This window comes from Caballeronia sp. BR00000012568055 (assembly GCF_029439455.1).
Classification (GTDB): Bacteria; Pseudomonadota; Gammaproteobacteria; order Burkholderiales; family Burkholderiaceae; genus Caballeronia.
In genome coordinates, this window is record NZ_JAQFVG010000268.1 from 51148 (window position 1) to 108818 (window position 57671).

Genomic DNA, 57671 nt, shown 5'->3' on the forward strand with positions numbered 1-57671 from the left:
GAGGATAAACCCTTACCCCCGCAAACATTTTCGTAAAAACACCCGACTAAAAAACAACAGGAATCCAAAATTTCCGGCTATTTATCAGACGAGATCGGTCATTTTCGATCTTTTGTGTAACTAAGCGAAAACGCACTTTCGTCGTACTGTAAGAGGGATACGGAGAATTTTGAGATAAATCACATGCGAATCCGAGAAAAGCCTGCTCACGATCGGTCAATTAAACCGAATATAAGTCGGCAATTTGATTTACGTGTGTCATTTACCCGTACAAATTACGCGGCGCACTGCTTTTAACTGAAGAAATGTCCGGTAATATTTCAACCGTGCGCACTAAGTTGTGGCCGAAATGACCGACTCGTTCTAAGGGGTGTGTTAGCAACATCGCTCACCCGATCGAAGCGCATCTCCGCCGCTCTCCAAACGAAATTCCGTCCGCAGGCGTTTTTACGCACTGCGTGGGACGAACTCATTCGAAATTTTCCGCCATGTCTTTGACCACAAAACAAATCCTGACCTCCGTTCCGTCGATGCACCGTCGCAAAATCCTCACTTCCGCCCTGGCCGGCCTCGGCGCGATGACGCTCGCCGCGTGCGGCGGCGACAGCAGCAGCGATCTGCCCGCATCCGTGGCCGATCGCGCCAAGCGCAAGGGCTCGTCCTCGACACCTGCATCGTCCACGACGGCCGCAAGCCCGCCGGCCGCAGCCAGCTCCACCACCGCCGCCAGTTCCGGCAACGAAACCGTCCTCACCGACACCTCGTTCGGCGTCAAAGGCGACGGCACCACCAATGACCGCGTCGCGCTTCAGAACGCCATCGACGGGTCCGTGGGCAAGGTGCTGCTGATTACCGGCAAGAGCCGTATCGACGTGAAGGGTCTGGATCTGCGCACCAATACGCATATCCGCTTCGCGACCGGCGCGTCGATCAAACTGCTCGCGCACAATTCGAGCAGCTACCAGATGATGCGTATCTGGGACGTGTCGAACGTGGTGGTGGAAAACGCGTATCTCGACGGCAGCAAGGAACTCAATTCCGCCACCAACAACCCGAACGGCGATGCCAACGGCGTCGGCTTCTCGATCTGCGGCGCATCGAACGTCACGCTGACGGCACCGACCACCATCAGCATGTGGGGCGATGGCATCTATCTCGCCAACTCGTGGTACACGGTCACGACGCCGCCGAGCAATGTCACGGTCACCAATCACGTCGCAAGCGGCTGCCGCCGTCAGGGCGTGTCGATCACCAGCGGCAAGAACATCACGTTCCAAAGCCCGAACTGGAGCAACATTTCCGGTTCGCTGCCGTGCGCGGGTCTCGATATCGAGCCGGACAACAACAATGCCGTGCTGCAGAACATCAGCATCGTCAGTCCGGTGACCAACAACTGCCAGTACGGCGTGCTGATCTATCTCGGGGCGCTCGCCGGTCCCAACGCGCAGAACATCTCGATCACCATCACGAATCATCACGATACCGGCGCGCGTCACGCGGGCATGGAAATCGGCGGCGGTTCGTGGAACGGCTACTCGGTGAAGGGCAATATCACCGTGACGTCGCCGACCTACACGAAAGCGGCTTACGGCTACGAGCTGGACACGTGGCAATCGGGCGGTCCGACGATCTCGGTCACCAACATCACGCAGAACTGAAGCCCCGCGCTTTAACGCTGTACCGAAGAACGGCCTCGCTTTCGTCACAACGAAGCGAGGCCTTTTTTTTCGATGGTCCGCGCGTGGCTGCCATGACGTGCACTGCCGCACATACCCGCCCGGCGAAGCCGCTTAGCATCACGTCTCTTTCTTCGAACGAATCCGCCTCGCGACAAGGCACACGCCAAATCCGGAAGGCGCGTCCAGAGACATCGCCTAATGAAATATCTGCAACGCTACGAACTGGGCGAGCTTCCGGGCAACGCACCGCGCGCGGTCCGCGTCCGCCTTTCGATGCTCGCCTTCATTGCGCTGGCCGCGCTCATTCTCGGCGTCATTTCCTTCGGCGACCGCAGTACGCTGCTCGATCAGGCCGATTACGTCACCTACTTCCGCGAAGCGTCCTGGAGCTGGTTCGTCGCGCTATGGGACCACAGCGCCAATCTGTTCGTCTTCGCCGTGAAGATGACGACCGAGGAAATCGGCTGGCGTTTGTGGGTGGTCACGTTGGCGTCGATGGGCTTCTCGCCGGAAGCGGGCGTGCGCATCACGGCTATCGCGCTCAATCTGCTGATGATCTTCGCGCTCAGCAAAACGCGCTGGCCGTTCTTCAGTCTGCTGTTGTGGGCTGTGCTGCCCTATGGTCTGGCGATTCTCGGCTTGTTCCAGATTCGCCAGGGCTTCGCGCTGGCCATTGCGATGTACTTCGCGCTGAATCGGCGGCAGCCGGTGCGCGGCGCACTGATCGCGAGCATCGTGCACACGACGTACTCCATTCCTGCCCTGTTCCTGGTCCTGACACATTTCGTCGGCAAGGCGAAGGCGATGAAGGGCGTCAGCGTGGTCACGATGGCGGCCGTAGGTATGTCGCTGGTTTCGGCGGTGCTGTTCACGCTGTACGGCGGCCGGCGTCTGAAGGCCTACGATCAGGTCGAAGCCTATACGCTGTTCAGCCTGATCGGTCTGGTGATCTATCTGCTGGTGCCCGCGATGGTGTTGTGGACGCGCAAGTTCCGCACCGCTCTCGACGATGCCGCCCGCGACGAAGTCACGCGTCAGCTTGCGACCATGCATATCGGTCTGCTGGTGTTTCTGATCGTGTCGTACTTCGTGTATCCGTTCGCGATCAGCCGGATTGGTTATTACGGAACGCTGATGATTCCGTTCCTGCTGCCGGAAGTGCGTCTGAAAAGCCGCGCGGTGTTCTATCTGAGCACCATAGTGATTATGGTGATGGTCTACGCCGTCGTGAAGAACTACCTCGACGGCAACTACAGCTACTTCATCGGCTAACTAGCAGTATCGATATCAACGGATGGTCTTCGGGTCGTTGACCACGATCTGCGGACCATCGCTGTCCTGCTCGTAACTGAGAAAGCCCTTTCCGCGCGGACGTTCCCAAACCGGCGCGACACTCGCGATCCGGCCGCGCACCGCGTGTCCCTTCAGACGCAATCCCGACACGCTGAACGCGGCTTCACGGCTCGCTTCATCGCGATGATTGGTGATTTCAATGCTCACCTGCTTCGGCACTGGCCCGGCAATCAGCTTCAGCCAGATCAGAATGCCGACCTGGCAATTGCGCGTGTAAGGGCTGACGATGCGGATATTTTCCAGCACGTTGGTGTTGTCGTCCGGTTCGATATCGAGTCCGGCCGCAGGCGCGGTGCCCTGAATATCGGTCCATACCGGATGATCGAACAGCACGTTTTTTGCGCTGATGATCGACACGCCCTGCCGTCTGCAGCCCGACGCGTGATGGTTCACCACCTTGATATTTTCGGCGTACGGGAGCTTGTGCACGTAGCTGCCCGCGAGATAGATGCCGTCGCCCCAGCAATTGACGGTCGTGGGATTGATCAGCGTGATATCGCTGCTCCCCACAATCGAAATGCCGATGCCGTTCTCGCCGCCGCGCGCCGAGTTCAGTTCCTTGCTGCCATCGACATTGGCGTTTTCGAGCGTCACGCGCTGCACGTCCCAGATGCGCAGCACTTGGTACGTGTCTTCGCTATGCGGCAAAAATTTGATCGATGCACCCGGCGCGAAACGAATGCGCGACCCGGTACGGCACGTCAGCCCGGTCACATCGACACGGCATCGGCCGGTAATCACGAGCGTCTTGCCGACACCCGCCGCGTTATCGATCGCGCGTTGCAGCGCCACGCGATCGTTCGTGATGCCGTCGCCTTTGACGCCGTACCACTTGTCGATTACTTCGTCGTCCGCAGCATCGGCGCGTGCGGACATCATCTCGACGCTCAAACCCAGTAACGCCGCCTTCAACACCGTCCGTCTGCGTGTCATCGCCGGTTACGCTTTCATCAATTGGTGATAGAGCGTTTCGAACTGCTCGCGCGACTGGACCATCGTGAAAGTCGAATAGATGCGCGCACGCGCGCGCAGGCCAAACGACTGGCGCGCTTCCGGCGCCATCTGCGCGAATTCGAGCAGGCCATCGGCGAGTGCTTTGGCGTCTTCCTTCGGCACCACGCGGCCCGTATCGCCGATCAGCATGGCGGCGTCGCCCACATCGGTGACGACGCAGGGCACGCCCATCGCCATCGCTTCACCGACGACATTCGGAAAACCCTCGGTGCGCGACGGCATGCAGAACACGTCGAGGCTCGCGAGACACACAGGCACATCGGTACGCTGGCCGAGCAGCACGAAGCGATCGGCACAACCGGTTTCGGCGATCCAACTCGCCAGCTCCGCGTTCTTCGCATCGAGTCCGCCGCCGATCATCACGAACACCGCATTGGGCACGCGCTTCGCGATGAGTCCCGCCGCGCGCACGAAGTTCTGATGATCCTTCGCCGGATGAAAACGCCCGAGACAACCGAACACCAAAGCATCGCTACCGAACGGATAAGTGTTGCGCAACGAAGCGACTTGTTCGGGCGCAGCGACCAGACGCGATACATCGAAACCATTGGGCACGACGACCATGCGCGACGAGTCGTAACCGACCGAGATATGCGAGCGCCGCGACGCCTCCGCCGCGCACACGATGCTCTTCGGCACGAAGTACGACATCCACGCGCACACCTTGGCGAGCGCGACGGTCAACCGCGTTCCCGCACTGCCGATATCCGTCGTGCGCACGCCCCAGATCACGCGCTTGTTCGCCGCCAGCCGCGCCGCGATGCCGCCGAGAAAGTCCGCGTGATACATCCACGTCTGCACGATATCGGGCTTCGCCGCACGAATCAGGCGCACGAGTTTCCAGATCACGCCGAACATGCCCGCCAGCGATTTCATGCCGAGCACATGCACTTCGATGCCGCGCGCCACCAGTTGATCGCCGATGCGTCCACGCGTGGTCAGCGAAATGACGGAATGCTGAAACCGCGCATCGCCCTCATGCGATTCGATGAGGCGTTGAAGCATGCGTTCGGCACCGTTCGAATCCAGTCCGGTAATGATATGAAGCAGTTTCATTTGGTTATTCCCCTAACGGCTCGAAACGGTGCATCGGCATGTTCGATTGATGCCTTGGATTAATACTTGAATAAAGGCCTGCAACTTGCTTAGCTATAAGCATCGGCATGCTGCAATCGGGCTGACCATTTATCGCCCCGTGTTAGCATTGGTCTGCTCAATACGCTCTCAACTTTCTGACGGCCACGAATCAGATGAATATTGTCGAAATCATCGCGATCGTCATTTTCTGCGGAATACTGCTGCTGGCTTTGGTGGCGGTATTCGATATCCTTTTCACGCCTGCCAGCGCGAGGGGCAAACGCCGCCCCGGTCTTCTGAAGCGCATGACCGCGTTTCTGGCCAAAAACAAATCCGCCGCGTCCGATCAGCGCCGCGAGCATTCCACGCGTCACTGAAATTCAGCTTGTCGTCTCCTGGCCGAAGCTCGGCCGCAATCCGACGGTTTCATCCGGAATCAATTCGTCGTAGATCGCCACGGTCTTGCTGACAACGATCGATTCATCGAACTCGTTCAGCGCTTTCTTGCGCGCCGTGAGTCCGAGTCGTCGCGCCAACGCGCGGTCATCGTCGAGCAGACGAATCGCATCGGCGAGTGCGACGCTGTCGCGCATCGGCACCAGCAAACCGTCTTCGCCATTTCGACTGACGACTTCGCGGCAACCCGGCGCGTCGGTCGTAATGACGGGCAATGCGCATGCGGCGGCTTCGATCAGCGTTGTCGGCAATCCTTCACCGTAATAGGTCGGAAGCACCACGGCATCGATCTTGGTCAGCAGTTTGGGCATGTCGCTGACATGACCGAGCCAGTCGATCAAGCCTTCGCGCACCCAGCCTTCGACCACGTCCCGCTTCACCGATGCGGGATTGCCCTCATCCGGCGATCCGGCCAGAAAGAACTGCACCGTGCGGTTTTCGCTTTTCATGCGGCGCGCGGCATCGACATATTCGGCAATGCCCTTTTCCCAGATCAATCGCGCGGCCAGCAAAATGCGCAACGGCGCTTTCGTTTCTACAGCGTCTGCCTCGCGGGGTACATAGCGGCGGCAATCCACGCCTGCACCTTTGATCAGCCTGAGCACGCTTTTATCGACGATATTCGCCTGCGTGAACACGTTCATGTTGTCGGTGTTCTGAAGAATCACCGCCGTGCGTTTGCCGCTGAACGCCATGCGCATGATGCGCACGACCACCGGCCGCAACATGCGCGCTTTCGACGATGCACTCGTGAACACATAGCCCATGCCATCGATCGAATTCACGCGCGGCTTCACGCCCGACAACTTCGCCGCCAGCGATCCATACACCGCGCCCTTGATCGTGAAGCCGTGCACGAGGTCCGGCTTTTCCTGCTTGAACAGACGTGCGAGCCACGAGACCAGCATCAGTTCGCGCCACGGATTCAGACTGCGGCGCGCCATCGGCACGGCGATCCAGCGAAAGCCGAACGCGCGCAAACGCTCGCTGTATTCGCCCTCGGGCGACAGCAGCAGCACGTCGTGTCCTTCATCGCGCAGCTTGCGCGCGAGGCCCATCCGGAAGTTGTAGAGATACCAGTCCGTATTGGCGAACAGGATGATCTTTCTTTTCGGCATTGTTTCTCCTGACCTGCACATTCATCGACGTCCGCGCTTTCATCGGCTCATGGCGCGCTTGACGCCGAGCCGCGCGAACAGTTCGTCCCACTGATGCAGCACGCGCTGCAAGGAATAGCGTTCGCGGATCGATTGCGCGGCGCGGCGGCCGTAGGCTTCGCTTTCGTGTTCATCGGCGAGCAGATCGCTGAGCGCGCGCGACAGCGATTGCGCATCGCCCGGCGGAAGCAGCACGCCGTCGCGGCCATCGCGCGTCAGTTCCTTCGGACCGCTGGGGCAATCGAAGGACACGCACGGCAGACCGAGCGCCATGCCTTCCATCAGCGCCATCGGCAAACCTTCGTAACGCGAGGACAGCACGAAGGCTTGCGAGCGCGCCATCTCGTCCCACGGCGTCGATGTTCGGCCCGGCAGAAACACACGCCCCGCAAGCGACCGGCTCGCAATCAGCGCCTCCAGCGATGCGCGCTCCGCGCCTTCGCCCCAGATCCACAGATCCCAGTCGGGAAACCGCGCGGCGAGCATCGAAAACGCATTGATCAAGACATCGAACTGTTTGAGTTCGTGCAGCCGGCCCAGCGCGATGATGCGTTTGCGACTGCCCGACTCGAGCGGCTGACGCTTCATCAGCAATAGTTCGTCGGGCACCGGATTGGGCAACACGACAAGATTCTTGATGCCCGGCACGCGCTTGCTGAACGCGGCGGTGACGTCCTGCGTCAGCAGCGTGACCGCGTTCGCCTTCGGATAGACCAGACGGCATAGCAGACGCCAGAACGCCGAGCGTCCATCGGCCAGCGGATTGCTGTGCTCGGACGCGACATGCGGCACGCCCAGCCCGCGCGATGCGACGATCGTCGAAATATTCACGCTGGTCAGGAACGAGACGATCACATCGGGCTTTGTCTCGCGCACCAGCGCACGAAACGCCTTGAAACGCGCGATATACGATGCAATGCCCTTTTTGGCGCCCGACACACGGTCCGCGAGATACACGAGCTTCACGTTCTCGGCCAGCGGAAAAAAGCACTCGCCGCGACCGGAGAAAGTGGCGACCAGCGTAACGGAGTCGCCGCGCGCGGCCCACGCATTCACCAAGGTCGAAGCGACGCGTTCGGCACCGCCGCTTTGCATCGAATTGACCGCCAGGATGATCTTCATTGCAACGTGACGAATAAGTTCAGGTTTCTGCTCAGCTCACCGAATCAGCGGGCTGGCGAAGGTTGGTGTTGCGTTCATCGAAGACGTCCCGCCACATGGCGAGCACCTTCTGCGTCGAAAACATCTGCTTCACGCCCGGCGCGTTCGATGCCAGCTTCGCGCGCAAGGCGTCGTCGGTCATCAGCGTGTGCAGCGATTGCGCGAGCTTGCCGACATCGCCGACCGGACTCACCAGCAGGCCGTTATGACCGTGCTGGATGATGTCGCGCGGACCGCAGTCGCAGTCGTAGCTGATCGATGCAACGCCACAGGCCATCGCTTCGACCAGCGTCATGCCGAAGCCTTCGAAGCGCGAACTGAGCACGTACAGATCGCTGCGTTCGTACCAGTCGGTGACGTTGCCGACTTGTCCCGGCAAGAACACGCGCCCTTCCAGTCCGAGATCGGCGCGGCGCTTTTCGAGTGCTTTGCGATCGCTGCCTTCACCGATGATCACGAGGTCCCAATCCGGCGACTGCGCCGCGACTTGCGCGAACGCATCGATCAGATAATCGAAGCCCTTTTGATCTTCCAGACGTCCCGCGCCGAGCATCACGCGACGTCCTGCTTTTACGATGCTGTCAGGACGCACGATCGGTTCGGACACCGGAATGGGCAACGCTACCCAATTCGGTATGACTTTTACGTTCGACGCATGACAGTTCACCTCAATCCATTTGCGGCTTTCTTCGGTGAGCGCGACGACGGTATCGGCCATCGGATACGAATAGCGGCGCACCACGTCCCATAAGCGGCCGATAGGCAGCATCGGCGGATGAATGTGTTCGGTCGCGACCATCTTGCCGCGCAGTCCGATGCCCGCGAGAATCGACCAGATCGATGCCGTCGATTGAATGCCCAACACCACGTCCGGCCGATACGCGCGAATCACTCGGCGCAACGCCAGAATCCGCCGCACGTTCGCCACGATGCCGCTGATCGGACCGCCCGCTTCACCGGCGAGATCGAGCGCGAATCGCGCGATACCGTCTTCGAGCGTGTAGAAGTCCGTCTTGCGCGAGGTGATCGTCGCCACGCCCACGTCGTATCCGAGCGCTTTCCATTCGCTCGACAGATTCGCCACCACGCGCTCGGCCCCGCCGTGCTGGAGGGAATAGATGACCATCAGAATCTTCATTGCGTAGTCGCTTTTTTATTCGATGTACCGGACATCGCCAGATAGAGGTAACAGCCCAGCGCCCATGCGCTGACGACGCCCGTGGACAGCAACACGCCCGCGACATCGAACCATTTGACGAACAGGTAATTGCAGAGCGCCTTGATGACGAAGTTCAGCGCGGCGACCACGGCCATCGCGGTGTATCGGCCCTGGCTGGCGAGCAATTGCACCAGCACCAGCACGGCGAAATAGAACGGCACCTGCACGAGTCCCCAGCGGCACAGATTGGCGACCGTCGCGGTGTTTTCCGCGCTGAACGCGCCGTGCTGGAACAACAGGCGCACGGCCAACGGCATCAGCAGCCACGCGAACACCACGGCTACCGCGCCGATGCCGAGCATCAGCAGCGACCACATCAGCGCCGTGCGTCGCGCGCGATGCGGATCGCCCGTGCTGAGCACCTCCGAGAGCACCGGCAGCGTCGCGCGGCTGATTGCGAGCGCGCCCATGCCGAGGATCAGCGCGAGCACGCGATTCGCATAGCCGAGCGCGGCGATCGAGCCATCGCCGAGACCGGCGACGAAGTACTGATCGAGCGGCGCGCTGAAGCTCATGATGAACTGGCCGATCATGAACACGCCGATCGCGCCATACATGCGCTTCCATTGCGGCGCGCGCAGCGAGAAGCGGATCGACAAGGGAATGTGATCGGCCTTGCTCGACAGCACGGCGAGCACCACCGCCTGAACCAGAAAGCCGAGCGTGGTGCCCCAGATCAGCGCCGCCGATGCGCGGCCATTGGTCCACAGCAGCACGAAGCACAACAGCACCAGCGCGGGCACGCATTCGAGCAGCGTATTGACGTGACGCTCGCGCGCCTGCAAACGCGCCGCGTGCACGCAGATGGTCAGCATCAAGATGCCGATCGGCGCCATGCCGAACATCATCTTGCCGGACAGTTCGCGGGTTTCATCGGACAGACGGCCCGCCATGAAATGCAGCACGAAGGGCCAGCAGACCCACAGCACGATCGCAAACACGAAACCGACTGCGATCGCCATCGTCTCCAGTTCGCCCAGGAAAAGCTTCTGCTCTTCCTTCGGCTGACGACGCAAATCGACTAACGCGGGAATCAGCACGCTGCTCAGCACGGCCACCAGCGTGACCGGCAGCCACGACACCAGCGTCACGGTGAGCTGATACGCATCGACGACATGATTCACGCCGAAGCGATACGCAATCGCCATTTCCTTGAATGCGCCCGCGCACTTGCCGATCAGCACGAACAGCGACAGCCGTATCGCGCTGCGCGCGATACGAACGTGGTCAGGGTGGATTTGCAGCAGACGAGTGCGCCACCCGGCTAATTGGTATTTCAACGCAGTCATCCTTGCGAGCTGGATTGCGAGCTGGAAATGGGAGCCGTCACGCGTTCAACGCGCTGCGCTCAGCGATAAAGCGGATATACCAGGGCATGGCCTGACGCAGCCCTTCGCCGAGCGCGATCTTCTGGCCGTAACCCAGCAAGCGTTCGGCTTTATCGACATTGGCCTGCGAATGACGCACATCGCCGGCGCGCGTGGGCGTGTAGACCGGACGCACGTCGCTGTTCACGCCGTTTTCCGCGAGCGTCGAAACGAGGCGTTCGAACAGTTGATTCAGCGTCGTGCGATCACCGACCGCGACGTTGTAGACCTCGTTGCGCGCGTTGTCTTCGGCCATCGCGGCGAGCAGGTTCATCTGCACGACGTTATCGATAAAGCAGAAGTCGCGGCTGGTTTCGCCGTCGCCGTGAATCAGCACGTCCTTGTTCTGGATCAGCGCGGCGGTCCACTTCGGGATCACGGCGGCATACGCGCCGTCCGGGTCCTGACGCTTGCCGAACACGTTGAAGTAACGCAGGCCGATGGTCGAAAAACCATACGTGCGCGCGAACACGCCCGCGTAGAGTTCGTTGACGTACTTGGTCACCGCGTAAGGCGACAGCGGCGAACCGATGCGTTCTTCCACCTTCGGCAAACCCGGATGATCGCCATACGTCGATGAAGACGCCGCGTATGTGAAGCTCTTTACTTCGGCATCGCGCGAGGCGACCAGCATGTTCAGAAAGCCGCTGATATTCACATCGTGCGTGGCGATCGGATCGGCGACGGAACGCGGCACCGAACCCAGCGCCGCTTCGTGCAGCACGCGATCCACGCCCTTCACCGCCGCGCGGCATGTATCGAGATTGCGGATATCGCCTTCGATGAATTCGAAACGCGCCCATTGCGCGGGTTCCACCGAGCGCTGAACCTCGTCGAGATTGCGCCGGTGGCCCGTCGAGAAGTTATCCAGCCCGACCACCTTCTGGCCGAGCTTCAACAGCGCTTCGAGCAGATTCGAGCCGATAAACCCGGCCACACCCGTGACGAGCCACGTTTGCGGTTGTTGCCGGAGTTGATGGCGAATCAGGTCGTATCTGTCGGTCATGCGGTCACCTCGTGCCTTGCTCGTCGTAGCTTCGTTCACAGACGCAGATCGCTTTCCGCGCCCGAGAACACGTATTTCAGGTCGTACAGAACGTGCGAATCCTTGCCCAGTTCGCGCAGTGCGCCCGCGCCCATATCGGCGAATTCCTTGTGCGCAACCGCGACCACCACCGCGTCGTACGCACCCTTTTGCGGCGCGTCGATCGGCAGGAAACCGTATTCGTGCTGCGCTTCTTCCTTCGAGACCCACGGATCGTAGACATCGACATTCACGCCGTAGTCCTTCAGTTCCGTGATGATGTCCGTGACCTTGGTGTTGCGCAGGTCCGGGCAGTTTTCCTTGAAGGTCAGACCCATGATCAGCACGCGCGCGCCCGGAATATGAATCTGGCGGCGCGTCATGGCCTTGATCAGTTGCGCGACGACATGGCTGCCCATGCTGTCGTTCAGGCGACGTCCCGCCAGAATGATTTCCGGGTGATAGCCGATCGCCGCTGCCTTGTGCGTCAGATAGAACGGGTCCACGCCAATGCAGTGACCGCCCACCAGACCCGGACGGAACGGCAGGAAGTTCCATTTGGTGCCCGCCGCCAGCAGCACTTCTTCCGTGTCGATATCCATCTTGTTGAAGATGATCGACAGTTCGTTCACCAACGCAATGTTCACATCGCGCTGTGTGTTTTCGATGACCTTCGCCGCTTCCGCCACGCGAATGCTGCTCGCCTTGTACGTGCCCGCCGTGATGATCTCGGCGTAGAGCGCGTCCACCTTGTCGGCGATTTCCGGCGTCGAGCCGGACGTCACCTTCTTGATGTCCGTCACGCGATGCTTCTTGTCGCCCGGATTGATCCGCTCGGGGCTGTAGCCCGCGAAGAAATCGACGTTGAACTTGAGGCCCGAGCGGCGCTCCAGCACCGGCACGCATTCCTCTTCGGTCGCGCCCGGATAGACAGTCGATTCGTAGATGACGATATCGCCCTTCTTGAGCACGCTGCCGATGGCTTCGCTCGCGGAGATCAGCGGCGACAGATCGGGACGCTTGTAGACGTCGATCGGCGTCGGCACCGTGGCGATAAAGACATTGCAATCGGCGATATCGGCGATATTCGACGTGTATTGCATGCCGGTGGCTTGCGCCAGTTCTTCGTCGCTCACTTCGAGCGTGACGTCGCGGCCTTCGCGCAGCGCGTTGATACGCGAGCTTTTGATATCGAAGCCGACGACCGGAAAGCGCTTGCTGAATTCCACCGCCAGCGGCAGGCCGACATAGCCCAGACCCACAACGGCGATTTTGATGTCAGATAACGTGGACACGAAAACTCCCCAGGATTTTTTATTCAGAACGACGATGGCGCGCGCCATCGTCCGTAGTCTTGTATTTGCTCGTGCTTTACTCGTTCGACTCGTAGCCGTGCGCGACATACGAGTAGTTGCCGTAGCGGCCGATCGAGCTGTAGCCCATGGCGTTCGCTTCGTAGCCGTTCAGCAGCACGCCGTTCACGCTCGTGCCGATCTGCTCGAAGCGACGCACGGACTCGTTGATGTCCTGCGTGCGCGTGTCGCCGTAGCGTGCGACCAGGAACACGGAACCCGCGACCGGCGCGATGATCCCGGCATCGGATACGGCGAGCACGGCGGGTGCATCGAGCAGGACGATGTCGTAATTGCCCGACACTTCGTCCATCAGCGACTTGAAGCCGTCGCGCAGCAGCAGTTCGGCCGGATTGCCCGGATACGCGCCCGTCGAAATGAAGTCGAGATTCGGCATCACTTCTTTATGCAGGCTCTTTTCGAGCGAACCGGTGCCGTCGAGAATGTCGGCAAGACCCGGACCGCGCGGCAGATCGAAGTACGCATTCAGACGTCCGCGACGCAGATCGCTATCGACCAGCAGCACGCGCTTGCCGCCTGCGGCCATCATCGTGGCCAGATTCACGGACACGAACGACTTGCCGATGCCCGGCAGCGGACCGCCCAGCATCACGATGTTGTTGCGCGCGCCGGTCATGGCGAACTGCAGCGACGAACGCAGCATGCGCAGGCTTTCGACCGTCGGGTCCTTCGGATGATGCGCGGCCAGCACGTTCTGTCCCGGCACGCTGCTGCCGATACGCGCTTCCAGTTCGCGTTGACGCGCGCTGAGCGGAATCGTCGCGAACACGGCGAGGCCGGTGCCGACTTCGAGTTCATGCGGATCGGTGACGCCGCGGAACAGGAAGTCGCGCAGCAAAGCGAGCGCCGAACCGAACAGCAGACCGATCACACCGGCGATCAGCAGGATCATCGCTTTGGCGGGCTTGACGGGACGCTCGGGCACATCGGCCTGATCGATCCACTGCACCGAACTGACCTTGCCCGCCTTGATGAGGCGAAGCTCATCGACGTTCTTGCGCATCGCCGTGTACAGATCGGTGTTGACGCGCACGTCGCGGGCGAGGCCCAGCGCGCCCTGTTCTTCCGACGGAAGCGCCTTGGTGCGATCCGTCAGGTCGCCAATAAACTTCTTGGTCGATGCAATCTGCTGCGTCAGCGCCAGCACTTGCGGGTGATTCGGCGCGTACAGCGCGGAGAGTTCCTGACGCTTGCGTTCCAGATCGAGCAACTGGCCGTTGGCCGTCACGCTCTGCTGAAGCATCAGCTTGCCTTGCTCGCTCAGATCGAGCATGGCGTGCTGATCGCGATAATCGTTATAGGCGTGCTCGCTCGCTTCCATCTGCGCCTTCGCTTCCGGCAGACGCGATTCGAGAAACTCCAGCGAGTTATCGGCGATGGCGGTCTTGCGTGCGCCGTTCAGTTGCACGTATTGCTGACCGACCATGTTGATGGTCTTGCTCAGGCGCACGGGGTCGGTGCCATCGAGCGAAACCTTGAACACGCCCGACTTCGCGCCTTGTTCCGAGATCAGCAGATGCTTTTGCAGATCGGTGATGGTGTCCTGACGCGAACGATGCGTCACGGCGAAACCCACGCCCGGCAGACCGTTGATCTTGTCCACATGCAGCGTGATGTTGCCTTCCGATGTCGGGAACTGTTCGGTGACGCCCACACGGCCATGCACCGGCGCATCGAGACCACGGCCCGTCAGCGTGTACTTGCCATCGCCGTCGGCGGTCAGGCTATAGGCCGCGCCGTTCATGCGCTCCGGCACGTCGAAGTCGGAGACCTGGATCGATTCGGTGCCCCACGCGTAGTTGCCGTAGCCGAACAGTCCGGGCGTCGAGAGGTCGTCGCTGTGGCGCGCGAAGAAACCGCCGATCAGCGGCATGTAATGCGGGCGCGCTTCGATGTAGAGCTTGAGCGCGTCGACCGTGCCGGCCGCGATGGCCTTCGATGCGACCACCTGCATTTCGGCTTCGGCGGACGCTTTCTCATCGAACAGGGAAGAGACGCTGCGCAACAGGTCGCGATTGTCCGATGACGACGCCACGCCATTCGAATCTTCCACTTTGAACAAAATGGAAGATGAATAAACCGGAGTTGAAAGAAATGCATATGCCGCGCCGAGCAATACGATTACGACCGTGGTAATCGCAATAAGCCAGCGGTGCGAGACGAGCGCGCCGATAATGGACCATAAGTCCAGGTCTTCGCCTATCCGGCTTTTCGAATGCGACGTTTGGGCGCTCTTGTTCATCAAAGATCCGCTGGAGTAATTCATTTGGCGATCATTCCCGTACAAACCGGCCGTTTTATTAGCTTTAGAAGTGTCAGAGGCTTGAATCAAGCATCTTCATCGCGATGCCATAATCGGCTGGCAGCGCAACGATCTCCGTGTTCGTTTTCATAAGACATCTCCTCTTTCGAGGACGACGAAAAGTATCATTACTCGAATCGCAACGTATGCGCGGCAGCGCACAGTGGCTTTCCCCTCATAGTGTCGAAATATGCGGCGAAAAATGGTGTTATTCTTGGCGCCGCCAAAGAATCTAAAACAATCAATCAACAGACTTATTCCATGTTTGGTCATACCTGAATATTCCGACTCAGGCCGTTCAAATCGCGGTAACGCGTTTTGACCGAGTCTCGTCACAAACATGCAGTAAAGCGTTTTCGCCTTTGTTGTCCAAGCCACATAAGCGCGGATATTCTCAGGTTGAAACTCGTTTTTTTCGTTGGCCCACCGACAACTAAACATCGCCGAGTCAGATATTGGATCTGGCGTGGAGAAAAAGATGGTCAATCTTGCGGCAGGATTTGTCTGCTCGTTTATTGTGGTTTTACTCATCGTTCGAAGCTCGAAGCTTCACGGGGTGTTTTCGCTCGATCACGATCTGGGCGGAATACAGAAAAATCACGCATATGCGGTGCCGCGCGTAGGCGGCATGGGGATCGCGTGTGCGCTGGTCGCGGTAGTGTTGTGCGAGCCGCTGTGGATGAAAGCGCCGTTCCGGGAATCGGTGCTGCTGCTGGTCTGCGCCATCCCGGCGTTTGCGAGCGGTGTGATCGAAGATCTGACCAAGCGCGTCTCGCCGCGCGTGCGTCTGATCTGCACGCTGCTGTCCGCGCTGTGCGGCGCGCTGCTGATCGGCGCGGTGGTGAATCGCGTGGATGTGCCGGTGCTCGATCACTGGATGACCTTCGCGCCGCTGGCCATCGGCGTGACCATGCTGGGCGTGGCGGGATTTTCCAACGCGGTGAATATCATCGACGGATTCAACGGGCTGGCGGCGGGTGTGGCGATGGCCATCGTCGCGTCGATCGCATACGTGGCGTATTCGGTAGGCGACGAACTGGTGCTGAGCATGTCGCTCACCATGCTCGGCGCGCTGGCCGGGTTCCTGTTCTGGAATTTCCCCTCGCCTTCCGTGTTCCTGGGCGACGGCGGCGCGTATCTGACGGGCTTTATCATCGCCGAATTGCTGATTTTGCTGATTGCGCGCCATCCCAACGTGTCGGCGTGGTACGCGTGCGTGGTCGCCATTTATCCGACCTTTGAGACGCTGTTCTCGATCTATCGCCGCCGCGTGTGCGGTAATCGCGATGTCGGCCAGCCGGACGGACTGCATCTGCATACGCTGGTGTTTCGGCGGATCGTCGGCAAGGGACGCAACGCGACGCCGCGTCAGCGCACGCGCCGCAATTCGCGCACATCGACTTATCTGTGGGCGCTGAATCTGATCGCCGTGCTGCCCGCGACGCTGTTCTGGGATAACCCGGCGGTGCTGGCGGCGACTATCGTGGTGTTCGTGACGGCTTATGTGCGCATGTACGTGGCGATCGTCAAATTCCGCACGCCGCGCTGGCTGGCGTTCAGCGCTTCGACGCCGGTGATTACAGCGTCGGGCGAGCGTGGGATCATCGAGCGTCGCTGAAAATTACGCTGCATCAACGAAAAACCCGGTAGCCGAATGAACGGCTACCGGGTTTTTCTTTTTGCGGCGGCTTTTGTTGCGACGGCGGCTTTCATCAAGCCGCCGCCTGCATCGACTGATCAGGCCGCGCCGAGCATCAACGACGGCTGATACTTCTGCACCACGCCGCGTCCCTCCAGCCAAAGCTGGAACATCAGCACGCTCCACAACTCGCGCTGCCAGTTGCGCGCACCGGAAAGGTGCTCGGCCCACTTTCTTCGGATAACCGACGGCTCGAAAAATCCCTCACGCGCGATGCGCTTTTCATCGAGCAAGGCTTCCGCCCAGCCGCGCAGACGGCCGCGCAGCCATTCGCCGATCGGCACGCCGAAACCCATTTTCGGACGTTCGATCAACTCGCGCGGCACACGCCGATACAACACCTGACGCAGCGCCCACTTCGTCTGCGCGTCGCGCACTTTCATCGACTGCGGCAGACGCCAGGCGAATTCCACCACGCGATGATCGAGGAACGGCACGCGCGTTTCGAGCGATACGCCCATCGCCGCGCGATCGACCTTGGTGAGAATGTCGTCGGGCAGATAGGTGAGCAGATCGAGCACCATCATGCGATGCGTCGCGTCCATCCCGGCGAGTTCCGGCGCGTTGCCGCTCAACAAGGTCGCGGGTTCGTAACCGCCGATCACCGCAGGCACCGGTTCTTCCCACTGCGACATCACGCCGAGATAAAACTCGTCGAACGTTCGGCACTTCATCATGCCCGCGCCTTTGTGCAGCCTGTGCCCGACATTGCCGCCCGCCACCAGACCCGGCCGCACGCGCCGCGCGACATTCGCCAGTCCGTTCCACGATTCCGGCGAAATACCGGTGATGGCCTTTGCCGTCAGATTGCGCAAGGGCGCGGGCATGCGCGACATGCCGTTCCACATGCCCGGCGCTTGCTGATATCGCGTATAGCCGCAAAAAAGTTCGTCGCCCGCGTCGCCGGAAAGCGACACGGTGACGTGTTCGCGCGCCAATTGCGAAACCAGAAAGGTCGGAATCTGCGAGGCATCGGAAAAAGGCTCGCTATATAACTCGGGCAAACGCTGAAGCACGTCGATGGATTGATCGGCGGAAACATACATTTCGGTGTGATCCGTGCCGAGATGACGCGCGATTTCCTTGGCGTACTTCGCTTCGTCGAACGATTCTTCGTGAAAGCCGATCGTGAACGTTTTAATCGGCTTCGACGATTCCGCCTGCATCAGCGCCACGACCGTGGACGAATCGATTCCGCCTGAAAGAAACGCGCCGATCGGCATATCGGAGATCATTTGCTGACGCACCGAGCGTTTGAGCAAAATCTCCAGTTCATTCACCGCTTCTTCAGCGGTTCCGGAAAACGGCCGTGCCATTCCGTTCTGCGCGGCATCGACAGCAGACCAATAAGTCCACGATTTCGATTCGCGCCGTTCTGCTGAAACCGACAGCATGCAGCCGGGCTCCAACTTAAATAAGTCTTTATAAATCGAGTAAGGCGCCGGCACGCAGCCATATCGCAATTGAAGCGTCACCGCGCCGCGATCGATTTCATCTTCGAAACCCGGATGAACGCGCAGCGCATTCAGCTCGGACCCGAATAGAAATACGCGATCGCGCCCTTTTCCATGCCATCCGTAATAAAGCGGCTTTTCGCCGAGGCGGTCGCGCGCGAGCGTCAATGTGCGCGTTTGCTTATCCCAAACCGCAAACGCGAACATGCCGATACTGCGCTCAACCGTGGGTTGAATGCCCCACGCGTCAAAGCCGGCGAGCAAAGTTTCGGTGTCCGACGTGCTGCGCCAGTCCGGCGCTGCGCCCGCGTCCTGGAGCGACTTGCGCAGCCCCAGATGATTATAGATTTCGCCATTGAAGACGATCACGTAGCGGCCGCTGGCCGACGGCATCGGCTGATGGCCGGCGGCAGAAATATCCTGCACCGACAAACGCCGATGCCCGAGCGCGACCTGCGATTGCTGATCGATCCAGGCACCGTTATCGTCCGGGCCGCGATGCGCAATCGCATCCGCCATTCGTTCGATTATTAAATCTGCGTGAAAATCCGCATTCCAACATCCTCCCACGAAACCAACGATGCCACACATTCGCACACTCCTTGATTTTGCGTTTGCGACTCGTAGTTTTTGTTGTTCGACATGGCCGCAGCTCTCTCTGTTTTTAATCTCTTCCAGCCCATGCGCACGAATTCCCCGGAAAGGATTCGAAAGCATTGAATCTTGCTGTTTGCTAGGCTGGAGATACGCGCTCGGCTAAACTCTCATTCATGCCGATTCGATTTGACATTAGTCGAACGAAACACGCGTTCGAATTGTCGGTATGTCATTTATATTGCCCGCAGCGGTAATCGAGTAATTCACGCGATCCTGAAGATAAGTAGATCGCATGCACTCCATCTCATTGTTATTTCCGCGCGTCGATTCTACGTTCGTGGATTGAAAGGTTCCAGTGCCACTGGCTTTCAAATGCCGGTTAGCGTACACAAGTTTTTTCTCCTTCACTTGCGCGGCTTTTCGTCTTTTGATAGAGCGGCTAGCGGTATACCTTAATACCCGCCATCACGATTCTCTGAACGGATATTTTCGCGAGAATATCAGAGCCATTCGATTCGCCTTCGGACCTCGGCAAATTCCACTTGCAAACGATTGCTCATCGAATAAATCGCTGATTCTGCTTTTTGACCGTTCGGTTAAATCGCCGGCCGGTTGTGTGTTCGCGCACAGATGGTAAGCGCCTGCATCACTAAGGTTGTACGGCTTTTTTCGTCGGCTTGTCGTGAACGCTTATTACGATGATGCGCAAGCCGAACGTGGGGCACTTCAATCCGTTGTCTAGAGCACACCGCATGAAAGACATAAGAGTTGGGATTCTCACCAACGGCATGAGCGCGCCGGCGTGGGTGCAAGATATGTTGCGCATGAGCGTGGCGCAGGAAGGCGTGAAGATTTCACTCGTCGTTGACTATTCAATCGATGGCGCGCACGTGCGCCACGCTGATTCCGCGCGCACCCCGCTGCTCGATGCGTGGCTCGCCGTCGATAAGCGCCTGATCAAGGTGTCGCCGGATGCGTTCGAAGCGGTCGATATGTCTTCCGTGCTGGCCAACGCGCCCGTGCTGAACGTCAAAGTGGACGCGCAATCAAACGCCGAGCGCTTCGCACAACACGATATCGCGCAGATCAAGACGCATGACATCGACGTGTTTCTGCTGCTGGGCGCACTGCGTCCCGGAGATGACATTCTGAACGCGGCGTCGAGCGGTATCTGGTACTTCGAGCATGGCGATGGACAGCGAAGCCAGCAAACCACGGTCGGCATGCACGACATTCTCACCGACAGCACGCATACCGAATCCGCCTTGCAATGGCGCGTGGCCGGATCGAACCAGGCGCATACGTTGCAACGTTCATGGTCGGTCACGCATCCGTTTTCGATTCATCGCAATCGCAGTTATTGCTATTGGAAGACGCTGTCGTTTTTCCCGCGCAAGTTGCAGGAATTGCGCAGTATCGGCGCGGCTTCGTTCCGGCAGCGCTATGCCGCCGACCGCTCGCGCACGACGCCGGTGCCCGTGCGACGTCACGACAACGCGGTGAGCCGCAATGCGCTTCATATGCGGCAAATCGCTGGACTGGTGGCGCGGATTGCGGCGAGCAAGGTCGCCAATCTGACCACGCAAGAGCAATGGATGCTGCTCTACCGCTTCAGCGATGAAGCAACGCCCACGAACCCACAGACCTTCACCGAACTGGTTCCGCCGCGCGATCGCTTCTGGGCCGATCCGTTCGTGATCCGAAGGAACGGCGAGTACGTGGTGTTTATCGAAGAACTCGAATATGCGGACAATCGCGGCTACATTTCCGCGATCCGCTTCGACGCCAATCAGCAACCGATTCTGCCGCCGATCAAGGTGATTCAGCGCCCGTATCACATGTCGTATCCGTATCTGATCGAGCATGAAGGCGAGTTGTACATGATCCCGGAAACGCATCAGAGCCGCGCGATCGAGCTGTATCGATGCGTGCAGTTCCCGGACAAATGGGAACACGTGATGAACCTGATGGAAGACGTGATGGCGGTCGATACCACCATCTGGCGTCACGAAGGCAAGTTCTGGATGTTCGTCGGCATGCGCGATAACGAGCATGCTTCGCTCTCCGAAGAACTGTTCCTCTTCTCCGCCGATACGCTGCTCACGCAAAACTGGAAGCCGCATCCGCGCAACCCGATCGTCTCTGATGTGCGATGCGCGCGGCCTGCGGGCAATATCTTCGAGCACGAAGGCGCGTGGTATCGGCCGGCACAGGATTGCAGCGGCAAATACGGGCGCGCGCTGACCGTGCAGCGCATCGATGTGATCGATGACGAGACGTATCAGGAAACGCCGGTCAGTCGAATCGACGCGAACTGGACGCCTTCGATCGACCGCGTGCACACCTTCAATCGCGACGGCCAGTTGAGTCTGATCGACGGCATGAAAATTCATCGCAAGTTCAGGACGCCGGCATGAAGCAGACGCACCTTCAGGGCGAGAAGTCATCGACGATCTATACCATCCAGTATTTGCGCGCTTTCGCCGCGATTCTGGTGCTGATCTGGCATATCAAGGGCAAGAGCGCGCATATCGGCGGCGATCTGCTGTCGGGCTACGACTTCGGCTTCGCGGGCGTGGACGTGTTCTTCGTGATTTCCGGCTTCGTGATGAGCTTTATCTACAGCCGTTCGAAAGTCGGCTACCGAAGCCTCGCCACGTTCTGGTCGCGGCGCTTCGTGCGGATCGTGCCGCTGTACTGGCTGCTCACCTGCGTGGCGCTCGCCATCTATCTGATCGATCCGGCCAAGGTCAATTCGAGCGGCGGCACCACATCGATCTGGAAGTCGTTTTTGCTGATTCCCGGACCGGACAAGTTTCTGATCGAGAACGGCTGGACGCTCAGCTACGAGATGTATTTTTACGCGCTGTTCTCGTTCGCGTTCCTCTTCACCGACAAGCTGCGCGGCGCGCTTGCGGTGTGCGCGCTGATCGTCGCGCTGGGTGCGGGCAATCTGTTCCGGCCGATCGTGCCGCCATTTCTCACCGACCCGATCCTGCTCGAATTCGCGTTCGGCGTGGTCATCTTCCTGATCTTCGATCGCGCGTCGGGAACTTCAGGAATATGGATGCGGCGTGTCGGCGTGATCAGTCTGGTGGCGGGCGTGGCGGGTCTGATCGCGGTCAAGGCGCTGGACGCGCGATATCCATATGCGAAGGCGCTGACCGTGGGCATTCCGGCGGCGCTGATCGTGTTCGGCGTGGTGGCGCAGGAAAGCTGGCTGCGGCGCGCGCCGTCCGCGTTACTGGCGGGACTCGGCGACTCGTCCTATTCGATGTATCTGTTCCACCCGTTCGTGCTGTCCGCCGCCGCGATGATCTTTACGCGGCTGCATCTGGGACAGCGCGGCAGCGTGGTCGAAATGGCGTATTGGGCAATGGTCGTCGCTGGCGTGCTGATCGCGAGCTGGCTGCTGTATCGATACGTCGAAACGCCGCTGAACCGGATGGTGCGGTCGGCGGCATCGCGGATCGGCGGGCGCGGCGCGCAATCCGCGCGTGTGCCGACGGCGTAAGCGAGGTTCAGACCGCGTTCAGCAACATCTCGGCGTCTTTGACCGCATCGAATAGAGCTTCGATGGGCGTTTCCCGATCGATCACGCAGATATGCTCGATATCGAACGGCAAGGCACCGACGCCGACGAAGCGCACGGTGCCGCCGAAGCAGTCGCGCGCGCGGCCGCGGCGAACCGATGCGATGTAATGGGGAGTGACGTAAAGCGCGACAGGCATCATGGCTGGCCTCCACGATCGGCTTGATCCGAGCGGTGATCTTCGACGACGTCGGACCCGATCGGTGAAGCCAGTCTAGTCATCCACAATGCGCGGGAGCACCCTCGCTTCGGAGGGAAACCACCCCTCTTTTCGATGCCATCGGAACGCGCTAGACCGAATGTCCGAGCACGCGCGCGATGTAATGCCGTCCCCACGCTTCGCCATGCGCGATCGCTTCCGCGACGGTCTCGAACGGGCCGTGGCCGCCGGTCATCTCGCCGGAGTCATCGGCAAGTTTGCTGCCGTGCAGCGGCTGATGATCGAGCCGTGTCACGCGTACGCGGATAGCGTAGCGCTCGAGCGGTTCTGCAGCGTCTTCGTCGTCCGCCTGCGGCTCGGCTGGCTGCGGCACGGCGTCCAGCGAGAGCATGTAATCGCCCACTTCGATCTCTTTCTGCATGGCGCGTCCTCCGTCTATCCAGGCGATTGTGCTACCGCTTCGCTCATCCGAACAAGAACTTACACGCGTGCATAAGTGTGCATAAGCGTGCATTTCCGCCCGCGCATGTTATAAAGCCGCGACACTCCTCCGCTTTCTCTCGATGAACAATCGCTCTCGCCTGCTGCTCTCGCTCTGTATTCCGTTCGCGCTGCTCGGCGGCTGCACTTCGTATTACCGCAACGTCGAACTGTGCAAGGATCGCGTGCGCGCCGATTACCCGGACGCCGCCAGCGCGCCCCTCAAAATCACCGGTTCGGCGGCGAGTTATCATGGTTCGCGCGTGATCGTGCGCGGCCAGTTCCCGACGCCGCCGAAGCCGCCCGCCACGAAAATCACGCAAACGCAGGCCGCCGCCGAATGCACGTTCAGCGAGAACACGCTGACCAACTTCCAGTGGCTCGCCCCGGCGAAACTCGTTCCCAAGCCGCAACCGGAAGCCGACGCGCAATAAGGCCGCAATAAGGTCGCGATAACGCCGCACTAAGGCTTCTCGCCCGCTTTCCTGCCAGCAAAGGAGCACGCGCATGTTGCTCGCCCAGATCAGCGATCTGCACATCACGCCGCCGGGCACGCTCGCCTACGGTTGTGTCGATACCGCCGCCTACCTCGCCCGCGCCATCGATGCGCTCAATGCGCTCGATCCGCGCCCCGACGCCGTGATCGTCACCGGCGATCTGGTCGATGCGGGCGGTATCGGCGAATACGAGCAGTTGCGCGGCTTGCTCGACCGGCTGGCGATGCCGTGCCATCTGCTGGTCGGCAATCACGATGACCGCGCGAATTTCCGCGCGGTGTTCGGTGCGCGCGCGATCGTCGCGGACGATGGCTTCGTGCATTACGCGTTCGATGTGGCGGGCGTACGCGTGATCGCGCTCGATACGCTCGATCCCGGCTCCGGCGCGGGACGGCTGTGCGCCGCGCGGCTCGCGTGGCTCGAAGCAAGGCTCGACGAAGCGCGCGGCCTGCCCGTGCTGATCGCGATGCATCATCCGCCCGTGGTGACCGGCATCGGCTTTATGGACGCGATCCGCCTCGCCCCCGACGACAGCGCCGCGCTCGATGCGCTCTTGCGCCGTTATCCGAACGTCGGGCGGATCGTCTGCGGACATGTGCATCGGGCAATCACGACGGCGTTTGGCGGCACGATCGCGTGGTGCGCGCCTTCGACGGCGCATCAGGTCGCCTTGCAGTTGAAGCCGGACGGCGCGGACGCCTTTGTGCTGGAACCGCCGGCCTTCGGTTTGCATCTGTGGCGCGCGGAAACGGGATTCGTCACACATTGCCGAAGCGTCGATCAGGGCGACGGATCGCATCCCTTCTAGAAACGTACTCGATTGCTGCCAAAACGCAGCGAATCTTTCTCAAAATTCGCTTGACTGTCTTATTTTCTACCGTTAATTCTTAAGCGCGCACAAGATTCTTCTGATGGTTGCGCGTAGAAGAACGAAACGGAGATGAAATGGCAAGTGCAGTGAAGCATGCGGGCGTGCTCGCCCTGATGCTGGGCGGAAGTTCGATCGCTCATGCGGGATTTGATTGCAGCGGTTCGCACGGCGGCTGGCGCGTCACCAACTCGGATAGCTGGACCGGCACGGACAAGCTGGAGCACTTCGGCGCATCCGCGCCGTTCGGGGCGCTCGGCGCGTACGTCACGCGCGACACCGCGCATCCGGCTATTTACGGCGGGTTGCTGGGCACCGTGCCGGGTCTGGCGAAGGAAATCGTCGATGGCACCTGTCGCTCGGACGGCTTTTCCTACAAAGATCTCACCGCCGATGCCCTCGGCGCGTTTGTCGGCGCATCGCTGATGCATTGGGCGATCATGTATCAGCGCGATGCGCACAGCATGACGCTGGGCGTGCGGTATTCGAGCCGCTTTTAGACGCGCTTATAAAACACGCTTATCGGGCGAACGCTTCCATCGCGTCGAGCACGCGATCGAACTCCAGCGATTTATCGAAGAAATGGCGCACGCCGAATTGCAGGCAGCGCTCACGATACGTCGGCAACGCGTGATTGGTCAGCACGGCGACGAAGGCATCGTGCGTGCTGCCGCTTTCCTGAAGCCACGCGAGCACGTCGAAGCCCGAGCCGCGTTTTAATTGCAGATCGACGATCACGCCGTCGAAGTGCTGCGTCGAAAGCAGCGCGATGGCGTCATCGTGCGAATCGGCAAAAGCGGTGACGCGCCAGCAGCCGAGCGCGTCGATCGCTTCGGTCAGGCTGCGGCGGATCAGCGGCGAATCCTCGATCAGCAACACCGCGAGCGCGGAGCCGCGCGGCCGGTTCGTCGCGGTGCCTTTATCGGTGACGATGTGATTGCCCACGTCGGGCACCCTCCTCGCTACACGCGCCGTGCGACGCGCGTCAATCTATTCGATCAGCCCGTTCTTGATGGCGTAGTACGTCAGATCGGCGTTATTCGAAAGCCGCATTTTTTCCAGCACGCGCGCGCGATAAGTGCTCACCGTCTTCACCGACAGATGCAGCTCCTGCGCGACCTCCGTGGGAATGCGGCCGCCTGCGAGCTTGCAAAAAATCTGAAACTCGCGCTCGGACAGCGTTTCGTGCGGCCGTTCCGCCGCGGGTTTTTCCAGCTTGTCGGCCAGCGCATCCGCGATGAACTCCGACAGATACCGATGCCCGCGCGCCACCGTGCGGATCGCCCGGACGATTTCCTCGGGCGCGGCATCCTTGTTCAAATAGCCGTTCGCGCCGGCCTTCAGCAAATTGATGGCGTACTGGCTTTCGGGAAAGCCGGACAGCATCAGCACGCCCTGCTCGGGCCGAATCTGCTTGATGACGCGCAAGGTATCGACGCCGTTTTTATCGGGCATGGCGATGTCGAGCAACACGCAGTCGAACGCCTGCGCGCGAACATGCGCGATGGTTTCATCGCCGGTTGCGGCTTCGGCGGCGACTTCCATATCGGGTTCGTCGGCGACGAACTGCTTGAAACCGCTGCGCACGATCGCATGGTCATCGGCTATCAGGACTCGGATCATTCGCGCGATGCGCGGGGTCGCGCTGTGTCGTTGGTATTGCTGGTCATTCTAACTTCGTACTTCGCGCGAGTCTGCGTTTCAGCGACTCGCGCGGTCACAGTTCGATTAGCCGTCGCGGCCTTCGAGCAAGTCGGCCATATCGTCGGCGTGTTCTTCTTCGACCGCCAGAATCTCTTCGAACAGGCGGCGCGTGGTGACGTCCTTATCGCCGAGATAACGGATGATTTCGCGGTAGGTATCGATCGCAATACGTTCGGCAATCAGATTCTCGCGGATCATATCGATCAGATCGCGGCCTTCCTTGTACTCGGAGTGCGAACGCGACTTGAGGCTGTCCGGTGCGAAATTCGGTTCGCCACCGAGTTGCACGATACGTTCGGCGAGCGTATCCGCATGTTCCTGCTCTTCGTTGGCGTGTTCCAGAAACTCCTGCGCGACGGCTTCCGAATGGATGCCCTTCGCCATGAAGTAATGGCGCTTATAGCGCAGCACGCAGACGATTTCCGTCGCCAGCGAGTCATTCAGCAGCTTGAGCACGGTCTCACGATCCGCGCCATAACTCGAGGTGACCGGACCTTCATCCATATGCTGACGCGCATCGGCACGGATTTTTTCCAGGTCGAGAACAAACGCGTCGCGGGATTCGCGGGATTCTTGCGGGGCAGCTTTTGCAGCAGACGATTTAGCCATTTGATTCGCTCCTTGATTCTTCGAGATGGGTGAATGTTGGCGGTCGCTCGCTTGATGATCCGCTGATGCGGCGCTCCGGCCATCCAATCGAAAACGGACATGCACGTGGCATGCCCGCTTCTTTTTTCTTTAGGTTTCTTTAGCGCCGTACTGCGCGCATCAGCGCGTCACCCTCGGAACACGCCGAGCAGCAACGTGACGACAAACACCACCAGGAAAATGAAGAACAAAATCTTGGCGATTTCAGCCGCGCCCGCCGCGATGCCCGTAAAACCGAACACGGCCGCAATGATGGCGATAACGAAGAAAACTGCAGCGTAGTGAAGCATGGCTCCTCCTTGATTACTCGATCACGTTGGGTTTGCACCGCTTACCGAAGACTGGAAATTCCGCGCTATTCCTCGCTAATCGATGGCTTTTTTAGTGACGACGAACCCGAGCACCAGAAACACGACGCACAGGATCAGGAACAGCACAAACAGGAATTTCGCGATTGCGGCAGCGCCCGCAGCCACGCCCGTAAAGCCGAGCAGACCGGCGATCAAGGCCACGATGGCGAAAAACAAAGCCCATTTCAGCATGGTCGTTCCCCGTAGGATTGGTTGATGGAGCCATCGTAGCGAGGCTTTCCGGCGCGCACATTCGGGCTGGCTCCTTTTTTGCTGTGAGAATCGACTGACAACGGGTTTTAAACGGCTTTCAACCTAGAAAAATCATGAGCCACGTTTCGCGTGCTGCGTTTTCGGATTTGCTGCCAGAGCCGGCTTCGCCCGTCGCGCCTATTGCGCGACTGAACGGCTGGATGCATCGCTATAGCTGGGCGGTGGCGATGACGGTCGCCATCGTCATTACGGTGGGCGGACTGGTGATTCTGGAGTCGGGGCGCATGCGGATCGCGGGCGAATACGAGACCGCGCTCGACGCGAAAACCGCGACCGCGCAACTGTCCGCGTTGACCGCCGATTTCGCCACGCTGACCGCCGAACAACGCGGTTTCGCGCTCAAAGCCGATCCCGCGTACAAGGAACACTTCGAGCAGGCCGCCGCACGCGTGCGCCACGGTTTGATCGCGCTGGATACGTACTATCGGCGGATTGGGGATGACACCGCGCTTGCCAGCTTCGCGCAGATCAGCGCCGCCGCCGACGAGGAAATCCGCGATGGCCGCGCGCGTATCGCCGAATTGAGCGATACAGCGACGCCCCGCGCACAGGCCCTCGCCCTGCCGCCGCCGGACAGCAGCGCAACGCTCGATGCCGCGCTCGCCCTGCTGCGACTGAACGAAGAACAACGCGCGCAGCATGCGCTCGATTCAAGCCGCGCCGATCAGCGCATTTCGACCTTGTGCGTCGGCGCGTTGTGCGCGCTGAATATCGTGCTGTTTCTGCTGCTGTTCCGGAATCTCGGGATTCAGCTCGACAAACAGGATCGTGTGCAGAAGAAACTCATCACGCAGCAGGAAGAACTCGATCGGCTGGTTTTCGAACGCACCAAGCAACTCGAAGCGCTTGCGTGGCATTTGCAATCGGTCAGCGAGAACGAGAAAACGCAGCTCGCGCGCGAATTGCACGACGAACTCGGCTCGATTCTCACCGCGAGCAAGATGGATGTGGCATGGGTGCGCGGCAAGTTGAAGGACGCCGAACCCGCCATGGCCGACAAACTCACGCGCGCGCTCGGCAGTCTCGATCAGGGCATTCAGTTGAAGCGGCGCATCATCGAAGATATGCGGCCGACGGTGCTGGCGAATTTCGGTCTGGTTACCGCACTGCGCTCACTCGTCGATGAATCCGCGCAGCGCAACGGCTGGATCGTCGATTTCGATTTGCCGGGCGAGGATGTGAAGCTCGGTGAGGCGATTGAAATCGCGCTGTTCCGCGTCGCGCAGGAAACGCTGACGAACGCGGCGAAGTATGCGCACGCGAGCCGTATCGGCGTGGCCTTGACGATGGATGACGAGCAGGTGTCGCTGCGTATTGCCGATGACGGCGTGGGTATCGAACCGCAGGATTTGCAGCGCACGCATACGCACGGGCTGGTTGGCATGCGGCAACGCGTATCGGCGCGTGGCGGGCGCTTTGAAATCGAACGCACCGTGCCGCATGGCACGAGCATCAGCGTATCGATGCCGCGCGAACGCGTGGCCGCTGTCGTTACTGCAGTCGCCGAACTGCCGCTCACGTAGGACGATACTGACGCGAAATCCGGAGCGCGCCGACAAGGAAACACGAACGCGCCTACAGCCTCACCCATCGCGCTTTTTTATGATTGTTCGCACCGGAGGTCCTTCGTCGAAGGCCACGTAGATACGCAATCCGACTCCAAGGGGAAGACATATGACTCGAATCATCGCTATGCTGCTGCTCGCCGGCACCGCTATCCTCGCAGGCTGCAACACGATGGCGGGCGCAGGCCAGGACATCTCGAAGGGCGGCAACGCTCTGACCAACTCGGCTGAGAAGCACGAGTAAGTTTTCAGCGGTCGCATCCGCTATGTGTTTAAAAAGTTTTATTGCGTTGATGTAGTTCCCTGTCTGTCCGCCGCCTTCGGGCGGCTTTTTTTTGCCTGTTTTTCGCATGCTTCATGCGTTAAAAAACCCGCCGGGTTGAGTCGGCGGGTTTGGTTTGTGGCTTCAATCGATCACAGCGTATCGGGCAATTCGATGGCCGGAGTTTGCGTATTGCCACCCTGCGCCACCAGCACCCGAATCTTGTTCGGGATCACTTGCGACAGCGCATTGCCCGACGGCAACGTGGTCACGAGCCAATCCGCATTGTTGGTCAGATCGAACGATGCCGACGTGTAGATCGGCGTCTTCGAACCCGGCAGCGTAGCGATAAGAATGTACGTGCCGCCCGACACGTAGATCGAATCCTGCGTGGTCGCGGGCACGGCGTTCTTGTAGCCGATGCCGGCCATGGTCGGGCTGACGTTGGTGATATTGGTGCCGGGCGCGACGAGATACAGATCGACATTCTGCGCATTCGCCGATGCGTTGAAGCCCCGCACGCGCGCACTGCCCGACAGCAGGCCCTTGTCGAACGGATCATCGATCACTGCGATCGACGGCAGGAAGCCCGCGTCCGGCAACGCGATCACGGTGTACTCATGTCCTTTCGCGGCGTTGTTGATGCTGTTGTCGCTGGCGAGTTGCGTGGTTGTATTGACGGCGGCGTAGGAGAAGGTATGCGCGCCCGTACCGATGTTCGCGAAGTTGGTAACGGTCTTGTAGCTCAGGTTGGGTTGCAGGACTTTGCTGTTATCGTAGAAATCGACGTTGGGACCGCTTGGAATTGCGTGGATGAAATGGACTTGCGGGTCCGTGAGGCCGAGTTCCTTGCCGACATCATCGGAACTGCCGCCACAAGCGGACACCAGCGATGCAATGGCGGCCAGCGCCGTGACTGTGCGAATGAGCTTCATGTTTCCACCTTCCCGTTTATGATTTTTTAGCCCTCGACCGAGGGTGTCGAGAATCAGCAATCGATGTGCCCTTTGGTGGTGCAGAGGGCATCGGAAGGATTGGAAAGGCTTGATGCAGAAGGGTTTTTATTTGTTAGAGGAATTACTCTGTGCGCCTGTCGCGTGATTTCGTGATGCAGCCGAGAAGGCGTTTATTACACGTTTCTAAGCCAACCCGCGCCGCCGATAATCAAACCAAAACGACAGCCCTACCGACGCCAAAATCACCACCGTGGCAATCACCGTCCATTGCGTGACGATTTCCCCGAGCAGTAACGCGCCCAACATCACCGCGACAACCGGATTCACATACAAACAACTCGTCGCGACAATCGTGCTGGTATGGCGAATCAGAAAGTTGTACGCGACGTAAGCCGCCATCGATCCGATCAGCATCAGATAGAGAAACGACACGCCCGCGCCCAATCCGATATGCGTCAGCCGCTCGCCGGATAAAAGCGCAATCCCCGTCGCCATCAATCCGCCCAAACCAATTTGCAACGCCGTGGACATCAGCAAGTCAGTTGGCTGCGGAAGGCGCGTCGCCAGATGCGCGCCGCCGGCCCAAAAAATCGCGGCGCACAGAATCGCCAGCGTGCCGAAGGTCGAACTCGGCGATGGATCGCCATGATTGAGCAGCACGATGCCGATCAGCCCCAGCGCCACCGCAAACCATTCGCCCCTGGTCACGCTGCGGCCCGCCAGCGCGTTGAACACGGTTGCAAACAGCGGCACCGTGGCGACCATCACCGCCGCCGTGCCGGTGCCCACCGTGCGCATGCCCCACGCCATCATCCCGCTCGATAAACCTTCCAACAGCGTCCCGACGATCGCCGCATTGCGCACTTCCCGCGCACTCGGCATCACGGCTTTTCGATGCACGGCAATCGCAAACAGCCCGATTCCCGCGAACAGATTGCGCAAGCCGCCCAGCATCAGCGGCGGAAACGATTCGAGCGATAGATGAATCCCGAGATACGTCGATCCCCACACGAGATAAACGACCGCCAGCGCAAGCCCCACTCGCCCCTGATGGGAGCGCGGCGCGCGAAACGGAAATCGATCGGGAAAGCTGAACGGCAGACGCGGCGGCAAAGCGGACATGCGTTACTCCGCTTTGACTGCACGCCGGGCGGCGGCAGGAAGAACCAGACAGGACGACATGGCAGAACGCAGAACGGGAAGAACGTGGATAGCCGCACTAGCCTCGGGAAAACCCCGAAAACCGCAGCGCTCGACATTATGCAGTAAGCGCTCATTCGCTCTGAGGTATTTTCAAGATGGTTGCCAACACGCCACGCGCCGGTGTAACGTGTCGGCTGCTAACGCGGGGGTCCTGCGTTGCACATCGCGATTCAATCGCTTCGTGCGGCGTGGGTGAGAAATACCCTTTGAACCTGATCTGGATAATGCCAGCGCAGGGAAGCGTTCGGGTTCATCGGCATGCCGCATCCTCGCCACTTCATTCAGAACCCGATCATTTCCATCTCGTTCCTCCCTGTTTAGCTCCTGAGTCAGCGCGAGCGACGACATCGCTCGTGCTGAAACTTTAAAAAGTCCTCATGGAGAGACAGCACATGAATGCCAATCCCAAGTTCCTGTCAGAGAACGCCGTCGTCGATGCCGCCGCCATCGCGCCGCTGCCGAATTCGCGCAAGGTCTATGTCGAAGGTTCGACGCCCGACATCCGCGTTCCGATGCGCGAAATCAGCCAATCCGATACACCCGATGGCTTCGGTGGCGAGAAAAATCCGCCCGTCTACGTGTACGACTGCTCCGGCCCGTACACCGATCCCGACGCTTCCATCGATATCCGCAGCGGCCTGCCCGCGTTGCGCGCCGAGTGGATCGCCAAACGTGGCGACACGGAAGAACTGAGCGGCCTCTCCAGCGATTTCGGCCGTGAGCGCGCCGCCGATCCGAAGACCGCAGAGTTGCGCTTTCCGGGTTTGCATCGCCATCCGCGTCGCGCGCTCGACGGCAAGAACGTCTCGCAGATGCACTACGCGCGGCAAGGCATCATCACGCCGGAAATGGAGTACATCGCGATCCGCGAGAATCAGCGGCGCGCGGAGTATCTGGAAAGCCCGCGCACCAGCGGTCCGAACGGCGAAAAACTCGCCAAGATGATGGGCCGTCAGCATCCCGGTCAGGCATTCGGCGCGGCGGCATTCGGCAAGGATTCGCCGAAGGAAATCACGCCCGAGTTCGTGCGCGAGGAAGTGGCGCGCGGCCGCGCGATCATCCCCGCGAATATCAATCACCCGGAAAGCGAACCGATGATCATCGGTCGCAACTTTCTGGTGAAGATCAACGCGAATATCGGCAATTCGGCGGTCACTTCTTCGATCGGCGAGGAAGTGGACAAGATGACCTGGGCGATCCGCTGGGGCGGCGACACGGTGGTGGATCTCTCGACCGGCAAGCATATCCACGAAACGCGCGAGTGGATCATCCGTAATTCGCCGGTGCCGATCGGAACCGTGCCGATTTATCAGGCGCTCGAAAAGGTCAACGGCCGTGCCGAAGATCTGACGTGGGAAATCTTCCGCGACACGCTCATCGAACAAGCCGAACAAGGCGTCGATTACTTCACGATTCACGCGGGCGTGCGCCTGCAATACGTGCCGCTGACCGCGAATCGCATGACGGGCATCGTGTCGCGCGGCGGGTCGATCATGGCGAAGTGGTGTCTCGCGCATCACAAGGAAAGCTTTATCTACGAGCACTTCGAAGACATCTGCGAAATCATGAAGCAATACGATGTCTCGTTCTCGCTCGGCGATGGCCTGCGTCCCGGCTCCATCTACGACGCCAACGATGAAGCGCAGCTCGGCGAACTGAAGACGCTCGGCGAACTCACACAGATCGCGTGGAAGCACGACGTGCAGGTGATGATCGAAGGCCCCGGCCATGTGCCGATGCAGCTCATCAAAGAGAATATGGACCTGCAACTGGAATGGTGCGACGAAGCGCCCTTCTACACGCTCGGGCCGCTGACGACCGATATCGCGCCGGGTTATGACCACATCACCTCGGGCATCGGTGCGGCGATGATCGGCTGGTTCGGCACCGCGATGCTCTGCTACGTGACGCCGAAGGAGCACCTCGGCTTGCCGAACAAGGACGACGTGAAGGAAGGCATCATCACGTACAAGCTGGCGGCGCACGCGGCCGATCTCGCGAAGGGGCATCCGGGCGCGCAGGTTCGCGACAACGCGCTGTCGAAGGCGCGCTTCGAATTCCGCTGGGAAGATCAGTTCAATCTCGGTCTCGATCCGGACAAGGCGCGCGAATTCCACGACGAAACGCTGCCGAAGGACTCGGCAAAAGTCGCGCATTTCTGCTCGATGTGCGGCCCGCATTTCTGCTCGATGAAGATCACGCAGGACGTGCGCGATTTCGCGGCAAAGCATGGCGTCGGTGAAACCGAAGCGCTGGCGAAGGGTATGGAAACGAAGGCGATCGAATTTGTGAAGAAGGGATCGGAGATTTACCAGCCGACGTAAGCCTTTCTGATCGTTCGATTCGAGCGCGGCCCGCTGCATTGCCCATGCAGCGGGCCGCTTTCATTTTTCTGACCGATCGGGCACTTTTCCTGCTCTGTTGTACGACGAACCGGCACAAAAAGTCGACGCACAACACTCGTGGTGACGCTCGACATCCGCCGATTCATCTCATCATCGAATCAGAGAGTCTTGGAGAGTCGACATGAAAAACATCAAACAGATCGGCGCCGCTGCAATGGTCACCATGCTTTTGGGAGGGCTGACCGCTTGCGGCGACATGACCACGCGTCAACGGGATACCGCGGTCGGTGCGGGCGTGGGTGCAGCGGGCGGCGCGGTGATCGGCGGCAGCGCGCTTTCTACCTTGGGCGGCGCGGCGGTGGGCGGGATCATCGGCAATCAGGTTGGGAAGTAAGCGGGAGAATAAGCCGAGAAGCAAGCGGACTTTTTATCCATCGGCGGGCGTGATCACGACCCGCCTGTTTCAAGATTGTTACAAGCTCATCAAGCTTTAATCGTTTGTCACACATCGTCCGACGCGCGCGATGTGACTCGGCGAGTAAGCTGTTTCTTAACGGGCCGCGCTTCTTATTTCGGGATGCTCGGCAAGCCGTTTGCAAGGAGCAGTGCCATGATTTCCCCTCGATTCAATCTGATTTCCAGAGCAGCCGTCGCCGCGCTCGCCGGCGGACTGCTGCTCAGCGGATGCTATTACGGCTATCCGCCGTATCCCGGTTACGGATCGTCCACCGTTCCGGTCACCTACACGCAACGCGAATTCGCGATGCCGCCGGGCGCATCCGGCACTGCGGTCGCCAACGCGCCCAACGTCAATCCTGTCGCGCTTCCGCCCGGTTATGACTACGCGGTCGGGCCGCCGACATCCGCGTACTACTCGGATTACTACGCCACGCCTGCCTATGGCGCTTATCCCTATGCTTATCCGTATCCGTACGCGGGTTATCCGGCGTATTACGGCTATGGCGGTCCGTCCATCGCTTTAGGCTTCGGATACTGGGGCGGCGGCGGATGCTGCTGGCACGGCGGCGGCTGGAACCACGGATGGCACGGTGGCGGCGGCTGGCATGGCGGCGGTGGCGGATGGCATGGCGGTGGATCGAGCTGGCAAGGCGGCGGTGGATGGCACGGCGGCGGTGGCGGCGGGCACGGCCACTGAAACGGCCACGGAGCCTCGCGTAACAACGCTGCAACAATTTCTGGCCAATTCAACGCTTGGCAACGTTTGGCGATGGCGGCGCGAAACAGTGCGCCGTCACACTTTCTTTATCCGACAAGCACTTGGCGGCATCAGCCGATCCAGTGGCACGAATCTGGCTACATGTCCTCCCTATTTGCCGCGGCCTTTGCGCCGCTTTCTCATTCGGGGGGATGGGTCATGATGGCGTTCGTATTTTTCCTGATGTGGATGCTCGCTTCGATCGCGTTGCTGACCGTCTGGGTGTTTCGTCAAAACCCGCCATCGACGCATGCTTCATCGGCTGGTGCGCGTGAGGCGACGCCCGTCGAAGTCTGACGCCCGGCACTTCCGTCATGCGCGATCATTCGCGTCTTGACTGACGCGATTCCTCCCCTATTCTTAATGGGCGCGTTATGCGTTCGCTTAAGCGGCGAGCGCCCATAAGTTATCTCGACTACATCGATCCCGACGCGCGACGCCCGTAAGGAGACACGATGTTCCATCAGTTGCTGACACCCATCGCCAATTCGCTGGCGCTGTCGTTTATCGTCGCGGCGCTGCCGATTATCGTCGTGCTGGTGCTGCTGGGCTGGGCGCGGCGGCCGGCGTGGCAGGCATCGCTTGCGGGGCTGGTGGTGGCGCTCATCATCGCGATTGCGGGCTGGCATTTCCCGGTGACGCTCGCCATCGATTCGGTCGCGGCAGGCGCGGTCTTCGCGCTCTGGCCGGTCATGTGGATCGTGTTCGCCGCGATCCTGCTCTACAACGTCTCGCAACGCTCGGGACGCTTCGAAGCCTTCCGCCTCTGGATGGTCGATAACCTGCCGAACGACCGGCGCATCGTGCTGGTAGTGATCGGCTTTTCGTTCGGCGCGCTGCTCGAAGGCATTTCCGGTTTCGGCACGCCGATCGCCATCACCAGTTCGCTGCTGATTCTGCTCGGCTTCCCGACGCTCGAAGCGCTCACCTTCACGCTGATTTTCAACACCGCGCCGGTCGCGTTCGGCGCGCTCGGCGTACCGATCACCGTGCTCGGCGCAGTCACGCACTTACCTACCGATGCGCTCGCCAAAATGGTCGGTCGCCAGTTGCCTTTGTTCGCCTTCTTCCTGCCGTTCTACGTGATCGGCATCTATTCGGGTTTTCGCAACATGCTGCGCGTCTGGCCCGTGCTGCTGGTCTCGGGCGGCGCGTTCGCGCTCACGCAATTCGTGACATCGAACTACATCAGCTATGCGCTGACCGACGTACTCTCCTCGCTCGTCTCACTTATCTTGACGATCGCGTTCCTGCGCATCTGGAAGCCCGCGCCCGACGATCGTTTCGCGGTGAACGTCGATCGGATCGCCAATACCGACCAACACGGTGCCGTTGCCGGCGCGCAGGGCTGGATTCCGTGGATCGTGGTGTCGGTCGTGGTGATCGTGTGGACGGTCGCCAAAATCTTCCTGATCGGCGATGTCAAAGTGCCGTGGCCCGGTCTCGACAAAGCGGTATTCATCACGCTCTATAACCAGCCTTACGGCGCGATCTGGGACTTCCAGCCGCTCGCCACCGGCACCGCGATTCTGGTCGCCGCGATCATCACCGCCGTGCTGGTCAAGCTGCCAACGAGCGAATTCTTCGCCGCCATTTCCGATACGTGGATACAAACGCGCATCGCCATTCTGACCGTGGCGACCATCGTCGGATTGGCGTATCTGATGAACTACTCGGGCATGAACTACACGCTGGGCCTGGGCGTGGCGTCGGTCGGGCCGTTCTTTCCGCTGGTGTCGGCGTTTCTCGGCTGGGTCGCGGTGTTTCTCTCCGGCAGCGATACGTCGGGCAATGCGCTGTTCGGCAATCTTCAGGTCGTCGCCGCGCATCAGCTCAATCTCAATCCCGTGCTGATGGCGGCGACCAATTCATCGGGCGGCGTAATGGGCAAGATGATTTCGCCGCAGAACATTTCGACGGGCGTGGCGACCACCGAACTCAAGGGCAAGGAAGGACTCGTTTTTGTGCGCACCTTCAAGCATTCGATCCTGCTGACCATCCTGCTCGGCATCCTCGTCTGGTTGCAACAAAATGTGCTGACGTGGATGATTCCGCCGCATTGACAATTTGTATCTCCCGCTTCTTGCGCTCTCGTCGCCCGAGAGCGCGAAAGCGTGCAACGCGGTGGTAGCATGCGCGGACTTTCACCTCGCAGTCCGCCGTCATGTCTCCCGCCAATCTTCTCCAACTGATCGTTCTGGCCGCGCTCTGGGGCGCGTCGTTCTTGTTTATCCGCGTGGGTGTCGCCGAATTCGGCGTCGCGCCATTGATGGCGGTACGCGTGGGAATCGGCGCATTGTTTCTCCTGGCGATGCTGATCGCGCGACGCCCCATCGCGCAGACCGCGCGCACGATGCGCGAACGCGCGCTGCCACTGTTTATCGTCGGCATTCTCAATTCGGCCGCGCCGTTCTGCCTGTTTGCGTTCGCGGAACTGACCCTGTCGGCGGGCGCGACATCCGTCATCAACGCGACGACGCCCTTGTGGGGCGCGCTCGTCGCCTATCTCTGGCTGAAGGATCGGCTGACGACCATGCGCACCATCGGCATGGCGATCGGTTTTGCGGGCGTGCTCGTGCTGGTGTGGAATCAGATCGCGCCGTCGCACGATGCCAGTGCTGCGGGTGCGGCGCTTCCGGTGCAAGGGCTGCTGGCCGCTGCGGCTGCGCTGCTGGCATCGGCCTTGTATGGCGTGGCGGCCAACTTCGCCAAGCGCCATCTGATGGACGTCGATCCGATGACCAACGCAGCGGGCAGCATGATCGCCGCGACCATCGCGCTCGCGCCGATCGCGTTCTTCACCTGGCCCGCCGCGCACGTTTCCACCGATGCGTGGCATGCGGTGCTGGCGCTGGGCATCGGCTGCACGGGCATCGCATATTTTCTGTACTTCCGGCTTGTTGCCGCTGCCGGTCCCGCCCGCGCGATGACGGTCACCTTCGTCATTCCGCTGTTCGGCATTTTGTGGGGCGCGCTGTTTCTGCACGAGCACGTTTCGCTGGTGATGCTCGAAGGCTGCGCCGTCGTGCTGCTCGGCACCGCGCTCGCCACCGGCGTGATCAAACGCGTGCCGCTCTTTGGCCGTCGAAAGCTCGCGCAGTGAACTAGACTTCAAACGCTGACCGATGGTTGCCGATAGTCACGCTTCGGCATTTTTCGCATTGGTCAAATTGTTTGGATGCGCGTTGCAGTCCGCGTAACGTGAGTCATGCTTCGCGCTTTTGCGTCGGGAGCAGTCATGAGCGATACGTTCAAAAAGATCAAGCACGAAATGATGAAGATGGTGCCGCCCACTTTGTTCTTTTTCGTGCTTCTGCATGCAGTACTCATCGTTCGCGCGTTGATGGTCAAGGGAACGGGCATTGCGTTCGAAACCTCGGCGTCGGTGTTGGTGGCGTCGCTGATTCTCGGCAAGGCGGTGTTGATCGCCAATATGCTGCCGTTCATCAACCGTTTTCCGGATCATCCGCTGATCTATAACGCGGCCTGGAAAACGCTGATCTACACGATCATCGCGGGCATCCTCCACTTTTTGGAGCGGCTGTTCGAGTTCTGGAAGGAAACGCATAATCTGGCGGCGGCGAATCAGGAACTACTGCAGCACATCAATTGGCCGCAGTTCTGGGCCATCCAGATTCTTCTCTTCCTGATGATCGGGAACTACTGCATGTTCTCGGAACTCGGACGCGTTATCGGGCGCGATGCGCTGCGTTCACTGTTTCTCGGCCCGCGCGTGGACGTGGTGCCGCGCGAATGGCAGGAAAACTGATCGTTTTTTTAGAAAAGCGGAGTGTTCATGACGATGCAGGCGTTGACGCTCAGCGTGTCGATCAACCGGAACTGGAAGGATCTCTACGACGCCATCTGGCGGCCGGAAGCGTTTCAGAAATGGGCATCGGGCATGGCGGAATCGACGCTGGAACCGGACGGCGATCAGTGGAAAGCGCGCGGTCCGGCTGGCGATGTGACGATCCGCTTCACCGCATATAACGACTTCGGCGTGATGGACCACACGGTCCGTCTCGCCAGTGGCGATAAAAGCGGCGACGAAATTCACGTGCCCTTGCGCGTATTCGCAAACGGCGACGGTGCGGAAGTCACGCTCACGCTGTTCCGCCAACCCGGCATGTCCGACGACCAATTCGCCGCCGATGCCGACTGGGTGCGCCGCGATCTCGCCACGCTCGCGCAGCGCTTCTCAACGTAACGCTTATAACGCTTTACTCTCCGCGCACCGGCCCACGTCCGGCCTTGATCGCGCCGCGCTTCACCTTCCCCTCCACACGCCGCACTTGCGATGCCCGCGTCGGCCGCGTCGCGACGCGTTTCTTGCGCGTGATGCTGACACTGCGAATCAGTTCGTCGAGCCGCGCCAGCGCCGCCGCGCGATTCATATCCTGCGTCCGATACTCCTGCGCCTTGATCACCACCACGCCGTCCCGTGTCACGCGACTATCGGATAAATCGAGCAGACGTTGCTTGATATGCTCCGGCAGCGACGACGCGCGGATATCGAAGCGCAGATGAATCGCGCTCGATACCTTGTTGACGTTCTGCCCGCCCGCGCCCTGCGCGCGCACGGCCGTCAGCTCGATTTCATTCGGCGGCACGGTGAAGCTGTCGGTCATCAGTCGTGCTCCTTATCGGTGCGTCCGGGCTTCATCGGGCTTCAGGTTAATCGCTGCATTCTCGCAGCAAGTCCGGAATCGCGCCGGGTCGGCGCATCGACGGCTTGTTTGAAAATCTCGGCAGAACCGAATATTTCGACGCGCCGCCGCGCCCGCGTGATCGCCGTATAGACGAGTTCACGCGACAGCACGCGCACGAATGCGCCCGGCAACACGAGCGCCGCGTGCTCGAATTCCGAGCCTTGCGACTTGTGCACCGTCAACGCGAAGGCCGTATCGTGCGGCGGCAGCGCAGCGGGCGATACATAGCGCAGCGTGCCATCGGCCATGCGGAATGCGACGCGCAATGCGCCGTCCGCGCCCGGCAGCGCGATGCCGATATCGCCATTGAACAGGCCAAGCGCATAGTCGTTGCGCGTCACGATCACGGGCCGGCCCGCGAACCATTGCGCGCCCATCGCCAGTGCGATGCCCGCTCGCTCGCGCACCTTCGCCGCGATGCGCGCGTTCACTTCATCCACGCCGCGCGGGCCTTTTCTCGTCGCGCAGAGAATGCGGAAGCGGTTCAGCGCATCGAAGAGTTGCGCTTCGGCGGCCTGCGATGCGGGTTCGCTGTCGAGCAGAACGCTTAAAGCTTCGGCATACGGCGCGAAGCCGCGCGCAAGGCGCGTCAGCACGCGATCGTTGAGCGTGGGATGCGCGTCGTCGAAAAGCACGGCGTCGTGCGTGTCGCGCGCTTCGTGGATCGCGTCAGTCACGTCGAGCGAGGACAGCGCGGCGGATGCGTTGCCGTCGCGAATCGCAATCGACAATCGGCCGATGTCCGAGTCCAGCCCGAATCGATAATTCCGCGCGAGCCAGACGACGCAATCGGTCAACGGCGGATCGGCTTCGGTCTGCGTTTCAGGTTCGCTCCATGTGTCGAATAACACGGCGTAACCGTCGTCTTCGTCCGGCGTCGCGGCGAAGAGATCGAGTTGCGGCGGTTCAAGCTTCACCTTGGGCGGTGCTACGTTGAACCGCTTTGCATCGACGGACAGCGCCGCCGCCATTCGCGCGACGGCTGACGCACTGAACGATGGATTCGCGCTCAGTTCCGCGAACACCGCGCCCGCTTCCACCGCCGCAAGCTGATCCTTGTCACCGAGCATGACGAGACGACTGGTCGGCGCGACCGCTTCGAGCAAATGCGCCGCGAGCGCGACGTCGATCATCGATGCTTCATCCACCACGATCACGTCGTACGGCAATGGATTATCGCGATGATGTCGAAAGCCGCCATCCGCCTGCACGCCCAGCAGGCGCTGCAAGGTGAACGACGTGCGCGGCAATCGCGCCGCAAGCTCGGGCGGTAACTTGTCCGCGCGTTCGATCAGCGCTTCCTGCATGCGCTGCGCGGCCTTGCCCGTCGGCGCCGCCAGCGCAATACGCAAGCCCGGATCGCTATCGAGCAGACACGCGAGCACGCCGACCACGGTGGTGGTTTTGCCTGTGCCCGGTCCGCCGCTCACGATGGTCAGCCGCCCCGCCAGCGCAGCAAGCGCCGCGACGCGCTGCCAGTCGATATCGTTATCGGCGGGCGGGCCGAAGAAGCGCGCGATTCGTTCGGAATGCTGCGCAAGCATTTCCTCCGATACTTCCAGCCGCGCCACGCGCGCGCGTTCCATCAAGGCCTGAGCCAGCCTGCGCTCGTAATCGAAGTAGCGCGCCAGATAAAGCCGCCCGTTTTCATCGATAACGAGAGGCAGCAGGTCCGCCGAATCTGTCCGCACCGTGCACGCGATGCCGCTTGCCAGCAAGGCATCGCGCACTTCGCTGAAGCTCGCGCCGTCGCGACGCGCCAGCGCGCCCAGCGGCATGCAGACGTGACCGAGCGCGGTCGCGCGGCTCATCGCGTGGGCGGCGCGTTCGGCCCATAGCACGCCGCGTTCGTCCGCCCCGAGACACTTCGCAAGATCAGCCATGCGGCGCGCGAAGCCATCGGCCAGTGCGCTGCTTTCATCGATCACATTGACGGTGCTCATGCCGCGCCTCCCGCCATCAGCGCGTCGAGCGCTTCGACCAGTTCGAGCGACGGCCGTCCGCGATGCACGCCGCTGGCTGCATCGCCATCACGCCAGTCGGGACGCACGCCGCGCACGAACAAATACAGATAACCGCCGATATGCGTGTCGTATGCATAATCCGGCAAGCGCGCGCGCAAATAGCGATGCAGCGCCACCACGTACAACAACGCCTGCAAGTGATACGCGTGATGCGCCATGGCGTCGGCGAGCGGCGCGGCGCTGTAATCGGCGGCGGTATCGCCCAGATAATTCGATTTCCAGTCGATGATCCAGAAGCGGCCATCGTGTTCGACGATCATGTCGATGAACCCTTTGATATAGCCCGACAATGCGCCCGACTCCAACGCGACGTCCGGAAAACCGTGCGCGGCGAGCACGCGCCGCAGCGCTGCGAAATCCAGCGCGCGCGTGGGAAACAGGAACGCGAGTTCGTTCATGCGCCGCTTCATGCCGATCGACGACAGCCGCATGCCGGGCGCGATTTCAGTGGCGACCGTGTCCGCGACGAGGCGCAGCATCATCGGTTTGAGACGCAGCGCGAGCGGTTCGGGCGCGGGCATTGGATGTTCGTGCAAGGCGCGCTCGGCGGCGGGCATCCACGAATCGGATTGCGTAAAGTCAGCCAGTTCCAGCATCCGATGCAGACAATCGCCCGCCGATGCGCCGCGCGGAAAGCCGAGGATATCGTCATCCGCGAGCGGCGCGCGGGCGGGCATCGTGGCTTCGGGCGCGATTGCCGCGAGCGCATCGTGATCGGGACGCGCTTCTACCGGATGCGGCTGCTGCGCTTCGTCCCGCGCGCCCGCCGCGATCAGCGAACTGAAGCTCGCCATGCGCCAGCTATCGCGCAGGACGCGGCGGTTGGATCGCGCAACCAGTTCGCGTTCCGTCGATTCGCGCGATTCCAGCGGCTCGCGCACATCGATCACCGGCAATTCGGTGACGCTGATCGAGCCTTGCAGCGCGTTCCACGCGGCGACGATTTCAGCGGCTTCGGGTGGATCGGCGCGGTAGGCATCGAAGGAAGTGCCGTTGCCTGCGACGAGCCAGTTCAGCACGCTGCCGCGCGATTCCTTCTCCGACCGGCTCGACAGATAGCACCCCACCACCACATAGCACCGATACACCGCCCGCGTCAGCGCCACATACACGAGCCGCGCGCGTTCGGCCGCAAGCTCACGCGCAATGGACGCTTTCGCCGCCGTTTCCTCATCACCTTCGAGCCCGTAATGCAGGACCGCGATGCCCGCATCGTCGTGATATTCCTTCGCGTCGGGCAGACCGGAACCGGATGGCTCGCGCAACAGGCCATCGCCCAGAAACGGGCAGAACACGACCGCATATTCCAGCCCTTTCGATTTGTGCACGGTGACGATCTGCACCAGATTGCGGTCCGATTCCAGCCGCAATTGCGCAACTTCGCCGCCGCCCTTCTGCTCGCGTTGTGCGGCCAGCCATCGCAATGTCGGCGCGATGCCCGGTTGTTCCGCGAAACGCGCCTGCAATAGCTCAGCGAGATGATTGACGTTGGTGAGTCGGCGCTCGCCATCGGGCTTCACGACCAGCCGCGCGGCAATCGATACCTCGCGCGCCAGCGTGCGCCACATCACCGCGAAGCCGCGTTCGTGCCAGATCGTGCGATAGCGCGAGAAGCGTTCGACCCAACTGGTGGAATCGATGGCATCGGCGGAAGTCGATGCGGCGTCGGCGTGTTCGAGACGCCAGAGCGCGGACGCGTCCAGTCCGACCCAATCCGTGGCAAGCGCCGCGCGCAGACGACGCAAATCGCCGGGTGTGTCGATGGCGGCGAGCACGCGTTCCATTTGCTCGGCATCGAACGATGCGAACACGGACGCCTGCGCCAGTTCCACGCTGCCGATGCCCCACTCGGCGAGTTCGCGCTTGATCGCGCTGCCCTGCCGATGCGTCTGCACCAGCACGGCGATATTCCCCGCCGTCAACGGCTCGTCGCCGATCGTGACGTCGCCGTTCTGCGCGCCGCGTAACAGCCGCGCGATTTCGGCAGCGCACGCGCGCGAGGCATCGCGGTTGGCGCGCGCCTTGAGCAGCGTCGATTCGCCTTGCGGCAGCATCCAGACGCAGAAATCGGCGTCATCGGAATACTTGCCAGCGGGCGTGTTGTCGATGAACGCGCCGCGCTTGCGCGTGCCCGCGCGCACCGGCTGATAGTCGAGACCATCGAGAATGAACGCGCGCGCATTGGCACCGAACACGCGGTTGCATGCATCGATAATCTGCGCCGTCGAACGCTGATTCACCGCGAGCGTATAACGCGCGCTCGCGCTGGCGCGCGCTTCGAGATATGTGTGCAGATCGGCGGCGCGGAAGCTGTAGATGGCTTGTTTAGGATCGCCGACCAGAAACAGCGGGCCGTGCGGCGCGAATACGCGGCGGAAGATCGCGTATTGCAGCGGATCGGTGTCCTGGAATTCGTCGATCAGCGCCGCCGGATAACGCGCGCGCAATGCCTCGGCGAGCCACGCGTGTTTGGCCAGCGCGTGATGCAGATTCGACAGCAGATCATCGAACGAAACGATGCGCCGCGTGCGTTTGCGCGCCGCGAGTTCGGCGGGCGCGTAGTCGAGCCAGTCGCGCACGATGCTCAGCCACTGCGCGCGTTGCGAGGCTTCGGCGGCGCTCGCGGAAGCGGCGATGGCTTCGGCGTGGTCGAAGAAAGCGTGCACGGGCGGCGTGTTCTTCGCTTTCGTGCCTTTCTTGATGGCGGCGGCGGTCAGCTTGAGCGCTTTTTCCGGGAGCGCCGCGTGACAGTCGGCATCGGCGAAATATTCGGTCCATGCGGCGATTGCCGCCGCGAGAATCGATGGCTTGTGCGTGACCTTGTTGAGAATCGGTTCGGCATCGGCAAGCAGTTTGAAGATGAGATCGCGTTCGGCGTGCCACAGCGCGCAGGCGTCATCGAACATGGTTTGGCGATGCGCTGCGTCTTCATCGCTTGCCGCTGCCGCGAATGGCCAGCGCAGTTCGGCCAAGGGTTTCTTCAATCGCCGCGCCAACTGCGCATCCAGCGATGCCGGTCCCGCCTTGTTCGCCACCAGCCACGACGCAAACGACGGCGCGCGCGCCGCCTGCGCTTCTACGCGCTCGCGCCAGAAGTCCGCCGCCAGTTCGAAGCGCAACGCGCTGTCGTCGGCTTCCATGTCGAAGTCGAAGGGCATCGCGGCGGCGAACGGCGCTTCCTGCAGCGCGCGCTGACAGAACGCGTGGATCGTATGGATGGCTGCCTGATCGAACGTGGACAGCGCAATGCGAATGCGTTGCAGCGCTTCTTCCGGTTCGATCGCGTCGAGCGTGGTTTCGAACAGGCGCTCGATGAACGGATCGCCGCCTGCATCGCCGGTTTCGATGGCGTGCGCCACGCCCGTCAGCCGCGTGCGAATGCGCTCGTGCAGTTCGGCGGTCGCAGCTTTCGTGAACGTCACCACCAGAATGCGATCGACGCTCAGCCGTTTTTCGAGCAGCAAGCGCACGTAGAGCGCGCAAATATTCCACGTCTTGCCCGTTCCCGCCGATGCTTCGATTTGATTGACGCCATCGAGCGGGCACGTGAAGACTTCGAGTTCCTGCACGTCGTTGCTGTCCAAGGTATTCATGCGGCGTCGCTCCGCAGATGCTTCACAAGCGGTTCGAACACGATGCGCGCGATTTCCGCGAAGGCATCGTCGAGTTCGAGTTCCACGCCGCGAAACGCGATGCGATACACCGGATCGTCGCTTTCCGGCCGTTTGCGCGAACCAGCGCGCGTGGCTTCGGGGCTCCATTCTTCCTGCGCGGCTTTATCGCCCTTTTCGCCTTCGCTGACCTTGAGCCACGCGCTCTTCGGGAAAAATTTGAGCGGCATACGCCGTCCCGCGCGATACAACGCGGCAAGCGCAGCCAGATGCGCGTCAGGATCATCGACCGGCATCAGCTCGAAATCGCCCGATTGCGCGCCGCGCCCATGCCAGATCGTGCGGCGCGGACCATCCGGAAGCGCCGCGCAGTATGCAAGATGCGCGAGCCACGCGATCAGATAGTCACGCGCGCGCGGCGCATCGTAGCGATAAATCACCTGTCCTTGCGGCGTCAGCCGGTTGAGCGTGCCGACGAGCGTGAGCGGACGCGTATCGGCCAATGCTTCGTCGTACGGACCGAACAGATCGATGCCACCGGTATTCGGCCAGCGCGGCGCGATCTCCAAAGCGAACGGGAGACGCATCGCGCCCTCGGCAATCGATGCGCGCACGCGTTCCGACAGTTGCGTCAGCGCATGCAGTTCGCGCGCCTGCCACACGCCGCCCGTCGCGCCGCCCGGCATTTCGGGACTGGCGCGCGCGACATCGCGGGCACGCGCGCGGGCGCGGCGGGCGTTGTCGTCGGTGGCATCGAGCAGCGAAGGCAGCACGCGGCTGGCGAGCGCATCGCGGCCCGAGAAGCTCAGTTCGAACGGCTCGGTATCGTCGAGTTCGGCTTCGGCATCGACCAGGGCGATACCCAAACGGTCGCGCAGCAACGCGCGTGCGGGATGCCGCCAGAAGCGCGCGAAGTCATCGAACGCGACGCTTTCCGCGTCTTCTTCGGCGGGAAGCGGCGTGCGGAAGAACGGCGTGTCGTAGCGCTTGCGGCCTTGCGCCAGTTCGCGTGCGAGTTCGGCGCGCTCGGGTTCGTAGGTGAACAGGTGGCCATTCGGCGCGAAGTATTCAGGCGCGTACGGCTGCAACGGATGCTCGAATACGAAGCGCGCGCGCGCCTCGTCCAGTTCCTTTGGCGCGGCATGTTTGCCCGCGACCGACTGCGCCAGATAGTCGAGCATTTCATCGATAAGCGCAGCGGGCGGCAGCACGGCGTTATCGCGAATACTGCGCCCGGTGTACGACACGAGGAAACGATCGCGCGCCGCGAGCAGCAGGTCGAGGAACAGATTGCGCTCGTCGTCGCGGCGCTGACGGTCGCCTAACTTGCCGAAGTTCGCCATCAGGTCGAACTCGTCGGCACGCGCCAGCGAGGGCAACATGCCATCGTCCATGCCCAGCAGACACACCACGCGATACGGCAGCCCCCGCAAGCTCGTCAGCGACGAAAACGTCACGCCGCCCCACGGCACGCCGCCGCGCGCGGGATCGTCGAGCGTGTCGGTGAGCGCGGTGCGGACCACGGCGGCGGACACTTCGGTGTCGCCTGCGCCTTCGGTCATCGCGGCGATTAGCGAATCGATCGCATCGCGCACGTCACCGATGGTGTCGTTGAACGCGACGCCTGCATCGAAGAAGCGCGTGAGGGCGTCGAGCAGCACGTCGCCCCAGGCGCGCGCGGTTCGCGGATGCGCGATCTGCGCGGCGAGTGCATCGATATCATCGACGAAGCGCGTGAGACGACCGAGCAATTCGGCCTCCGATCCGTTCGCGCCTTCCACCGGCAGCCATTCCGCGACCGGCGCGCCGCCGCCCGGCAACGCGTAGCCGAGATAGAGACGCGTAAGGGCATCGGCGAAGGTGTGGCGCGCGGGCGGAACATCGTCGTCCGAACCGGCTTCAGGACGCAAAACCGGACGCAAACCGCGACGCGCACCCGCCGCCGCAAGCCATTCCTGCGCCGTTTCGAGCGATACCGCGTCGATGCCGTAACGCGCCGCGATGGCATCGACACGCAGCCATTCGATCAACTCCGGCGCGCCGACGCTGCGCTCGGGCAACGCAAGCCAGTCGAGCAGCGCACGCGCCACCGGATTCGCCTGCGACGGCGGCAAACCCGTTATCCGATACGGAATGCGCCGCCGTTCGTTGCTCGCGCCTGCGGGCGCGGTGCCGAACACGCCATCGATCAGCGGACCGGCCACGGCGAGATCCGGAAACGCCACCAGCACGTCCGACGGCTCCAATCCTTCGATCTGATCGAACCAGTCGAGCAGCCGGTCGTGCAGCACTTCGAGCTGCCGCGACAAGCTGTGACACACATGCACTTCGATACCCGCTTCGACGATGTCATCGACCTCGGGCACGACGTTTTCTTCATCGAGCGCAAGAATGCCGTTCTGCACGCGCGCGAGCCACGTCGGCGCGGCGTTCTCTTCGTAAAGCTGCCGCTCCGTCGATGCCGCGCTTTCCGTCAGTTCGTGCAGCATATGCAGTTGCGCCTGCGTCTGCCTTCCCCATTCCGCGAGCAGCGGATGCCCGACTTCCTGATAATCCGCCTCGCCCTTCAATTGCAATTGCTCGACGCGCCCGACACTGACGATGTCGTACCAAAACTCCTGACACGGATTGAGCGCGTACACGCGCACGTCGATCCATCGCGACAGCGTGCGCAACAACGCGATATGCAGCGGCGGCATGGTCGGCAACGCGAACACGCTGATGCGCTTCGGCCAGTCGATCGACTTGGCGAACGCGGCATCGTACTGTGGCGCTTCGGCAAGAAATCGATACGCGGGCGGCGTGGCATCCGCGGATTCGCTTTGCGCGGCAAGATCGGCCAATAGCACGCGCCATAACGCGGCCTGCCAGCGTTCGTCTTCGCGCTGCAGATCGTTGGTGGCTTGAAGTCGCGGCCCGCGTGCATCGATTTCCGATACACCGCCCGCGAGAATCGAGCCGCCCGCCTGCCACTGCGTCAGCCATTCCGGCCGATACGTCAGATAGTGATCGAAGACCGTCGCGACGCGGCGCGCGAGTTCGTAGCGCATGGAGTCGTCGGCATCGGCGGCGGCAGCGTCGAGATAGGCGGACAGACGCGCGGACTCGCGCAGCGCGGGGTCATCGAATAAACGAAAACAGCGCCACGCCAAACGATCCGGCGAGAACGGCGAACGCGCGGGCACCGGCAGCACGCGGCCGATCTGCGTCCACAGCCATTGCGCGAGATAGCAAAACTCAACGTTCGCGCAGATGCCGAAGCGCGCGGCCATATCCAGTTCCAGACGGCGGCGCAGCGCGGCGCTCGGCACGATCACCGATTCGATCGCGAACGGATCGCCCGCCTGATGCGCGTAGGCGTCGAGGTCTTCGAAAAGCGCGGCGGCGAGCGTTTCGTGACGGTTCGAATAGAAAAGTTCGAGCATGGAAAGCGGCTTGCTAAGTGGCTCGACGAACGGCAATTCGCAAAGCTTTGTCAATTGAAGTGCCAGCATAACAAAGCGCGCTTATCGTCGAGAACTAGGCCGAATGGCCTACTGTCCGATGCACGGGTGAGTTGAGTTAGACTCGTTCTCGCCTTGTCCTCCAGGCTTATAAGAATCAGGAAACGATGCGCTATTCGTTCGAAATCAGGAAGTTCATCTACAGCCAGTATTTCTTCGGCGGTTTGCGTATCGCGCTGGGCGTTTCGCTTCCGGCAGTGCTCATGCTGATCGTTTTCCATAACAGAGAGCTGGGCTTCACCATCGCGACCGGCGCGCTCGGCGCGTGCGTGGTCGATATGCCCGGACCGCTCAAGCACAAGCACAACGAAATGCTGGCGTGCTCGCTGATCGGCTTCGTTTCCGCGCTGGCCACGGGCATCGCGACCATCAATCCGATCGCCTTGTGGCTGACGGTCGTGCCGCTCACCTTCGTGCTCTCGCTGATCGTGGTGTATGGCAATCGCTGGCCGCAGATCAGCTTCGCCACACTCTTCATGATGGTCGTCACCCTGGAAGAGCATTTCACGCCGATGCAGGCGCTCATCAACGCATCGTGGATTCTGCTCGGCGGCCTCTGGTACACGTACTGGGCCACGCTCGTGTCGCGCTTGCTGGTGTATCGGATCGAACAGCAGGCGCTGGCGCAGAGCATCTTTAGTTGCGCCGAATATCTCTACGCGCGCGCCGAGTTCTACGATGGCGACGCCGATCTCGACGAGTGTTATCGCAAGCTGATCGAAAAGCAGATTGCCGCCGTCGAACAGCAGGAAGCCGCGCGCGATATCGTGCTGCGCAATCTGCCGAAGGTGAAAAGCGGCAAGCTCGAAGAACGGCGCGCGCGGCTGTTCAATCTGTTTATCAACGTGGTCGATCTGCACGAGTTCTTCGTCGGCGCGCATACGGACTATCCGCTGGTGCGCAAGGCGTTCGCCGGTTCCGATGTACTGATCTTCTATCGCGATCTGATGCGCAAGGCGAGCGCGGATCTCGAAGAGATCGGCCTCGCGGTGCTGCATAACATCGCCGCGCCGAAGCAGATCAGCATGAAGGCCGAACTGCGCGCGATCGAATACGAACTCGAATTGATGCGCAAACACGGTTTGCCGGAGAAGAATCCGGAAGCGTACGCGGCCGCCGCCGCCGTGTTCCGCCGTCTATGGAGCGCAACGCGGCTGATCGACAAGATGCGCCGCCGCACCCGCGACGACGCAAGTCTCGCCGAAACGGAATTGCAGATCGATCACGCGCTGTCTCGTTTCATCTCGAGCCGGCGCGTGCCGCCCATGCAAATCTTTTCCAATCTGACGATGGCTTCGCCCAGCTTCCGGCATGCCCTGCGCGTGACGATTGCGGTCGGGATCGGCTTCTGGGTCGGCAGGTTGTTGCCGCTGACCAATGCGTATTGGATCGTGATGACCACGGTCATTATTCTGAAGCCAGGTTATTCGCTGACCAAACAGCGTAATACGCAGCGGATTATCGGTACGGCGATTGGCTGCGCGTTGACGATCACGCTGATCTTGCTGGTGAAAGAGCCGCATATTCTGCTTATCGTCATGTTCGCGTCGATGGTGATGAGTTACTCGCTGCTGCTGTTCAATTACGCGGCGAGCGTGGTGTTCACGTCGTCGTATGTGCTGCTGATGTTTCATTTGCTCGCACCGGGGAGCATGCGGATTATCGGCGAGCGCGCGATCGATACCGTGCTCGGCTGCGCGATCGCGATTGCGGCGAGCCATTTGTTTCCGTACTGGGAATATCGGTTGATGGGCAAGCTGGTGAAGGACTTGCTCACGGCGTCGCGCACCTATCTCGAAGCGAGTTGGTGGTGGAAAGCGAAGCCATCGGCCCAGACGATGGACGCGAAAACGCGCGCACCCGTCCCCGCCGCCGCTTTCGCCGATGGCAACGTGCGTGCGGCTTCGGCTTCAACTTCTGCTTCCGTTGAGATGCCCGAAGCCGCCAATGAACCGACCGTCAGCACCGCCGCGCTCGATCCGGACGTGGTCAGCGCGTCGGCGCTGAAGACGGCGAGCGCGACGGCGGATCGGCTGGCGTCGGTGAGTATCGGCGAGAGCACGGCGGCGACGGCGAGCAAAGGCGCGTCCGCTGCGGCGACGGTTGCGGCGACGGCGCTGGATCGCGATTTCCGGTATCGATTGGCGCGCAAGAATGTGCATATCGCGTTCGCCAATCTCGCGCAGGCTTTTCAGCGGATGATGCTGGAGCCGAAAGCGCAGCAACGCTATGTGGCCGAACTGAACGATCTGCTGGTGCAGAGTCACGTGCTGGCGTCGCAGATCACGGCGGCGGCGCCGCTGTTGCAATCGCTCAATGAAGGCGATGGGCAAGTGTTCGAGCCGGTGCAGCGGACTTTGGGAATCGTCCGGGACAATCTGTCGGATGCGCAGGAGGTGCTGCCCGAACCGGCGGTGAAGGATGCGTCGGACGCGCAGCCCGCGCGCGCCGATGCGATCAAAGACCTGAGACGCGATCTCGACGCGATGGTGACATCGGCCGAGCGCGCCCAGACATTGCCCGCCGATGCGCTGCACGATCTGAAGCTGCTCGCGCATCAGTGCAAGCAGATGCTGACGGCGTCATCGCTGATCGGCAAGGACGCGACGCTGATTCGTCTGCCGGGCTGATTCCGTTATTGCGATGCGCCGATCGCGGGCACTGCCGTGCGTGCGCCGCTCGCGACGTCGGGCTGTGCGTTCTGTTGATCGAACTGGCGCTTTTCGCGGATCGCGTTGAACAGAATCGTGCCGATCACCAGCAACACCACCACTACGATAAACGCGCCGATGGCGAAAGTCGGGTTCTTCTTTTTAGGCGATCCGTCCGGGCGGCGGTCGTTAAGGCGATCATCGTTCATGGCGGGCGTTGCAGTGTTGGATGTTTTCGGTGGACCCGACATGGTATACGGAGTGGTTTTCAGTTGGGTTGCGCCGCCCAACGGCTAAGGGGCTATTTAAGGCGATCGCGCGCAACCGAATAAACCGTGCCGCGTTCCCGCTTCCCGACCGAAATCACCTCAACAGTCACTCGCGATTCTTCGACGCGATACACCATCCGATAACCCAGCGCTGCGAGTTTGATCTTATAGCAATCGCCCATTGTGCTCAGGCGTGCACTATCGACTCGAGGGTTCTCGAGTCGTTCAAGAAGCTTCCGTTTGAATTGTTCGCGGACAGCGTTATCGAGTGCGCGCCACTCCTTCAGCGCAGACGGCAGGAATTCAAGCTTATAGGTCGTCAAGATTCACACTCACGGCCTTTTCATGGCGCCGGGCGCGGACGATCTCCGCGAGTTCGATGTCTTCCAGTCGTTCGCAAATCGCTTCCCACTCCGCAGCGGGAATCAGATAAGCGACCGGCTTATTGCGATTAAGTACGGCCACGGGGCCGTCAGCTTGCTCGATCGCGAAACTCGGGTTCACTTTCAATTCACTGATTCCGATCGAGACGCGGGCATGGATGTTTTCCATCTTCATCTCCTGTTTGGTGAGCGCAACGTGAGCAGCGCAATAGACCAATTCAATGACCAAATATTAGGTCCAATATTAGCACCAGTCAACGATCACTAAACCCGCGAAATTCTCTGCTACACCAACCCGCTTGAATCCCGCCGTTCCGCTTCCCATACTCAACCCGATTCCATGCGCGTCTGATTCCGGCGCGGGCTGCAAGGGGCCATGTCGGGATACCTAGTGACCGGACGTGTTAAGCCGCCCTCTCCGGGCGGCCTTTTTTTGCCTGTCGATACGAAAGCGCTCAAGGCTCCAGCGTCGGCCGGACGGGCAGCGCGGTCGAATACTTGATCTGCTCCATCGCGAAGCTGGAACTGACGTCGTATAGCGGCACGCCGCGGATCAGTTGCTTGTAGACGCGGTCGTAATCGTCGATATCGGATACCACCACGCGCAGCAAATAATCCGTCTCGCCGCTCATCCGATACACCTCGACCACTTCCGGTATATCCCGCACCGCGCGGCAAAAATCTTCCGCCCACGTCTGTGTGTGCTGATTCGTGCGCACCGCGACGAACACCGTGGTGCCGACGCCGAGCTTCTTCGGATCGCACAGCGCGACCTGCGCGCGGATCACGCCGGTTTCCTTCAGACGCTGCACGCGCTTCCAGCACGGCGTCTGCGAAAGATTAACCCGCTGCGCGAGTTCCGCAATGGGCATCGTCACGTCTGCCTGAAGGAGTTCGAGCAGTTTTCGGTCGATGAGGTCCATTCCCATACTGCACCCCTGGTAGGAAATTATTCTATTTTTGCTTGTCTGAGCGGAATTATATGGAATCTATTTCCCGATGCAAACCGGTATAAATGGCACATCCCAATAAACCACACAACACCGGTTTCATCACCATGAAGTCAGAACATGTCAGCCGTCTGAAGCACGCATCCGCCCCGCCCGCATTCGTCCTGCCGGCGCACGACGATTCCGCCGTCGGCCAGCTTTGCCGCGAACTCGATGCCGCCTTCGCCGCGGCGGAAACGGGCGCATCGTTCGGACTGCGGGTGCGCTACGCGCTGCAACGCGCGATCGCGGATTCGGCGCTGCTGCGCCCGGACCAGCGCATCGGCGATGCGCACGGTTATCACCGCCATCTGATCGCCGCCGATCCGCTCGGCCGATACGCCGTCGCCTCGCTCGTCTGGGAGCCGGGGCAAGCGAGTCCGGTGCACGGGCATCGGACCTGGTGTGGATATGCGGTGATCGAAGGCGTGTTGAGTGAAACGCTGTTTCGCTGGGACGCGCAAACGCAAGATGCGGTCGAAACGCGTCGTCAGCCGCGTGTAGCGGGCGCGGTCTCGTTTGTCGATGCCGGACGCGGCACGATGCATCAACTCGGCAATCCGGCAAACACTGGGACGCGCGCCATCTCGCTGCACGTCTACGGCGTGGCGGGCGAACATATCGCCACGCACGTCAACGATCTGATCGCCGCTTAACACCGCTTAACGCCGCTTAAGAATCAACCTTTGCCCGGTTCCGCCGCCGTGGGAATCTGCGGCGGAATCTGCACGGATTGCTCGGTCGGCGGCGGCGCGGCGCGCGGTTCGTGCGATACATCCCGCGCCCGCGTCGCAGACACTTCCAACTCCTCTTCCTCAACCGGCAACGCCGATTCATCGGTCCAGATCCGATGCGCGCGCTCCGGACTCTCGCCCACAATCTCACGCGTCATCTGCACGTGCATTTGCGGCACGGGAATCTCCATGCCCGCCTCGTCCATCTTCCGCTTGATGCGCAGATTGAACGCGCGCGCCACGCTCCACTGCTGCAAGGGCCGCGTCTTGATCTGGCCTTTCACGACCATCCAGTTCGGATCGAAACGATCCAGTCCCCACACTTCAACCGGCCCGAGCATCTCGCGGCGATAACGGAAATCGGCCATCAGATCGGCGCCGACTTCGCGGATCATTTGCGTGACGTCATCGACATCGGCAGTAAAGGGCACGCGCACTTCGAACACGGCATAGGCGAAATCGCGTGACAGGTTTTTCACCGTCTTGATCTGCGAGAACGGAATGGCGTGGATCGCGCCCTGGCCATCGCGCAGGCGCACGGTGCGGATCGTCAGACTTTCGACGATACCCGCGTGCCCGCCTTCCACCTCGATCGAATCACCGACGGAAATCGTGTCTTCGATGATGATGAACAGTCCCGTGATCAGATCCGCCACCAGCGATTGCGCGCCGAAGCCGACCGCCAGACCGATCACGCCCGCGCCCGCCAGCAGCGGCGTCACGTTGAGTCCGAGATTCGCCGCGGTCACGATCGCCGCGATGCCCAGCAGCGACACGAATACGACATTGCGAACCAGCGGCAGCATCGTGCGGGCGCGCATGCTCGGGCCGCGTCCGCCGCGCCGCGTGGAATCGGGGCGCAGCGCTTCCTGAATGCCGGTATCGATCAGAATCCAGATCAGCCAGACCACGAAGAAGGTCAGCACGATCATCGACAAGGCATGCGCGACGCCGCGCGCGGCCACGCTGTCTTCGGCCATCCGCGCCAGCGAAAAGCCCCAGAAACGCGATGAGACTTCGAGGAACACGAGCCAGACGCTGGTCACGATCATCGTGCCGACGAACTTCACGAGCCTGCGCACATATGCCGATTGCCGGCGCGGACGGCGCGATTTGGGCCGCGTGATGCGCACGACAATCGCGGACAAGAAGAACGCGACGACTAACAAACCGGCAGTGGCAATCGCCATCTGCAAGACATTTTCCGATGTGCCGATGCCCGCGAGCGTCGCAATCACCGAAGCCGATGCCAGCAGCAGCAACGGCAATTGCCATAGCGATGCCACCACTTCGAAGGTTTCCGTCGCGGCCTTGCGCGTGTTGCGCTGCTCGTACGAACGGCTGCGGATCAGATGCGCGACCGGCCGCTGGAACGCCAGTGCGAAGTACGCGGTCAGACCCGCCGCGCCCATATTCGCGAAGGTCGAAATCAGCGCGGAGAGATTGGTGCCGAGCTGCTGCGCGACATCGTAGTTGGAAGCGGCATCGCCCAATGCGCCCAGCGTGCCGATCACGAACAACAGCCGCCGCGCGCGGATGATCAACAGGTTCACCGCCACGCGACGGTGCGCCGAGCCGAACAGCGAGAACATGATGAGACAGATCGACGAAAACACCGCGCCCGCGACCATGGCGTAGGCGGTGACCATCGCGAGCGTGCGGCCGAGCGACAGCGGCATGTAGTGCGTGAAGGTCAGCGCGGCGAGAAAGGCGAACAGATACGGCGCGACGCGACGCATCGTGAAAAGCAGGAGTTCGCGCGTGGTCGGATTCGAATGCAAGCCCACGTCGATGCCAATACGCGCCTGCACGCGGCGTTGCAGCCACACCAGCACGAACGCGCACGCGCCCCAGCCTGCGAGCGTCGCGAAATAGTTGAACAGCGTTCGGCCGAATGGCTCGCGGCTCTGGCTCGTGACGAGCGTGAACAGTTCGTTGCCCGCCGCGTTGAAGCGGCCGCTCCAGTACGCGATCGGCGTCTTGCCGCGACGCACGTCCGCTTCGATGCTCGTCAGCCCCGAGGCGATCGCGCCGAGCAAACCGCCCTTCTGCGCGATGCTTGCCACGACCGACGACGCGGCCGAGGTGGCGGGCGCGCTGGCGGCGGCATCGGACGCTCCGCCTGCTTCGGATGCACTGACCGCCGGTGCAGCAACCGCGTTCGCTTCCCGCTTGGCATCGCGCAATTTCTTGAGCTGCGCGACGAGCGCGCCGCGCTGGCGATCGCTGTCGAGCGTGGTGATGAGCGTGTCGAGCGAGTGAACCATATCGGCATCCGATACGGCAGGCGCCGATGCACCTGCTGCACCCGACGCACTCGACGCCGCATCCGCTGCGGATGCAGGCGCGGCGGGTGTGATCAGTTCCTGGAACGACGGCAGCGTGAGTGCGGGCGCGGCTTGCGCGGGCATCGCGAACAGGAACGATAAAAGGATCGCAACGATCGCGAGCGCGCCGCTGTGTGCGAGCTTGCGTGACTTCATGACGGGTTCGATTTTTGAGAGACCGCCAGTTTAGCGGCTGCATGCGCTGCGCCGCCCGATCCGATGTAACCGAATGTTAGCGGCGCGTTCAGCGAAGATGCGTGCTACTTGTCCTATTTGTCCACTTCAGTACGCGTACCGCTGCTGCTGTCCGCCGCCGAACTGGCGCTGGACGCCTGCGTGCTCGATGCGCCCGTGCCCGTCGCCGACCATTCCTGCAACTTGCGGCCAGCCGATTGCAAACCCGCGCCGGTCGCGCTGGCGGCATTGTTGATCGCGGCATTGGTCGAACTCGCCGCATTGGCGAAATTCGCCTTCGCCGATTCGGTCACGCTGCTCGCGGACACATCGGGCACGTTGCCGGCGTTGTCGAGATTCTGCTGCGCGGATTGTTTCGCGGCATCGACCTTCTGGCCGACGTAGCTCGCCGCCTGATCGAACTTCTGGCCGGTCTGGCTCGCCAGATTGTTGAACGCGCTCGCGGCCTGTCCTGCCGTGGCGTCGTGCTTTTCGCATGCCGCGAGCACGGCGAGCGCCGTCAGCGCGAAAACGATGCGTGTAGGTGCAGTCATTCGCATGGTATTGCCTTAGGACTTGTGAATCGGGTACTTCGAACGTGCGCATTGACGCGCACTCCTACTTTTCGAGTTATCTCGACGAGTTGCGTCGACGAGTTATCTCGAAATTGCCGCCATCATACGCTGCCGACACACGCTGACCCGGAAACGCCCAAGATGCGGCGTACAGTATCGATCGCAACATGACGGTCGAATGCACCCTTTCACTCCCGGAGACACGCGATGGCTGCAAAGAAGATTCTCTTCCTCACCGGCGACTTTGCCGAGGACTATGAAACGATGGTGCCGTTCCAGGCGCTGCTGGCCGTAGGCCATTCGGTCGATGCAGTGTGCCCCGGCAAAAAGAGCGGCGACACCATCAAGACGGCGATCCACGACTTCGAAGGCGATCAGACCTACACCGAAAAGCCGGGCCACCTGTTCCGCCTGAACGCCGCCTTCGACGATATCGATCCCGAGCGCTACGACGCCATCGCGATTGCGGGCGGGCGCGCCCCGGAATATCTGCGCATGAACGAGCGCGTGCTCGAAGTCGTGCGGCACTTCGCGAAAGCGGGCAAGCCGGTCGCGGCGATCTGTCATGCAGCGCAACTGCTGGCGGCGGCGGGTGTGATCGAAGGCAAGCGTATTTCGGCCTATCCCGCCTGCGCGGCGGAAGTGCGGCTGGCCGGCGCGCAGTTCGCCGA

At 61.1% G+C, this 57671-nt stretch carries 52 protein-coding genes and 1 riboswitch (1 of these 53 running past the window's edge); of the genes, 21 read left to right on the top strand and 31 right to left on the bottom strand.

Going from position 1 to position 57671, the window contains the following annotated elements:
• Positions 1-530: 530 nt before the first annotated feature.
• Together P7F28_RS15855 and P7F28_RS15860 are read left to right on the top strand one after the other, a co-directional pair.
• A complete protein-coding gene (locus P7F28_RS15855) occupies positions 531-1658 on the top strand; it encodes a hypothetical protein (protein WP_277185464.1) in 1128 nt (375 codons plus the stop codon).
• Positions 1659-1877: 219 nt separating this feature from the next.
• On the top strand, positions 1878-2951 hold the full coding sequence (locus P7F28_RS15860) for an EpsG family protein (RefSeq protein ID WP_277185465.1): 1074 nt from the start codon (positions 1878-1880) through the stop codon (positions 2949-2951).
• 15 nt (positions 2952-2966) lie between these two features.
• Here the strand turns inward: P7F28_RS15860 and P7F28_RS15865 are convergent, their stop codons facing one another.
• The 11 genes from P7F28_RS15865 to P7F28_RS15915 all read right to left on the bottom strand — a co-directional run bounded on the left by P7F28_RS15865 (position 2967) and on the right by P7F28_RS15915 (position 15713).
• Positions 2967-3965, bottom strand: coding sequence for a right-handed parallel beta-helix repeat-containing protein (locus P7F28_RS15865; protein ID WP_277185466.1), 999 nt, complete (start codon positions 3963-3965; stop codon positions 2967-2969).
• 6 nt (positions 3966-3971) lie between these two features.
• A complete protein-coding gene (locus P7F28_RS15870) occupies positions 3972-5102 on the bottom strand; it encodes a glycosyltransferase (RefSeq protein ID WP_277185467.1) in 1131 nt (376 codons plus the stop codon).
• An 89-nt stretch (positions 5103-5191) separates the two neighbouring features.
• Positions 5192-5485: a hypothetical protein gene (locus P7F28_RS15875; protein WP_277185468.1), complete on the bottom strand. Its 294-nt coding sequence runs from the start codon at positions 5483-5485 to the stop codon at positions 5192-5194.
• 18 nt (positions 5486-5503) lie between these two features.
• Positions 5504-6697 (bottom strand): glycosyltransferase family 4 protein, encoded by a 1194-nt coding sequence (locus P7F28_RS15880; protein WP_277185469.1) that lies wholly within the window; start codon positions 6695-6697, stop codon positions 5504-5506.
• Between the two features lie 39 nt (positions 6698-6736).
• Entirely contained in the window at positions 6737-7858 is a 1122-nt protein-coding gene (locus tag P7F28_RS15885) for a glycosyltransferase family 4 protein (protein ID WP_277185470.1), read from the bottom strand.
• 31 nt (positions 7859-7889) lie between these two features.
• On the bottom strand, positions 7890-9035 hold the full coding sequence (locus tag P7F28_RS15890) for a glycosyltransferase family 4 protein (protein ID WP_277185471.1): 1146 nt from the start codon (positions 9033-9035) through the stop codon (positions 7890-7892).
• Positions 9032-10396, bottom strand: coding sequence for a murein biosynthesis integral membrane protein MurJ (gene murJ, locus P7F28_RS15895; RefSeq protein ID WP_370467332.1), 1365 nt, complete (start codon positions 10394-10396; stop codon positions 9032-9034). The genes P7F28_RS15890 and murJ overlap by 4 nt, the downstream gene beginning before the upstream one ends.
• A 46-nt stretch (positions 10397-10442) precedes the next feature.
• Entirely contained in the window at positions 10443-11489 is a 1047-nt protein-coding gene (locus tag P7F28_RS15900; protein ID WP_277185473.1) for an SDR family oxidoreductase, read from the bottom strand.
• Between the two features lie 35 nt (positions 11490-11524).
• Complete coding sequence (tviB, locus tag P7F28_RS15905; protein ID WP_277185474.1) at positions 11525-12802, bottom strand: Vi polysaccharide biosynthesis UDP-N-acetylglucosamine C-6 dehydrogenase TviB; 1278 nt, start codon at positions 12800-12802, stop codon at positions 11525-11527.
• Positions 12803-12878: 76 nt separating this feature from the next.
• Positions 12879-15122 carry a polysaccharide biosynthesis tyrosine autokinase gene (locus P7F28_RS15910; RefSeq protein ID WP_277185475.1) on the bottom strand — a complete coding sequence of 748 codons (2244 nt, stop codon included), beginning with the start codon at positions 15120-15122 and terminating at the stop codon, positions 12879-12881.
• A gap of 147 nt (positions 15123-15269) precedes the next feature.
• Complete coding sequence (locus P7F28_RS15915; RefSeq protein ID WP_277185627.1) at positions 15270-15713, bottom strand: hypothetical protein; 444 nt, start codon at positions 15711-15713, stop codon at positions 15270-15272.
• Here P7F28_RS15915 and P7F28_RS15920 point away from each other — a divergent pair.
• Entirely contained in the window at positions 15661-16800 is a 1140-nt protein-coding gene (locus P7F28_RS15920) for a glycosyltransferase (RefSeq protein WP_277185476.1), read from the top strand. The genes P7F28_RS15915 and P7F28_RS15920 overlap by 53 nt on opposite strands.
• A gap of 119 nt (positions 16801-16919) precedes the next feature.
• Here the strand turns inward: P7F28_RS15920 and asnB are convergent, their stop codons facing one another.
• Entirely contained in the window at positions 16920-18926 is a 2007-nt protein-coding gene (asnB, locus tag P7F28_RS15925; RefSeq protein ID WP_277185477.1) for an asparagine synthase (glutamine-hydrolyzing), read from the bottom strand.
• 758 nt (positions 18927-19684) lie between these two features.
• Between asnB and P7F28_RS15930 the strand changes: the two genes are divergently transcribed.
• Both P7F28_RS15930 and P7F28_RS15935 read left to right on the top strand, forming a co-directional pair.
• Positions 19685-21349 (top strand): hypothetical protein, encoded by a 1665-nt coding sequence (locus P7F28_RS15930; protein WP_277185478.1) that lies wholly within the window; start codon positions 19685-19687, stop codon positions 21347-21349.
• Positions 21346-22446: an acyltransferase gene (locus tag P7F28_RS15935; RefSeq protein ID WP_277185479.1), complete on the top strand. Its 1101-nt coding sequence runs from the start codon at positions 21346-21348 to the stop codon at positions 22444-22446. Before P7F28_RS15930 ends, P7F28_RS15935 begins: the two co-directional genes overlap by 4 nt.
• A 7-nt stretch (positions 22447-22453) precedes the next feature.
• Here the strand turns inward: P7F28_RS15935 and P7F28_RS15940 are convergent, their stop codons facing one another.
• Complete coding sequence (locus P7F28_RS15940) at positions 22454-22666, bottom strand: hypothetical protein (RefSeq protein WP_277185480.1); 213 nt, start codon at positions 22664-22666, stop codon at positions 22454-22456.
• Positions 22667-22814: 148 nt separating this feature from the next.
• A complete protein-coding gene (locus P7F28_RS15945; protein ID WP_277185481.1) occupies positions 22815-23105 on the bottom strand; it encodes a hypothetical protein in 291 nt (96 codons plus the stop codon).
• Positions 23106-23247: 142 nt separating this feature from the next.
• Here P7F28_RS15945 and P7F28_RS15950 point away from each other — a divergent pair, with 142 nt between their 5' ends.
• The 3 genes from P7F28_RS15950 (at position 23248) to P7F28_RS15960 (ending at position 25029) form a co-directional block, all read left to right on the top strand.
• Positions 23248-23598, top strand: coding sequence for a hypothetical protein (locus P7F28_RS15950; protein ID WP_277185482.1), 351 nt, complete (start codon positions 23248-23250; stop codon positions 23596-23598).
• Between the two features lie 73 nt (positions 23599-23671).
• Positions 23672-24469 (top strand): phosphodiesterase, encoded by a 798-nt coding sequence (locus P7F28_RS15955; protein ID WP_277185483.1) that lies wholly within the window; start codon positions 23672-23674, stop codon positions 24467-24469.
• 137 nt (positions 24470-24606) lie between these two features.
• On the top strand, positions 24607-25029 hold the full coding sequence (locus tag P7F28_RS15960) for a hypothetical protein (RefSeq protein WP_277185484.1): 423 nt from the start codon (positions 24607-24609) through the stop codon (positions 25027-25029).
• A gap of 19 nt (positions 25030-25048) precedes the next feature.
• On the opposite strand, the gene P7F28_RS15965 is transcribed toward P7F28_RS15960, so the two are convergent.
• From P7F28_RS15965 to P7F28_RS15985, 5 genes are all read right to left on the bottom strand, one after another.
• Positions 25049-25474, bottom strand: a complete 426-nt coding sequence (locus tag P7F28_RS15965; RefSeq protein WP_277185485.1) for a response regulator — start codon at positions 25472-25474, stop codon at positions 25049-25051.
• 45 nt (positions 25475-25519) lie between these two features.
• Positions 25520-26152 (bottom strand): response regulator transcription factor, encoded by a 633-nt coding sequence (locus tag P7F28_RS15970; protein WP_277185486.1) that lies wholly within the window; start codon positions 26150-26152, stop codon positions 25520-25522.
• A 105-nt stretch (positions 26153-26257) separates the two neighbouring features.
• Positions 26258-26842 carry a bacterioferritin gene (locus tag P7F28_RS15975; RefSeq protein WP_277185487.1) on the bottom strand — a complete coding sequence of 195 codons (585 nt, stop codon included), beginning with the start codon at positions 26840-26842 and terminating at the stop codon, positions 26258-26260.
• Positions 26843-27009: 167 nt separating this feature from the next.
• A complete protein-coding gene (locus P7F28_RS15980; protein ID WP_277185488.1) occupies positions 27010-27171 on the bottom strand; it encodes a DUF1328 family protein in 162 nt (53 codons plus the stop codon).
• Between the two features lie 75 nt (positions 27172-27246).
• Positions 27247-27423 (bottom strand): DUF1328 domain-containing protein, encoded by a 177-nt coding sequence (locus P7F28_RS15985; RefSeq protein WP_277185489.1) that lies wholly within the window; start codon positions 27421-27423, stop codon positions 27247-27249.
• A 134-nt stretch (positions 27424-27557) separates the two neighbouring features.
• Here P7F28_RS15985 and P7F28_RS15990 point away from each other — a divergent pair, with 134 nt between their 5' ends.
• Together P7F28_RS15990 and P7F28_RS15995 are read left to right on the top strand one after the other, a co-directional pair.
• Positions 27558-29027: a sensor histidine kinase gene (locus tag P7F28_RS15990; protein WP_277185490.1), complete on the top strand. Its 1470-nt coding sequence runs from the start codon at positions 27558-27560 to the stop codon at positions 29025-29027.
• Positions 29028-29178: 151 nt separating this feature from the next.
• The gene (locus tag P7F28_RS15995; RefSeq protein WP_277185491.1) at positions 29179-29313 is read left to right on the top strand and encodes an entericidin A/B family lipoprotein; all 135 of its coding nucleotides are present in this window, start codon (positions 29179-29181) and stop codon (positions 29311-29313) included.
• A gap of 170 nt (positions 29314-29483) precedes the next feature.
• Here the strand turns inward: P7F28_RS15995 and P7F28_RS16000 are convergent, their stop codons facing one another.
• Positions 29484-30266 (bottom strand): DUF4397 domain-containing protein, encoded by a 783-nt coding sequence (locus P7F28_RS16000; RefSeq protein WP_277185492.1) that lies wholly within the window; start codon positions 30264-30266, stop codon positions 29484-29486.
• Positions 30267-30470: 204 nt separating this feature from the next.
• Entirely contained in the window at positions 30471-31409 is a 939-nt protein-coding gene (locus P7F28_RS16005; RefSeq protein WP_277185493.1) for an EamA family transporter, read from the bottom strand.
• 215 nt (positions 31410-31624) lie between these two features.
• A riboswitch (TPP riboswitch) is annotated at positions 31625-31747 on the top strand.
• 135 nt (positions 31748-31882) lie between these two features.
• Between P7F28_RS16005 and thiC the strand changes: the two genes are divergently transcribed.
• From thiC to P7F28_RS16045, 8 genes are all read left to right on the top strand, one after another.
• Entirely contained in the window at positions 31883-33814 is a 1932-nt protein-coding gene (gene thiC / locus P7F28_RS16010; RefSeq protein WP_277185494.1) for a phosphomethylpyrimidine synthase ThiC, read from the top strand.
• A gap of 235 nt (positions 33815-34049) precedes the next feature.
• A complete protein-coding gene (locus P7F28_RS16015) occupies positions 34050-34229 on the top strand; it encodes a glycine zipper 2TM domain-containing protein (protein ID WP_370467336.1) in 180 nt (59 codons plus the stop codon).
• Positions 34230-34445: 216 nt separating this feature from the next.
• Positions 34446-34991 carry a hypothetical protein gene (locus P7F28_RS16020; RefSeq protein ID WP_277185496.1) on the top strand — a complete coding sequence of 182 codons (546 nt, stop codon included), beginning with the start codon at positions 34446-34448 and terminating at the stop codon, positions 34989-34991.
• A gap of 162 nt (positions 34992-35153) precedes the next feature.
• Positions 35154-35348 carry a hypothetical protein gene (locus P7F28_RS16025; RefSeq protein ID WP_277185497.1) on the top strand — a complete coding sequence of 65 codons (195 nt, stop codon included), beginning with the start codon at positions 35154-35156 and terminating at the stop codon, positions 35346-35348.
• A gap of 158 nt (positions 35349-35506) precedes the next feature.
• Positions 35507-37114 (top strand): L-lactate permease, encoded by a 1608-nt coding sequence (locus P7F28_RS16030; protein WP_277185498.1) that lies wholly within the window; start codon positions 35507-35509, stop codon positions 37112-37114.
• 101 nt (positions 37115-37215) lie between these two features.
• Positions 37216-38154 (top strand): DMT family transporter, encoded by a 939-nt coding sequence (locus tag P7F28_RS16035; RefSeq protein WP_277185499.1) that lies wholly within the window; start codon positions 37216-37218, stop codon positions 38152-38154.
• A 135-nt stretch (positions 38155-38289) separates the two neighbouring features.
• A complete protein-coding gene (locus P7F28_RS16040) occupies positions 38290-38820 on the top strand; it encodes a hypothetical protein (RefSeq protein WP_277185500.1) in 531 nt (176 codons plus the stop codon).
• 27 nt (positions 38821-38847) lie between these two features.
• The gene (locus P7F28_RS16045) at positions 38848-39258 is read left to right on the top strand and encodes an SRPBCC family protein (protein WP_306805920.1); all 411 of its coding nucleotides are present in this window, start codon (positions 38848-38850) and stop codon (positions 39256-39258) included.
• 13 nt (positions 39259-39271) lie between these two features.
• On the opposite strand, the gene arfB is transcribed toward P7F28_RS16045, so the two are convergent.
• Genes arfB through recC form a run of 4 tightly spaced genes read right to left on the bottom strand, consistent with a single transcriptional unit; the run spans position 39272 to position 48820 of the window.
• Positions 39272-39679, bottom strand: a complete 408-nt coding sequence (gene arfB / locus P7F28_RS16050; RefSeq protein ID WP_277185501.1) for an alternative ribosome rescue aminoacyl-tRNA hydrolase ArfB — start codon at positions 39677-39679, stop codon at positions 39272-39274.
• Between the two features lie 41 nt (positions 39680-39720).
• Positions 39721-41703, bottom strand: a complete 1983-nt coding sequence (locus P7F28_RS16055) for an AAA family ATPase (protein ID WP_277185502.1) — start codon at positions 41701-41703, stop codon at positions 39721-39723.
• Entirely contained in the window at positions 41700-45377 is a 3678-nt protein-coding gene (gene recB / locus P7F28_RS16060) for an exodeoxyribonuclease V subunit beta (protein ID WP_277185503.1), read from the bottom strand. Before recB ends, P7F28_RS16055 begins: the two co-directional genes overlap by 4 nt.
• Complete coding sequence (gene recC / locus P7F28_RS16065; protein ID WP_277185504.1) at positions 45374-48820, bottom strand: exodeoxyribonuclease V subunit gamma; 3447 nt, start codon at positions 48818-48820, stop codon at positions 45374-45376. Before recC ends, recB begins: the two co-directional genes overlap by 4 nt.
• Positions 48821-49005: 185 nt before the next feature.
• On the opposite strand from recC, the gene P7F28_RS16070 reads away from it, so the two are divergent.
• Positions 49006-51528, top strand: coding sequence for an FUSC family membrane protein (locus P7F28_RS16070; RefSeq protein ID WP_277185505.1), 2523 nt, complete (start codon positions 49006-49008; stop codon positions 51526-51528).
• Between the two features lie 5 nt (positions 51529-51533).
• On the opposite strand, the gene P7F28_RS16075 is transcribed toward P7F28_RS16070, so the two are convergent.
• The 4 genes from P7F28_RS16075 to P7F28_RS16090 form a co-directional block, all read right to left on the bottom strand.
• Positions 51534-51758: a hypothetical protein gene (locus P7F28_RS16075; protein ID WP_277185506.1), complete on the bottom strand. Its 225-nt coding sequence runs from the start codon at positions 51756-51758 to the stop codon at positions 51534-51536.
• A gap of 92 nt (positions 51759-51850) precedes the next feature.
• Positions 51851-52141, bottom strand: a complete 291-nt coding sequence (locus P7F28_RS16080) for a type II toxin-antitoxin system RelE/ParE family toxin (protein ID WP_277185507.1) — start codon at positions 52139-52141, stop codon at positions 51851-51853.
• Positions 52128-52370: a type II toxin-antitoxin system Phd/YefM family antitoxin gene (locus P7F28_RS16085; RefSeq protein ID WP_277185508.1), complete on the bottom strand. Its 243-nt coding sequence runs from the start codon at positions 52368-52370 to the stop codon at positions 52128-52130. Before P7F28_RS16085 ends, P7F28_RS16080 begins: the two co-directional genes overlap by 14 nt.
• 286 nt (positions 52371-52656) lie before the next feature.
• Positions 52657-53130: an Lrp/AsnC family transcriptional regulator gene (locus tag P7F28_RS16090; RefSeq protein ID WP_277185509.1), complete on the bottom strand. Its 474-nt coding sequence runs from the start codon at positions 53128-53130 to the stop codon at positions 52657-52659.
• Positions 53131-53216: 86 nt separating this feature from the next.
• On the opposite strand from P7F28_RS16090, the gene P7F28_RS16095 reads away from it, so the two are divergent.
• Entirely contained in the window at positions 53217-53846 is a 630-nt protein-coding gene (locus P7F28_RS16095) for a cysteine dioxygenase family protein (RefSeq protein ID WP_277185510.1), read from the top strand.
• Between the two features lie 23 nt (positions 53847-53869).
• On the opposite strand, the gene P7F28_RS16100 is transcribed toward P7F28_RS16095, so the two are convergent.
• The gene (locus P7F28_RS16100; protein WP_277185511.1) at positions 53870-56407 is read right to left on the bottom strand and encodes a mechanosensitive ion channel family protein; all 2538 of its coding nucleotides are present in this window, start codon (positions 56405-56407) and stop codon (positions 53870-53872) included.
• Positions 56408-56520: 113 nt separating this feature from the next.
• A complete protein-coding gene (locus P7F28_RS16105; protein WP_277185512.1) occupies positions 56521-56979 on the bottom strand; it encodes a hypothetical protein in 459 nt (152 codons plus the stop codon).
• Between the two features lie 228 nt (positions 56980-57207).
• Between P7F28_RS16105 and P7F28_RS16110 the strand changes: the two genes are divergently transcribed.
• A protein-coding gene (locus P7F28_RS16110) for a DJ-1/PfpI family protein (protein ID WP_277185513.1) crosses the window boundary here: on the top strand, positions 57208-57671 show its 5' portion. Its footprint extends 118 nt past the window's final position; the window shows 464 of its 582 coding nt (coding positions 1-464); the start codon lies at positions 57208-57210; its stop codon lies off the right edge, out of view.

Bases quoted from the DNA above. Each gene is read 5' to 3' on its own strand.
- P7F28_RS16090 (WP_277185509.1), bottom strand. From the start codon at position 53,130: ATGGGAATGGACCTCATCGACCGAAAACTGCTCGAACTCCTTCAGGCA.
- recB (WP_277185503.1), bottom strand. From the start codon at position 45,377: ATGAATACCTTGGACAGCAACGACGTGCAGGAACTCGAAGTCTTCACG.
- P7F28_RS15875 (WP_277185468.1), bottom strand. From the start codon at position 5,485: ATGCTCGCGGCGCTGATCGGACGCGGCGGATTTGTTTTTGGCCAGAAA.
- P7F28_RS15950 (WP_277185482.1), top strand. From the start codon at position 23,248: ATGAACAATCGCTCTCGCCTGCTGCTCTCGCTCTGTATTCCGTTCGCG.
- P7F28_RS15970 (WP_277185486.1), bottom strand. From the start codon at position 26,152: ATGATCCGAGTCCTGATAGCCGATGACCATGCGATCGTGCGCAGCGGT.
- P7F28_RS15945 (WP_277185481.1), bottom strand. From the start codon at position 23,105: ATGCAGAAAGAGATCGAAGTGGGCGATTACATGCTCTCGCTGGACGCC.
- P7F28_RS15995 (WP_277185491.1), top strand. From the start codon at position 29,179: ATGACTCGAATCATCGCTATGCTGCTGCTCGCCGGCACCGCTATCCTC.
- P7F28_RS16030 (WP_277185498.1), top strand. From the start codon at position 35,507: ATGTTCCATCAGTTGCTGACACCCATCGCCAATTCGCTGGCGCTGTCG.
- P7F28_RS16045 (WP_306805920.1), top strand. From the start codon at position 38,848: ATGACGATGCAGGCGTTGACGCTCAGCGTGTCGATCAACCGGAACTGG.
- P7F28_RS16105 (WP_277185512.1), bottom strand. From the start codon at position 56,979: ATGACTGCACCTACACGCATCGTTTTCGCGCTGACGGCGCTCGCCGTG.
- P7F28_RS15940 (WP_277185480.1), bottom strand. From the start codon at position 22,666: ATGATGCCTGTCGCGCTTTACGTCACTCCCCATTACATCGCATCGGTT.
- P7F28_RS16070 (WP_277185505.1), top strand. From the start codon at position 49,006: ATGCGCTATTCGTTCGAAATCAGGAAGTTCATCTACAGCCAGTATTTC.
- P7F28_RS15985 (WP_277185489.1), bottom strand. From the start codon at position 27,423: ATGCTGAAATGGGCTTTGTTTTTCGCCATCGTGGCCTTGATCGCCGGT.
- P7F28_RS16095 (WP_277185510.1), top strand. From the start codon at position 53,217: ATGGCACATCCCAATAAACCACACAACACCGGTTTCATCACCATGAAG.
- P7F28_RS16035 (WP_277185499.1), top strand. From the start codon at position 37,216: ATGTCTCCCGCCAATCTTCTCCAACTGATCGTTCTGGCCGCGCTCTGG.
- P7F28_RS16020 (WP_277185496.1), top strand. From the start codon at position 34,446: ATGATTTCCCCTCGATTCAATCTGATTTCCAGAGCAGCCGTCGCCGCG.
- P7F28_RS15910 (WP_277185475.1), bottom strand. From the start codon at position 15,122: ATGAACAAGAGCGCCCAAACGTCGCATTCGAAAAGCCGGATAGGCGAA.
- P7F28_RS16005 (WP_277185493.1), bottom strand. From the start codon at position 31,409: ATGTCCGCTTTGCCGCCGCGTCTGCCGTTCAGCTTTCCCGATCGATTT.
- P7F28_RS16075 (WP_277185506.1), bottom strand. From the start codon at position 51,758: ATGAACGATGATCGCCTTAACGACCGCCGCCCGGACGGATCGCCTAAA.
- P7F28_RS15960 (WP_277185484.1), top strand. From the start codon at position 24,607: ATGGCAAGTGCAGTGAAGCATGCGGGCGTGCTCGCCCTGATGCTGGGC.
- P7F28_RS15870 (WP_277185467.1), bottom strand. From the start codon at position 5,102: ATGAAACTGCTTCATATCATTACCGGACTGGATTCGAACGGTGCCGAA.
- P7F28_RS15900 (WP_277185473.1), bottom strand. From the start codon at position 11,489: ATGACCGACAGATACGACCTGATTCGCCATCAACTCCGGCAACAACCG.
- P7F28_RS16055 (WP_277185502.1), bottom strand. From the start codon at position 41,703: ATGAGCACCGTCAATGTGATCGATGAAAGCAGCGCACTGGCCGATGGC.
- P7F28_RS16025 (WP_277185497.1), top strand. From the start codon at position 35,154: ATGTCCTCCCTATTTGCCGCGGCCTTTGCGCCGCTTTCTCATTCGGGG.
- thiC (WP_277185494.1), top strand. From the start codon at position 31,883: ATGAATGCCAATCCCAAGTTCCTGTCAGAGAACGCCGTCGTCGATGCC.
- P7F28_RS16100 (WP_277185511.1), bottom strand. From the start codon at position 56,407: ATGAAGTCACGCAAGCTCGCACACAGCGGCGCGCTCGCGATCGTTGCG.
- P7F28_RS16040 (WP_277185500.1), top strand. From the start codon at position 38,290: ATGAGCGATACGTTCAAAAAGATCAAGCACGAAATGATGAAGATGGTG.
- recC (WP_277185504.1), bottom strand. From the start codon at position 48,820: ATGCTCGAACTTTTCTATTCGAACCGTCACGAAACGCTCGCCGCCGCG.
- P7F28_RS15880 (WP_277185469.1), bottom strand. From the start codon at position 6,697: ATGCCGAAAAGAAAGATCATCCTGTTCGCCAATACGGACTGGTATCTC.
- P7F28_RS15955 (WP_277185483.1), top strand. From the start codon at position 23,672: ATGTTGCTCGCCCAGATCAGCGATCTGCACATCACGCCGCCGGGCACG.
- P7F28_RS15865 (WP_277185466.1), bottom strand. From the start codon at position 3,965: ATGACACGCAGACGGACGGTGTTGAAGGCGGCGTTACTGGGTTTGAGC.
- P7F28_RS16015 (WP_370467336.1), top strand. From the start codon at position 34,050: ATGGTCACCATGCTTTTGGGAGGGCTGACCGCTTGCGGCGACATGACC.
- P7F28_RS15920 (WP_277185476.1), top strand. From the start codon at position 15,661: ATGGTCAATCTTGCGGCAGGATTTGTCTGCTCGTTTATTGTGGTTTTA.
- P7F28_RS15930 (WP_277185478.1), top strand. From the start codon at position 19,685: ATGAAAGACATAAGAGTTGGGATTCTCACCAACGGCATGAGCGCGCCG.
- P7F28_RS16000 (WP_277185492.1), bottom strand. From the start codon at position 30,266: ATGAAGCTCATTCGCACAGTCACGGCGCTGGCCGCCATTGCATCGCTG.
- P7F28_RS15990 (WP_277185490.1), top strand. From the start codon at position 27,558: ATGAGCCACGTTTCGCGTGCTGCGTTTTCGGATTTGCTGCCAGAGCCG.
- P7F28_RS15860 (WP_277185465.1), top strand. From the start codon at position 1,878: ATGAAATATCTGCAACGCTACGAACTGGGCGAGCTTCCGGGCAACGCA.
- P7F28_RS15885 (WP_277185470.1), bottom strand. From the start codon at position 7,858: ATGAAGATCATCCTGGCGGTCAATTCGATGCAAAGCGGCGGTGCCGAA.
- arfB (WP_277185501.1), bottom strand. From the start codon at position 39,679: ATGACCGACAGCTTCACCGTGCCGCCGAATGAAATCGAGCTGACGGCC.
- P7F28_RS15890 (WP_277185471.1), bottom strand. From the start codon at position 9,035: ATGAAGATTCTGATGGTCATCTATTCCCTCCAGCACGGCGGGGCCGAG.
- P7F28_RS15915 (WP_277185627.1), bottom strand. From the start codon at position 15,713: ATGAGTAAAACCACAATAAACGAGCAGACAAATCCTGCCGCAAGATTG.
- P7F28_RS15980 (WP_277185488.1), bottom strand. From the start codon at position 27,171: ATGCTTCACTACGCTGCAGTTTTCTTCGTTATCGCCATCATTGCGGCC.
- P7F28_RS16085 (WP_277185508.1), bottom strand. From the start codon at position 52,370: ATGGAAAACATCCATGCCCGCGTCTCGATCGGAATCAGTGAATTGAAA.
- P7F28_RS15855 (WP_277185464.1), top strand. From the start codon at position 531: ATGCACCGTCGCAAAATCCTCACTTCCGCCCTGGCCGGCCTCGGCGCG.
- asnB (WP_277185477.1), bottom strand. From the start codon at position 18,926: ATGTGTGGCATCGTTGGTTTCGTGGGAGGATGTTGGAATGCGGATTTT.
- P7F28_RS15935 (WP_277185479.1), top strand. From the start codon at position 21,346: ATGAAGCAGACGCACCTTCAGGGCGAGAAGTCATCGACGATCTATACC.
- P7F28_RS15975 (WP_277185487.1), bottom strand. From the start codon at position 26,842: ATGGCTAAATCGTCTGCTGCAAAAGCTGCCCCGCAAGAATCCCGCGAA.